Genomic DNA, 57,671 nt, shown 5'->3' with positions numbered 1-57,671 from the left:
GCGTATCACGATCAACAGCTAAAGAGAGATATATCCCTCTTTGGGGTGATGCGCATTGATCGGCAGCAGTGGCATGCGGTCGTCCGGTCCTGCTGCCAATTTCGCTGTATTGGCAGAATGGTTGCCACATGAGGACAACGGCGCTTCGGCATTCTCGAATTCGGATGGTCGTCGTCAACAACCAGCCATGTGCCGCTTGTAGCGTTCGCTCACCAGGAAATGGCCTCGTCATTTCCGTGGGTTCCATCGTTCGGCCTCCGGCAAACTTTCAGAGAGTTGGCGCGTTGAATATGGCGCGCTCAAACCGACGGGGACCGCTGATGACCAAAGAATATCGATTTGATGTGCTTGCCAAAGGCGGCTATGCGGCGCGCGGCGTTGTCTTTCTCCTTGTGGCCGGGCTTGCTCTCTTCTCCGGCGTGGCCAGTGGCCAGTCCGAGACGAAATCAGCGCTTTCGGCACTCCTCGGACAGCCGCTCGGCCGCGTCTGGGTCGGATTGATCGGGCTCGGCCTTCTCGGATTTGTTGCCTGGAGGCTGGCGCAGTCCCTGGCAGACAGCGACGGCCATGGGAGGGACGGAAAGGCATTGGCCATCCGATCCGCGCTCTTTGGCAGCGCCATCACCTATCTCGGGCTTGCCGGATATGCGCTGGCGAACGCCCTTTTCCCAGGAGGAGGCAGCGAAGCTTCCGGTGAGAAGGATCTCGCAGCATGGATCATGTCGCAGCCGTTCGGGTCCTACCTTGCGATCGCCGTCGGCGCTGGCTTCATCATCGGCGGCATCATAACGGCCGCTAAGGGCATCACCCGGAAGTTCGAGCGCTACCTTCAGGTCCCAGCCAACAGGGGTATCGTGACGTTAGTATGCATCTACGGTCTCGTCGCCCGCGGCGTCGTCTTCGCGACCACCGGCGTACTTTTCGCCTTTGCAGGTGTCAGGGTGGATCCTGGACAAGCCGGTAGCATGGGCGACGCCCTGGAATGGCTGCGCGAGCTTCCGCTTGGATCCTTCCTGTATATCGCCGTCGCCGTTGGATTGGCGGCTTTCGGACTCTATAATCTTGTAGAGGCACGATACCGCATTGTTCGGAGTCCATCGTTGGCGGACGCTAAGCGTTCGATATCGCTGGCGGGTCCCTGACATCACTTTTCCTGCGCCAAGGTGCCGTCATAGGGAGGTCGAGCCTGCCGATGGGATCTCAATGTCGATGAGCAGCCCATCATCCGACCAGGTTTTCTCGAGACGTCCTCTAAGCTGTTTTTCGACCATCGCGCCGACAATCACCGTGCCAAAACCTCGTTTGGCTGATCTAGGCGGAGTGTCGACGCCCACCTCCTGCCACCGGATGTTGAAGCCGGCCCCCGACGGTCTGGGCTTCCAACTGATTGAAAGCCTGCCTTGCGCAACGGCAAGCGCACCGTGATGGGCTGCGTTGACAGCGAGCTCATGGAGCACGAGCGCAAGGGGCTGGACGACCGGCGCAGGCATGTTGATATCCGGCCCACTAAAAATAGCGCGGGTGGCCGCGAACGGCGTCACTTGCTGGCGAATGAGTTCCTCAAGAGAAATGCTTGTCCATCCCCTTGCAGCAAGCAAGGTATGGGCACGGGCGAGCGCCTGCACGCGGTGTTGAACAGCAGCGGCGTAAAGGGCGGGGTCATCGGCATTGCTTAGACGGACGATGCTGTCGACGATTGCCAGGACATTCTTGGACCGGTGGTCGACTTCCATCAGCAGGCGGTGCTCGGAGGCCTCCAGTGCCTCGATCCGCCGGTATCCGGTCATATCAATTTGAGATCCAAAGAAATACAGGATCCTTCCGTCATCCCCATGGATGGGACTTAGGTGCAAACGGTTCCAGAACTGCTCTCCGCTCTTCTTATAATTGAGGATCTCGACGCTGACCTCACGCTCACCGGCGATAGCCGCCCGTATTTCGGCGACGGCGATCGGAGAGGTCGCGGAGCCCTGCAGGAAACGACAGTTGCGGCCTAGCACTTCTTGAGCCTCGTAACCTGTCAGTTCAAGAAATGCCTTATTTGCGAGCACGATCGGAAGATCCGGCTTGCGCCCATCGGTGACGACCATCGGCATCCTGGTGCGTTCAAATGCGATCGCTGCCAACTCCTTCCGATCAGCGGAAGCTGCTTTTGAAGATACGGAAGGCAAATCCCCATGCAGTTTTTCTCTCGAATGGCCTGTCATGCTTCCACGCTCACTAAGACGTCGCTTGATAACGTGGCTCGCGTATCTTTGTTTCGGAGATGGTTGTGTGACTTAAGCGATCGCTCATCCGACATCTGCCGGACGAAGTGCCCACACACCCACCACCCACAGGATGGCCTCCGCTATAGAATCTGGATGTGGTCGATCAGCCTTGCAGCTCCGGAGGATCAGGCGCACCATATGATCATGAAACTCTTTTCCAATTCCAGCCGCTCCCGAGAGCGCTTTCTCGAAGCCATCCTCCAAAGCGCGATCGAATATGCGATCATCTCTATGGATCTGGATGGGCTGATAACCACGTGGAACGAGGGTGCGCGACGGATCCTCGGATGGGACGAGGATGAGATTATCGGCAAGCCCGCAGCCGTAATTTTCACGCAGGAAGACCTGCAGGCGGGGATTCTGCAACGGGAGATGACCGCCGCTTTAACGGAAGGCCATGGCAACGATGAGCGCTGGCACGTTCGCAAGGACGGATCGTTATTCTGGGCGTCGGGTCAGATGATGGCGTTGACGTCTGATGATGGCGAAGTCGAGGGCTTTGTGAAGATTCTGAGAGATCGCACGGAGCAGAGAGAAAACGAGGAGCGACAGCGCGTCCTGATGCACGAACTCTCTCACCGCATGAAAAACACGCTGGCCGTCGTTCAGGCTATCACCAGTCAATCCTTTCGAAACGCCAGCTCTCTGGAGGAAGCGGAACAATCGATTTCGGCACGGATCAACGCTTACTCAAAAGCACACGATATTTTGCTGCAGCAGAATTGGTTGGGTACGACCATGGCAACGATTGTCGAGGCTACCGCGATTAATCTCGGACTTGAGACGTCGGGACGTTTCAAGGCGAGCGGTCCTGCAGTTGAATTGGGTCCACAGGCGGCGCTTTGCTTCTCGCTCGTGCTGCACGAACTCGTCACCAACGCCAACAAGTATGGTGCGCTGTCAGTGGATACAGGGACTGTCGAAATCGAGTGGTCGGTACGCGACGAGGCGGGCGATAAGCGCCTGAACTTCACTTGGCAAGAGGTTGGAGGTCCGGCGGTAGAAGCTCCGAGCAAGAAGGGGTTCGGCACACGCCTCGTCAGCTCCAGCCTGTCCGCCTTCGGGGAGGTCTCTCTTGAATACGCCCCGACCGGGCTCATCCTCAGGGTGGATGCGCCGCTTCAGAAGCTGCAATATAAGAACTATTCCGACGCCGAGGAATAATTTGATTGCAAAGCTAGGAAGGTCCCGGCGCTCGAGAAATCAAAGACATCGATGATGGCATCGCGAGACGGTTGAATCTTCCTTGTTCCCGGCAACAACACCGAGCCCTATCCTGAAGTCGATTAACGACGGTCTAGCGGTCACTAGGGTTTATCGACAGGCTTGCCGTTTGGGTTGGGCACCGGGTGTCTCCCTTGTATCTCGAGCCGGGTGTTTGTGATCGTCAGGCTCTGGCGGCACTTCCTTACTGTCAGGGCGTTTGACAGGCTGCTCTTTAGGATTGCCCACCTTTGACGAAGCATTATTCTTTTTGGACATGGCCAGTTCCTCCATACAAGGTACGAACAGACTGGCGCGATCGAAAGTTCCGACAGCCAGACTGCCGTGGTCAGAGCATATGGTCCATCTGCGCCACAGCCACCGGCCATTCGCCAGCATGAGGCTTGATGAACGCCCAAGGCAAAGGGATGCAGGCGGTTCAGCGCAGTTGGTGCGGTTAGTCCCCGAGGCGGCACCCAGTGGCGCTCAGCGCAGACACGCAGTGGAACCGGCTCTCTCTTCAGGTGTTCCTCTCGATCAGCAGGGAGCTTCCAATGACCTACGTCGCATCGCCAAGCTACGACCGTAACGACCCAAGTCGCGTTTCGAACCTCCGTCAGTGCCTCGATACCGCCAGACGCCGCCTGGATGAGACTTCGCAGGCGTCGGAAACCGAGAAAATCGAGACGCTTGTGGCTTCCGCCATCGAGGCGGGTTGGGAAGAGGATGAAGTGCGCGAGGCACTAAGCGCCGGTGATGGCCATGGAAACAAAATGCCGGAACAGGAACCACCTGTCCCAACTATCGGCGTGGTTCCTTCGTCATCTTTCTGACAAGTGGCGAAAGCTTGCCAACGACGTGTAACGAGCCAAACCGCCGTCCCCAATCATGGACGAGGAAGATGCCCCGTCCCCACTTACAGAACCCCTCAGATTGCGGTCCGCATAAGGTAGAGAGATCGCTCGACGGGGACCTGCGAGACGATTTTCATTAAGAGCGTGGGAGCGACATCAGGAACAGACCTAACTCGCCCGTCTTTGTAGACCACCCGTAAAAGGCAGGTCTTGCCGTCGTATTCAAGTTCGGCGATCGTCTTTGAATGGACCAGAAATTGCATCTCACGCTGCCTTCCTGCGCCGCTGCATAACCAAGATGAAACGACCGACCGCCTCCCTGGAGGAAGATTGCTTGATCGGCACGAGAAACCCCCGCCACTTCGACGGCCGGCGCTGTCAGAAACGCGGTCCAAAAGACAAAGGCGTTTTACCAACAGTCCTGGCGAAATCGCGATGAAATCTAGTAAAGCCCGCCTTCGAAATCGCGTGAAATCAGCGTGACACACGTCTCACGACTGTTTGGACACGGGCCTACCAGAAAAAGTAGTGAGTAGTTCGTGCCGAAACGAAGACTCGGGCTTTGAACTCAGCGGACATTTCTTCGAAAGCCTTCGCAGACGAGCGGACCTCGTAGTCGTAGTTCAGCGTCGTTGCGATCAGATCCTTGCCGTGCGATCTGATGAGGACCGTGCGCATCCGTCGGAAGAGGACCGTGCGGGCGTACATCATCTCGACGAAGAAGGGCGTGTTCGACCCCGCGACCTTCGACGACCGCTATGAAGCCGCCGTGGCGGAACTGGTGAAGGCGAAGATCGAAGGCAAGGCGCTTCCGAAGCGCAAGGAAGTCAAGGTCTCGAAACCGAACGACCTTCTTGCCGCTCTTCGAGAGAGCGCTGGAATGATGAAGGCCGCAGAGAGCAAGCCAAAGCGGACGGCCGCCAATGCCAACGCCGGTGCCGGCCGCGATAAGGCCCGTCGCGCCTCGGGCAAGTCGGCGACGGCACCCGCCGCGCAGCGTAAAGCGAGCTGAGGAGACCATCCATGCCGCGACCTTACTGGAAAGGCTATCTCAAGCTGTCGCTGGTTACATGTCCCGTGGCAATGAGTCCGGCAACGAGCGAGAGCGAAAAGGTTCGCTTCCACACCCTCAACAAGGAAACAGGAAATCGTGTCGTCTCACAGTACGTCGACTCGGTGACGGGCAGCCCGGTGAAGGACGAAAACGAAGCCAAGGGCTACGCCCGTGGCGAGAACGACTACATCATCCTGACGGATGATGACCTCGACGCGGTGGCACTTGATACAATGAAGACCATCGATATTGACAAGTTCGTGCCGGCCGAGAGCATCGAATGGATCTATCTCGAGAAGCCCCATTACCTGATGCCCGACGACCCGGTCGGACATGAAGCGTTTGCCGTCATTCGAGATGCGATGGCATCGGACAAAGTCGTCGGCGTGTCGAAGCTCGTAATCGGTCGTCGGGAGCGCGCGGTCATTCTCGAACCTCGCGGCGAAGGTATCGTTCTCTGGACGCTGCGGTTCGGCGACGAAGTGCGTCCCGAGGAATCCTACTTCGAAGGAATCGATGAAGAGGCTGACCCCGAGCTGATCCCGCTAGTCCAGCAGTTGATCAAGCAGAAGACCTCCCGGCGGTCCCCGGACATGGTCAGCGACCCGATCCAAGAAAGCCTGCTGAAGATCATTGCCGAGAAGAAGAAGGCTCTCAAGCCCGCCAAGAAGGTCGCGAAAGGCAAGCAGGACGCCGCTCAGGCCTCGAATGTCGTGAACATTATGGATGCGTTGAAGAAGTCCGTGGCCGCAGAGCTGAAATCGAACAAGGCCCGGTGACACCATGCACGACATGGGCACGATACCGATCATGGAAATTGCCGTGTCTTTGCCGGATCGAGAACACTTCGCAACGGCATCCACGATATCGGGCCTGATAGGCATCTTGATGTCGGAGAGATGGCCCAGGCAGCTAAATGATCCGACATGGCAGCACGCGCGTGCCTCATGTCTGCGGTCGCTTCAAGGCGAACTGCAGCCCACGAGGGCGAGACAAGCTTTCGTGTCTGCAGCTCGAGCCGCCCATTTGAAGGTTCTGCCCGACGACGAACAGCGGCTCGGAGCCGTGCCGAGTCTTCGCGCCGAAAGGTCGTCGTGCGAAGACGCGAACTGGTAGCCGGGTTGGTCGACGGGTGATCATTATCCACCCGATGACGACCTGGACAAGCTGAGGCATTCTCATTTCTGGGATATCTGCTATCGTCCACAGGTCACGGGAGTAGGCGTCATGGTTGCACCGAGTTTGGTTCCGCATGCATTTTACTGGGCGAAGTCCTCGAAGTATTTCGACGGACGACCTACGATCGTTCGGGTCTCCACGATCTTCGGGGAGGATTCTGACTATTGGACGCTAGCGCTCCTGGGAACCGATCAGCACGCCATGCCCGCGGACTTCGAGATCATCGCTCCAGCGGAGCTCCCAGAAGAATACCCTGTCCGGCAAGCCGCCGAGTGAACCGTTCATCGGGCAAGCGAACGAAGGCTCTCGACGGGGCACCCTTTTTGTCGGGCGTTCACACCGACAGAAATTTGGTGCGATAACCCATCGATACTTGCGGGAGGTTCCACGACAGGGCCGCCCTGCTCCCTCCAAGCGATTTCGACCTCACCTTACCTCCTCTCCCCGTTTCCAGGAGACGATGCTGATGTCGTTTGAGGGAACGCCTGCCGCCCCTGGCCAACGGGCAAATAAAAAAGGCCGGGGCGAAATCGCACCGACCTTTCCAACATCGCTCTTCACACCAGTGCCAGTACATCCGTGGTCAAAAGCAGACAAGCGACTTCGGCAGTCGCGAACGCTCGCGTGGAGCACTCACCAGCAACGCCGATGACAACTAGATAGCGTCGCATTGTGTTCGATTCAAGTCGCCCGGCAAGAAGCTCCGCCAATCCGACGGACCGCCGGCGCAACAGCCGGTTGCCTTGTCGGCAACTTATTGTGACCACCAAACCGGCATCAAGGTCACCACGAACATAACCAATACGAGAGCCAGGTACACAGTCCATCCAATTGCCCGACGAAACGGTCTAGGCAGGCGAGCAATACGAACTAGCAGGCGATTTGCGAAGCCTGCCTCCGGGGGAATGTCCCCCTTTCCACGATGATAGCCTCCGCTAACCATTCGAGCGCTCTCAGTCAAACATCTAAACGCTGGGGACGAGTGGTCGCCCGGCGCACAGGAGTGGTGGCTGCCTGGGGTAAGCAACAATCGCCGAGCGACCGTATAAATAAACACCAAGGGCATTCAAAAGTTCCAACTATATAACGCCCCGCCGGAAGTGTATCCAAAGTTGTTGTTTCAATTTATTTGAATAAAGGTTGCGAATTAAAGACGAGCCCAAACAGTCTCGCGGGCCCGGCATGCAGAAGGTCGACTGGGGCCGCGACATCTTCATCGCGTCGGAATCCGGCTTCAACATTCCGGTGGAGATAATTCACTACGGCGTCAGCAAGACCGCCGATATCGCGGTTGCCCGCGGGCTCGCCAAGCACATGGCTGGTACGGGCGTTACGGTGAACTCGGTCCTCCCCGGCCCCACGCTTTCCGAAGGCGTCGAGGCGATGCTTGCCGAAGAGCGTGCGAAGACGGGCAAGCCGATCGAGGAGGTCGCGGCGGACTTCGTCAAGAAGCATCGTGGCGGTTCGATCATCCAACGAGCTGCAAGCGTCGAGGAAGTCGCCAACCTCGTAACCTATCTGGCGTCGCCTTTGGCATCCGCGACGACCGGGGCTTCGATGCGAGTGGATGGAGGACTGATCGACACGCTCTGACGGGCTCTACCGATCTGCCGCTGCACCGTCTTCGTCGGAAGTTGACGGCGATGCGCTGCAATGGCGGCCTATTTGGCAGGCTTCCGAAGCTCTTCTATCCTCACCCCTTCGCAGACCAGTAGTTTGTCGAAAAGACGGCGCTCGAAGTAGCCTCGGTCCGCAAGCTGGACGCCTTCTGGTGTGAATTCGTGAAGTCGATGAAATCATCGACGGCGGTCGCGAAAGGTGAATTCGTTGAAGAATTGATTGCCTCTTGCTCCAAGGAGGTGCGACGACAGCCCGCAGGTGGGTCCACGCATGGGACTCAGCGCTTGCTCGACCAATGGTGGGTAGCGGAGCGCTATCCCTCCGTGTGCATGACATCAGTGCCGTAAGACTGTACATTCCATTTGAAGCACTTGCCGTTTACTCGGGATTTGTCACAGATGTCCTCTTCGCCCACCACCAGACGACTGATGGCCATCCTGACGACGGACGTTGTCGGTTATTCGCGCCTGATGGAAGCCGACGAAGAAGGAACGCTGGCAAGCGTTAGTCGCTTGCAAGAAGAGATCCTCAAGCCTCGAATCCTCAAGAGTGGCGGTCGGACAATCAAAGTTATGGGTGACGGCCTACTTTCGATATTCGAAAGCCCGGCCGTCGCCATCTCGACGGCGTTACAGGTACAGCATCTGCTGGCAAGCGAGGCTGTAGCCGCCAGCGGCACCGATCCTCTTCGAATTCGAATTGGTATAAACTACGCCGAGGTCATGATCACCGAGGATGATGTGTTCGGCGATGGCGTGAATATTGCGGCGCGCCTCGAACAACACGCGTTACCGGATGGCATCTGCATCTCAGAAGCAACGCACGACATCCTTCCAGAGGAATTGCAGCGGCTGTTTGTAGATGGAGGACTGCTACATCTGAAAAATATTTCCAGGCCGGTGCGTGCATGGCATTGGCCTCGCACTCCCACGATAGTGCAGTCAATTCGAACTGTTGTCGCCGTCCTTCCCTTTCAAAGCGCAGATGAAGCAGCGAACGAGTTCCTCGTCGACGGCTTTACTGAGGACATCATCTCCGGTCTGGCAAGATTCAGGAGCTTGTCGGTGATTGCGGTGTCCTCAGCGTTTGCGTTCCGTGATCGCTCGGAGGGTTTAAAGGAAGTTGGGCGCAAGCTCGCTGCCAACTATCTCGTGACAGGCAACATGCGTCGGTCGGGAGACGAGGTTCGGATCACGGTGCGGATGATCCAAGCCGACACGGAGCGGTTGGTCTGGTCTGAGAAATATCAGCGGCAAGCGGCAGATATTTTCGGCATCCAGGACGAGATCGTGAAAATGATTGTCGCAAATCTCGTGGGCCAAATCGAAAGCTGTGATTATCGAGAGTCCCTCCGGCGGCGGCCGGCCAGCCTCGCTGCTTACGAGTATTATCTGCGAGGGCTCGTGCATCTCAGAGGCTACGAGCCGGATGACAACGTCAAGGCAGTGGAGATGTTCGAAGCAGCGGTTGCCGGCGACGGAGGCTTTGCACTGGCACACGCTCATCTTGCGTTGGCGAGGATAGCGGTCGCCGGCTATGCCAACGCGCCGGAGGCTGTACTTCGCGACGGGATCGCCCTCGCTCGTCATGCCGTAAAGTTAGACGAGGGAGAGGCTGGCGCCCATCGTGTACTCGGGCTCGCTCACCTTTACTTGAAGGATTTTGACAATTCCGAGAGAGAATTCCGCCTGGCATATAAGCTCAATTCCAGTGACGCCCATGCATTGGTCCAGCTCGGCGGACTTCTGGCAAGGCGAAACCGTATAGACGAAGCGCTTCCCTTGGTCGAAGAAGGGATGCGGCTCAACCCCTACCCGCCTCATTGGTATCACGCAGTTTTGGGTAATCTTCTCTATTTTAAGGGCGACTACGAGCAGGCCCTAGCGGCGCTAAAGCAGCTACCGAACCCCGGAAAATATACCAGCACCCGAATGATCGCCTGCTTGTCGATGGCGGGCCGCTCCCAGGAAGCTGCTGCACTTGCCAAAAGCGTTCGCGAAAATCATCCAGATCTGACGATCGGGGAGTTTTTGGCGCGAGGGATCGTGGTCGAAACTGCCGAACAGACTGAGAAATTCAGACAGGGCCTGTTGGGAACGGGATTGCCGGAGTGATAGGACGTCGATGGCCATGTCATGAGCAAGCATGATCATTCGAAACGCGACGGAAGCGGGCGACTGCGTAGCGGAGAGCTTCTCGTCAAAACCTTGGCCGTCCCTGAACAGCTTGTCGGTCTCGGGATAGTGCGCTGCCGCGCTCCAAGTTGACGCTCGCTCTCGCATCAAGGCGAGAACTTCTCAGGCGTGTTGAACCAACAAGCCGCGTGCCGGTTGCATCACTCGTGACATGAACGGTAGCTCATTTCACCGTTGGCGGCGAAACTCAATGAACGGTGATCACTGAAATGCCAGCTTCGTCGGCGGCACGGATAAGCGCTGCTCGCGCGTCCTGAGCCGGAATTTCCCCATGAATTGCATTTCGGCACGCCCTAATCGCTATAAGATATTCTTCTGCGTCGTCGATCGGCCAGCCAACTGTCAGCATCTCGGCAGCCTGAAAAAGGGTTGCGACAAGTTTGTTTTTTTCCGACCCACTCACAACGAGCATCAGAGGGGCAAACTCTTCGGATGTGCGCCACTTCATGACATTAGGCCTCCACACAGTAAACATATTAGTAACCGCGCAAGAACCGTTCCGTGATCTTCGCAGGCGTGCCGAAGTTCGTTTCGGAGGTCGCATAGAAAGGAGAACATTTCTAAAGGGCGCTTTAGTCGCCTCAGCATCGCCAGCGTCAGCAGGGCAACTGTTGGCAGTGGCAGGTGGTGGCGCGCAGGCGTCTTACCGTGAGCGTTCGATGGACCCAGTTGTTGGTGATGGCGATACCGCTAACTCCATTGGGCGAATTTACGCGTGTGCGAAACGGGCGCAGTTTTCAATCGCAAGCAAGGAGGAGCAGCCATGATGAAGTTCGCTATAGGCGTTGTAATCTCGATGGCGTTCGTTTTCTCAGCGCCGGTCTTTGCAAAGAATGAGGGGAAATTGCCGAAGGGCGCGGTCGAATTGTCCGAGCAGGAAGTCAAGGATCTATACGTCGGCAATACCGTCAAGTACGACGTGGGCGACGGCCTCGTCTATTACACCTGGTTTGCTGATGGGACGCTCAAAGGCGTCAAAGTTGGCAAAAAGAAGGGCGAATATGGCTATGCCGACGGCACTTGGACCGGCACCGGCAACACCTTTTGCTTCACGTCGAATTGGAAAGACAAGAGTGGCGAGACCAAATTCGTCTACAAGCCATGCAAAAGTTGGTGGCGGGTAGGCAAGCAGATTTGGACTAAGAACATTTCCGGCGACGACCAGTACGACGGAGACATCTACAACAACGAAGTGAAAAAGATGTCAAAGGGAGACAAGGTCACGCCGATGTTCGACAAGGCTAAGGCCGCAGCGAAGTGATCGAAGGAAGCGCGTCTTGAACGGAATCGTACCTCCGGGCAACCAGGCATGTCTGCCAACGCCTGGAAACGCTTATTTTTGTGCTCGAGTGCTTCAGCGCAACCCGCGGCCAGGCACGAAGTGGATGGTGGATGTTTTTCACTTTCCACTTTGACCTCAGCGCTAATCATCACTCGTCGATTGACACGTTTCGATCCCAATAAAGTGCCAGCGGAGGGTTAGCCAATTTGGCCGCGTAGACCGCATTAGCTGTGATTGATGGTCTGAGCGCCTCGGCAGGTGTCGGCCAGGCGACGCAGCCGACGATCGACCGCTATTCAAAGACAATGAGGCTTGCCGGAGTTGGCGTCATCTGTTTGACCGTGACGCCGGAAAGGCCAGCGAGTCTTGCCATCTCAGTCAGCTCACTTTGCGTATAAGCCTGGCCCGCTGGCGTGCTGGCGAGCATCTCCCAGGAGAACGCCGCGGGAAAAGGCGGCGTCACCCCATCTTCGTTCGGCACGAAATCGACCGCAACGATCCGACCATCCCCTGTAAGGCTCGCGATGATCCTTCGTAACAGCTGAGCACATGTCGGCAAATCGAAGTGGTGCAGAAAATTCGGAAGCAGGACGAGATCATAACCCGTGCCCCACTCCACATCGAAGGCACTGCCGGCGATCGTCCGGTATCGGTCGGCCACGCCGGCTTTTTCCGCGTTCTGCCCCGACAGCTCCAACACGGCGGCCCAGTCGACGGCGACGATCTCCGCCGATGGAAATGCCTTGGCGATTTCGATCCCGAAAACGCCTGGACCTGCAGCGATGTCCAAGACCTTTTTGGGAGGCCTCGGCCAGCCGGAGATTTCGCCAGCCAGTATCTTGGCGCTGAGCCCGGTAAAGGAGCCCATACCGCGCGCAAACTTCACCCAGACAGGGTTGTCTGGCGACATGTTGGCGAGCCCGGCCGAACCGCCGTTTCGCACGATGGCGGCCGGATCACGCAGAAAATTTTCGATTATTTCTGGTGCAGCGACGAACTCGACGGCAGAGCCCATATAGGCGGGCGAGTTGCGATCGAGGAACATTCTGGTCGAGGGCGTCATTCGGTACTGTCCACTCTCCTTTGTCAGGAAACCATGGACCACGAGGTAGTCGCACAGGATGCGCACCCCACGCTCCGAGGCGCTTGTTGCCGACGCCAGCAATCCTGCCGTTTCGCCGTCGCCGATATGAGTAAAGAGATCGAGCTCGATGGCCGCCCTGATCGCTGCGGTCTTTCGGCATGCAAACAGGGCATCGACCACGAGTTCGGGCGACACGACACCAGCATGGGCGTCCTCGACGATTGTTTCCATGGGATCCCCGAGGGCTCTCGAACGATTTTGCCTGGCAGCGGCAGCCGCAGAAAATATGCTATATTCGCATACTCTACAATACGTACCGCGCTAACCCTATCGGGTGCCACCGCGTCAATGCCCGAGCTGTCCTGCCGGCCGCCGCGACGTTATTCGAGCTGCTCTTCCTCGCCGGCAGACTGCAAATCAACCACCTCTCTGCTTTATTCTAAGGGGTGGTGAAACTTCAGACTACGATGCCGCTCCGGACCCTCATGTGATCCCGGTGGCCAAGCCCAGATTGTTCCTCGCCGAGATATGGCGGCGATTTCCTGCGCGACGAGTTGGTAGTCGATGGTCGCGCGACGAATATCCTTGGTCTTGAAAGTATATGAACTTCTGACCTATCAATCGCTGGCAGAGCTTACCCCTGGCCCCATTCGCGATCGCGCCCATCAAACAGTGGAGACAGAGAATCTAGGCAAACGGTCTTCCAAGCCTTGATCATTAATGCGCATGGATCTAATGAGGCGCGTCAGTGATCCTAGGAGTTTAGAATGCAAGTTCTGGTACGTGACAACAACGTTGAGCAAGCGCTCCGTTTTTTGAAAAAGAAGTTGCAGCGCGAAGGCGTTTTCCGGGAGGCGCGACTTCGGGAGCGTTTTGAAAAGCCGTCCGAAAAACGTGCTCGTGAGAAGGCCGAGGGTATCAGGCGCGTCCGTAAACTCGCTCGCAAAAAGCTTGAGCGGGAAAGCGGTATTTCGGCTCCCAAGAAGGCGAGATCCTCTGGTCGTTAGTGAGGTCGAATGACGGATTTTCGTCGATCGAGGATAGGACTTTCTCGTGCCTGAAGTATCCCTTTCCTGCAGCCCGTGCCGTTAAGTACAGGGTCCAATGGGAAGTTGCTCAGGATAAAGGTGCCAGGGCGTCAACGCTTTCGATTAGTTCAGCTCCCGCATTAAGGCCGAAAGACTTGGCTTCCATTTGTCCAGCCAAGTGGACGCTTCAAAGTTTTACGTCAATTGACGCGAGTTAGCGATCTTTCCTCCTACGGCGGGGAGATCGACGTCGAGGAGGGGAATAGCATGACGACTATTATTTACCATGTCGGAGAGCACGACGGCGGCTTCGGTTACCGTCTGGGAGACGTCTGGTCGGAGACCTATCCGGACCACGATAGCGCGCTCGCTGCCGCCAAGTCGGCGGCCCAGCGTCAGCACATTGAAGGCCGCGATGCCGAAATTTCATATCAGCTCGCCGATGGTCGGTGGCAGACGGAACATGCGGATGGCGGCGACCGCCCCGATGCGGAAGTAGTCGACGACGAATAGGAGAAAGGTTGATGGGCGTCCTGGCAAGATCCTGTCTCTCCGGCCCCCAAAACGGATCGCGCTCTGTCACCGCACCGACTGCCGGCAGGAGAGCCGCCGCGGTCACCTACTTCGCCATATGGCTGGCCGACCTGTTCGAGAGCGAAGGCGACACCGTCGACGGTGGTGGACGCCGATTCTGTCCGGAGTGCGGATCGCGCGTGTACTCCGCGGAACGAAGCCGAGCTTAAGCTGGGCGTCCTGTCCGAAGCGTCGAGGCCCCCTGCCCCGACATACAAGCTGTGAATCAAGAGCCGCGAGGCGCTGCTGCGGCGGATCGAAGCCCAGAGGTCGGGGTTTCGTCGAAGCCGTTTGATGTGAGATTGCGTTGGCTTATGCAACCTCATGAACCGCTTTCCCCGTCGATATTGAGAGCCAGCGCTGAACTGATGCAATCAAGCAAAATCTGTTCACCGAACGGTTTTGTCAGGCAGCCGACGATGTCCGCGCCCAACGCAGACGCGCGCACATTCTTTTCCGGAAAGGCGGTGATCAGAACAGTCGGAATGTTCTTACCCAGCGCGACGAGCCGGCGATGCAGATCGAGCCCGCTCATTCCGGGCATATTGATGTCCGTCACGAGGCAGGCCGTGCGGCGGATATGGGGGAATCTCAAGAAATCATCCGCGGATGAGAAGGTCTCGGCATCAAATCCGATCGACCTCATGAGCCCCTTGATAGCCTCCCGCATCGACTCGTCGTCGTCGACGATCGCAATCAGAGGTCTCTTGGTTGGCACTGCCGCCTCCCAACTTCGCCGATCAGCATCATGCCGAATTAGCGTCGTGGCGCGCTGGACTAGATGGATTTAGTATTGAACGTCGACAAAGGCAGCGCAAGCTATACGATCGTATAGAGTATCTAAGACTTGCGGCAACGAGCTGGTCATCTGCCGAGAAAGCGCCCGCGTCCCGATTGGAATATTGCGGTGAAAAACTTCTTTTCGATCGTCGCACATCGTCGCAAGTGCTTGAGGTTTGCTTGCCTCTCGCCGCCCGATACTTGCGGCACGCGTCCCCTTATGGCGTAGCCGCCGGCTATGTGGCGCATCGGCACGCCATGGCAGTCTCGAGGACGCGCCAGCGCTTCTGGGGACCGCCCGCATCTAGCCTTGTGGCCGAGGTAATTATCGCGCATTCTGTTGTGGGACGAAATCCGTTTCGGCACTAGCGAAGGAGAGAGGAGGAGGAGTGTTCTCATCGCATGACTGGCGCCCTGCTGGTTGGGCTTCGCCCGCTGCTGCCGCGGTGGGGGTGGATAGTATATATCCCAAGACGTCGATTCACCTTGAGGGCTCTGACGATTGACCGAGGCGCCAGCAACCATCATTGTCATCGATGATGACCCGGAAATCCGCGAGGCGCTTGGCAGTCTGCTTCGTTCGGTCGGCTTTGCCGTCAATCTCCTCGCTTCGGTGGGCGACTTCCTCAGGTCTGGGCGACCCAACGGACCGACCTGTCTGGTGCTCGATGTCCGGCTTCCGGGGCAAAGCGGTCTTGATTTTCAGCTCGAGCTGTCACGAGAAAATATTCAGCTGCCGATCGTCTTCATCACCGGGCACGGCGACATTCCCATGTCTGTCAAGGCGATGAAAGGGGGCGCGGTCGAGTTCCTGACGAAACCGTTCCGAGACCAGGATCTGCTCGACGCCGTTCACGTCGGCCTGGCGCGCGACCGCGCGTGGCTTGAAAATGAAAAGGCATTGGCGACGGTGCGGGCGCGTTTCGATAGCCTGACCCCGCGGGAGCGCGAGGTGATGGCCTTGGTGGTAACCGGAAGGCCCAATAAGCAGATTGCCGGCGATCTAGGCGTGAGCGAGATTACCGTGAAGGTTCACCGCAGCCAGGTCATGCAGAAGATGGGCACCAGATCCCTGCCCGAACTCGCGCGTATGGCCGATAAGCTGATGCTCGCTCCGGGAAAGCCGCAAACGCAGTTATAAAAGTCTTGGCCGCGCGTATAGGTCACCCCCTCCTCATTGATAATCGATCCTTCCTGGTGGCCAATAGCCCCGGCGGGAGCCCTGCCGTATGGTGTCCTTACTCCCCTCCTCCCAGAGGCCTGATCGCCACCGATCGGCCCGCCTTGGCCTCCCACCCCCCGGAGGCTTTCTTTTTGGCCTCGGTCCGGCAAGAACACTCTCGACGCCAACACGGGCAACGAATCGCAACTGACGGCACGCCCATGCGCTCGGTGGAGTAGCTCAGACCATTGCCCCCGTCATTATCGGGGCCCAGGATGACTTCGCCGACATGACTCGCCGGGCAGAAGTTCGCTGATGGGTATTCCAAAGTATCGCAAAGATGAAACCACGGTATAATTTCCCATCGTCCCGTCTATCGCTAGAGTCTATTCGTTGCCTCGGGAGATAGGTGGCGAATCCCCCCGTTGCTACCACTAAGCTTCGGCGCTCCCTCCATCCGGAGCTCTGCGGGTCCACGACCCGCCAGACCGCCCAGCAGCCGCTGGGCGGTCTTTCGTATAGGTGGACCACGTATCGAACGGACGGGTGATGGCCGCTCGCTGTTGGGACGATTAGGCGAGATGTGGTAAGAAGGTGGGGAAGTGGTCGCGTTTCGTCTATGTGCTCGCCTTGGCCAATTTGAATGGAGGGATCTCCGAAACGAAAGTGGCAGTGCCAGATGCGACACGCGAGATGACGAAGTCGGCAAGCAGGCACATGTTCTTTCTTCGGCGTTGGTGGAGATGGGAGTTTGGAGGTTCTTTGGGAGGACGGTGATCGCGTGTTCCACCGGGAATGGCGCCGGGGTGCCGACGGCAAGTGGAACCCGGTGCTGGTCGTGCTTTCGGCCCTCGAGTACCCGACACCTTCAAGTTTCGGCCGCCTCGACCATGAATATGGATTGAAGGACGAACTTGATGGTGCATGGGCGGCGCGACCGCTTGAGTTGGTGCGCGAAGGCGGCCGGACCATGCTGGTGCTTGAAGATCCGGGCAGCGAGCCGCTCGCCCGGCGGCTCGGAACGGCAATGGAAACGGAGCTTTTCTTGCGCCTCGCGATCGGCATCGCCGCTGCGCTCGGCAAGGTCCACCAGCGCGGTCTCGTCCACAAGGACATCAAACCCGCTAATATCCTGGTAACGGGTACGGGCGCCGAGGTGCGGCTAACCGGCTTCGGGATCGCCTCGCGCCTCTCCCGCGAGCGGCAGGCCCTCGAGCCGCCCGAAGTGGTCGCTGGAACGCTTGCCTACATGGCCCCCGAACAGACCGGGCGCATGAACCGCTCGATCGATTCCCGCAGCGACCTTTATGCGCTCGGCGTGACGCTCTACGAAATGCTTACCGGGAGCCTGCCCTTTTCCGCCTCCGACCCGATGGAATGGGTGCATTGCCACATTGCACGGCAGCCGACACCGCCCAACGAGCGGGTGGTGGATGTTTCACCGGCGGTCTCGGCCATCGTCATGAAGCTGCTCGCCAAGACGGCCGAGGAACGATACCAGACGGCAGGCGGCGTCGAGCACGATCTGAGCCGCTGTCTCAGCCAATGGAAAATGCAGTGCCGGATTGACGCATTCCCGCTCGGCGAACGCGATCTCCCGGACCGCCTGCTGATTCCCGAGAAGCTATACGGGCGGGACAACGTGGTCGAGACCTTGCTCACTGCCTTCGAGCGCGTGGTGTCGAGTGGGGCGCCGGAGTTGGTGTTGGTCTCTGGCTATTCCGGCATCGGCAAGTCGGCGGTGGTCAATGAACTCCACAAAGTTCTGGTGCCGCCGCGCGGCCTGTTTGCGTCCGGAAAGTTCGATCAGTACAAGCGCGACATTCCGTATGCGACCCTGGCACAGGCGTTCCAAAGCCTTATCCGGGAGCTTCTCGCGAAGAGCGACGCCGATTTGGCACCCTGGCGTGAGACGTTGAGAGAGACGCTGGGACCGAACGGACGGCTGATGGTCGATCTCGTCCCCGAACTGAAGCTCATCATCGGCGACCAGCCGCCGGTGGCTGAACTTCCGCCATCTGACGCTCAACGGCGTTTCGAGCTGGTATTCCGGCGGTTCATTGGTGTCTTCGCCCAGCCGGAGCATCCGCTGGCATTGTTCCTCGATGACCTGCAGTGGCTTGACACGGCGACGCTCGATCTGCTGGAAGATCTCTTGACCCGGCCGGATCTACGATACCTGATGCTGGTGGGTGCCTATCGCGACAACGAAGTAACCGCCGCCCATCCGCTGATGCGGACGCTTCACGCGATCAAAAGCGCTGGCGGCAAGGTCGCGGAGATCACGCTTGCGCCGCTTACCAAAGGCTATCTCCAGCAGTTGATCGCGGATGCGCTCTACTGTCAGCCCGACCGTGCAGCCCCGCTCGCGCAAATGATGTACGACAAGACTGGCGGCAATCCGTTTTTCGTCCGTCAGTTTTTATTTTCGCTCGCCGAAGAGGGAATGCTCACCTTCGATCATCACGCGGCATGCTGGCACTGGGATCTCGAGCGCATTCACGCCAAGGGATATACCGACAACGTCGTGCACCTCATGGTCGGCAAGCTCGCGCGCCAGCCGGCCGAAACGCGGGAGGCGTTGCAGCAGTTCGCCTGCCTTGGAAACATCGCTGATACCACGATGCTTTCACTCGTCCTCGGGGTTCCGGAGGAGCAAGTCGCCGGGGCCTTATGGCCTGCCGTCGCTCATGAACTGCTCGAGCGGCTGCCAGACGCGTACCGGTTCGTCCACGATCGCGTTCAGGAAGCCGCCTATTCGTTGATCCCGGAGGAGCGACGCGGCGAGTTGCACCTTCGCATAGGGAGACTGCTTGCGTCGAACACCGCGCCGGAGTTAATTGACGATTATGTTTTCGAGATTGTCAGCCAGCTCAATCGGGGAGCTGCGCTGATCACGGCAACCCAGGAGCGCGAGCAACTGGCCGAGTTCAATCTTCTTGCTGGCAAGCGCGCCGCGGCGTCGACGGCATACGCCTCGGCGCTCAACTACTTTGTTACCGGCACGAAGCTGCTGCCGGAAGACGCCTGGGAGCGTCAGCGCCAACTGACCTTCGCGCTTGAGCTGAACCGAGCCGAATGCGAGTTCCACCTGGGCGCGCTGCAAGACGCGGAGGAGCGGCTGTCACAGCTTTCCAATCGTGCTGTCTGCTCCGACGACCAGGCTGCTGTCGCCGGCCTGCGTATCGATCTCTATGCCGCGCTTGGTCAGACCAGTCGCTCCGCCGTGGTCGGTCTCGACTACCTCAGGCAGCATCTCGGCATCGACTGGTCGCCGCATCCGGCTGACGAGGAGGTGCAACGAGAATACGACCGGATATGGTCGGGGCTCGGGAGCCACGCGATCGAGGAGCTCATTGATTTGCCGTTGATGAGCGACCCAGCATCCTCCGCGACGCTGGATATTCTCACGCGGCTCGTTGGGGCGGTATGGCATACGGATGCGAATCTGGCCTGCATGGCAATCTGCCTAGCTGTGAACCTGAGCCTCGAGCGAGGCAACAGCGACGGCTCCTGCTACCATTATGTGTCGCTTGGCTATATTGCCGGGCCGCGCTTCGGCGACTATGAGGCCGGATTCCGGTTCGGTCAGCTAGGCTGCCATCTGGTCGAAAAGCATGACCTGAAGCGCTTTCAGGCCAGGACTTACAAAGACTTCGGGGCTCACGTCATACCGTGGACGAGACATGTCCGAGTCGGCCGCGACATCTTGCGGCGAGCGCTTGACATCGCCAACCAGAGCGGCGACCTCACGTTCGCCGGATACAGCCATGTCAGTTTGAACTCGAACCTGCTGGCGGCTGGCGATCCGCTTATCGAAGTGCAACGCCAAGCGGAGATTGGCCTCGCGTTCGCGCGGGAGGTGCGGTTCCAGTTCGTTGTAGACCTCGCCAGCGCGCAGCTCGGACTCGTTCGGACACTGCGCGGGTTGACCCGAAAATTCGGCTCCTTTGACGACGACGGATTTGACGAACGTGAGATCGAACGCCGGTTTTCCGAAAATCCGAATCTTGCGGAAACCTGCTACTTTGTCAGAAAACTCCAGGCGCGGTTCTTCGCGGGCGACCATGAGGCGGCCGTGGATGCGTCATTGCGGGCGCAGAGACTGCCGTGGACATCGGTGTCGCATTTCGAGGAAACGCCGGAGCATCATTTCTACGGCGCGTTGGCCCGCGCCGCATGCTGCGACTCTGCCGCGGCTGACCAGCGGGCGCGGCATACGCAGGCTCTGGTCGCCCACCACCGACAGCTTGAAATCTATGCGAAGAATTGCCCGGAGAACTTCGAGAACCGAGCAGCGCTGGTCGGCGCCGAGATAGCACGCCTTGAGGGCCGCGAAATCGACGCGGTTCGTCTTTACGAACAAGCGATCCGCTCGGCGCGAGCAAACGGCTTCGTTCATCACGAAGCCCTCGCATATGAACTCGCCGCCCGCTTTTATGCGCAGGGAGGCTTCGAGGACTTCACTCGTCTTTATCTCCGCAACGCGCGTGGCTGCTATCTGCGCTGGGGTGCGGACGGCAAGGTGCGGCAACTCGACCAACTCTATCCTGACCTGAGAGGGGAAGACCGCGCTCCCGCTCCAACGAGCACCATTGGTGCACCGGTCGAACAACTCGATCTCGCGACTGTTATCAAAATCTCGCAAGCCGTGTCGGGCGAGATTGTTCTTCAGAAGCTGATCGACACGGTCTTGCGCACCGCCGTTGAGCAGGCGGGCGCCGAGCGCGGCCTGTTGATCCTGCCGCGTGGCGGTGAGTCACGGATCACGGCGGAGGCCACGACGGGCGGCGAAACGGTCGTGGTGCGGATGCGTGACGAGATCGTGACAGGGACAACCCTGCCGCAATCGCTCCTCCATTATGTCTTGCGCACAAACGAAAGCGTGGTTCTCGACGACGCTATGGCTCGGAATCCATTTTCCTCGGACCCCTATATTTGTCACCACCGTGCTCGTTCTATTCTCTGTGTTCCGTTGCTCAATCAGGGCCAACTTGCCGGGGTACTCTATCTTGAGAACAACCTCGCCCCTCGGGTCTTCGCGCCGGCTCGGATCGTGGTGCTGAAGCTTCTCGCCTCTCAGGCGGCGATCTCACTGGAGAATACCCGGTTGTACCGCGATCTCGCTGAACGCGAAGCCAAGATCCGTCGCCTCGTCAAGGCCAACATCATCGGGATCGTCATCTGGGATATCGAAGGTCGCATTCTCGACGCCAACGAAGCATTCCTCCGCATGGTGGGATACGACCGAGAGGATCTTGCCTCGGGTCGGCTATGCTGGACGAACCTGACGCCCGCGGAATGGCGCGACCGCGATGCACGGGCCGTCGCGGAGTTGAAGACGATCGGGTCGGTCCAACCGTTCGAGACGGAGTACTTTCGGAAAGATGGCAGCCGTCTGCCCGTGCTGATGGGCGGCGCTCTCCTAGAAGAAAGCAGGAACGAAGGGGTTTCATTCGTCCTCGATTTGACGGAGCGCCGGCAGGCCGAAGAGGCGTTACGGGAGAGCGAGGAAGCCTTGCGCGAAGCCCTGGTGCAACTGGCCCACGCAAACCGCGTCGCCACGATGGGGCAGCTCACAGCCTCCATCGCCCATGAAGTCAATCAGCCGCTCGCCGCGTCGCTCACCAACGCCCAAGCGGCCTTGCGCTGGCTCGCTGCCCGTCCGCCGAATCTGGAGGAGGTGACTCAGGCGCTCGGCCGGATTGTCGATAACGCCAATCGAGCCGGCGATGTCATTGGCCGGATCCGTGCCTTGGTCAAGAAGGAACCCCCTCGAAAGGGGCAATTCGACCTCAACGAAGCCATTCGTCACGTGATTGCCTTGACCGGCAACGAAGTGCTCCGACAGGGCGTCACGCTGCGGACCCAATTCGCGACGAGCCTCCCATCCGTGGAAGGAGATCGCGTCCAGCTGCAACAGGTGATCCTAAACCTGATCATGAACGCCATCGAGGCGATGACAGGCATTAATGAGGAAGAGCGCGAGTTGCTCATCAGCACCGGGACAGAGGCCTCGGGAGGCGTGGTCGTCGGGGTGCGCGACTCAGGTCCAGGCTTGGACCCGCAAAGTATGGATCGCATTTTCGAGGCCTTCTACACGACCAAATCCAGCGGCATGGGTATGGGCCTGGCGATCTCCCGTTCGATCATCGAGGCCCACGGCGGCCGGATGTGGGCGACCGCTAATGGCCCTCGTGGGGCGGCGTTTCTGTTTACCCTGCCTCTAGGCTGAATCGACATTCATCGCATCCAGACGAGGGCGGCGGCCAGGTGGATGAAGCTTAGGAAGTTGACGGCGCGCCTGTCGTAACGGGTTGCGATGCGACGGAAGTGTTTGAGCTTGTTGAAGCAGCGCTCGATGAGGTTTCGAGCTTTGTAGGCGTCGAAGTCGTATGGGATGAGGTGCTTACGCGTCGGATTGCATGGGATGACGGCTTCGGCACCCAGACTGCTGATGACTTGTCGCAATGCATTAGAATCATAGGCTTTATCGGCGAGAACGCGGCGGGCTTCTAGTCCTTCGAGCAAGGCTGGGGCCTGGGTGACATCGCCGCGCTGGCCAGGAGTGAGGATGATCCTGAGTGGCCGCCCTCTGCCATCGGTGGCCATGTGGATCTTGGTGGTCAGTCCTCCTCGGGAGCGCCCCAAAGCCTGGTCCCCCCTTTTTGGCCGCCACCCTTTCCGGTGGCCGCCTGCTGGTGGGCGCGCACCAGCGAAGAATCGAGGGCGACATAGTCGTTGTCGGGATCCTTGACGAGATGATCGAACACCGTCTCCCAGACTCCCGCCTTGGCCCACCGGGTGAAGCGCTTGTGGACTGTCTTGTACTTGCCGTAGCGCTCAGGCAGGTCATGCCAATGGGCTCCGGACCGCAACACCCACAAAACCGCGTTCACAAACAAAAGGTTATCCTGCCCGCATCGGCCAGGATCTCCGGGCTTGCCCGGCAAAAGATCGCAGATACGGCGCCATTGAGATGCAGTCAGTTCATATCGCTTGGCCATCTGAGGTCTCCAGATCAATCAATCCGGAGACCTATGAATCACACATTAAGCCTGACGTGAATCCTGAATGTCGATTGGACCTAGAACGAGACGAAATCCCTGGCGCAAGCCATGCCGACCAAATCGCAATGATGGGAAAATAGGGCCAACAACTGGCCGAGGTTCTCCCAGCCGGTTCTGCTTTCCGCGAAGTGTGAAGGCCGTCGGCGGCCTCACTTCTCCAACGCGAGACGACTGAGGTGCTGCCGAAGTTGAATTCACCTTCACGACGCGGTCATCGGGCCAATGGAGGCAGCAGTGGAAAAGCAACGAGCGGATCGCACGGCACGAGATCGTGCGACAGTAAGCTGGACGCCATGGCCAGCACCACCATGTCCGCACTAGCAAAACGGTCTAGGCCCCAAGCTCGGCGACACTCGTGTACGGACCAAAAAAACCCTTCCAAGACGCGGATCGCTTGGGCTAATGCATGGTCGCGGAACTCACTGAAGGGCAAAGATTCTCGAAGTCCTCCACAAGACGGACAAGCCCGAGGGAGTAGCACCAAAGACCGAACCGCGTCCCGGTGACATATAGGGTAAAGGCAGATCTCCAGGCGTGCAAAGCTTCTCCCCAGGGAGGCGTGATTGTTTCGCATGGCTTGGTGGAAAACGTCATCAAATGAGCCTCAAAGACCGTATTCGGCCATGATGAACCATCTGGCGGCACCTGGAGCGGAGAGGCCGGAACCCAAGATCTACCTTTCCCTTGTGCGCTGGGAAACAGCGTCAACGGGACCAGCTCGATTTCGATTCGGTTGAGTTCATATGTCATGGTGTCAATCCTCGGAAGAACGCGAAGAACGAAGAGGCAAACGGTGCGACCCGTGGGCTCGCCGGCCACCTTTTGGGGGGAAACCGCCGTCCGGACTGCTCTTGATTCAGGTACCCCCGCTGAACTCCCCAGTGAGCTTGACGACATGGCCGCGCGGAAGAATGTACCCTGACCATAGCAGGTCGCTGCCCGACCTGCCATTGATCGGAAGGAAGGATCGGGTAGCGAACAGGAGGGGATGACTTATACGGGGGTTTAGGAGGCCCTGATCGAGGCCAGCAAGCCGTGTGATGGCTCCGCTGGAAAGTCGACCATCACCCGCTTCGCGATGAGGTGCCCTCGGCTAGGACAGACGACCATGACGCCGGTACGCGCTCCTTTTCCGACGGCTTTATGCTCGAAAACGAGTGACCGAGCCTGGCATGGCTCCCCAGCGCCCGCCCTTCTGCTACGGCCGTATAATGTCCGCATACGCAAGTATGATGGTGGCCCTGTACACTTTGTTTTAACGTTTGCTCATAAGTGCCGGCTTCGCCAAGCTGCTCATCCTCGCACCGGCGTCGCTAGCCTTTCACAGAGCGTTGGAACCATGGCCAGTTTTAGGTTCCAATACCGTTAGGGAAGGACGCAGAATGCCGACGGTATCTCCGACTCCGATCACGCCGCCACACGAGCACGTTGTCACCGCCCGCGAGGCGCTTGAGCCCCTCTACGAAAGACTGGAACTTCACACCGAATCCACCTTACTTTCGGCGGCAATGGCAGCCGGATGGCCAGCCGAGGAAGCAACGAGGGCGCTGGCTGCCCTTAGATTGCAAGACGCCCTCAATATTCTTTGCCGAGCGAATAGAGGTCCAGGCATATCGATGCACAGCCCAAGGGCCGAATGAAATGGAGGTCTTCTCGAAGTTCTCCAACGGGGGATATCCAGCAGCACGATCAACGAAGGCCGCGTCAATGGAAACGTCCTCAAGCAACTGAATTTTGGAAGAAGACGTCCTCGTGGCTGCCCAACGCTGCCCGGTGGCGCTCATCGACGATCGCCGAGAAGACGCCTAGTTCCCTGAGACTGAAGAATTCGTGGAATTCAACGGGCTGTGCAACACAGGCGTTCACGCGGAGCTTGTAGCTTCTACGACAGCTCCGTCACGAGCTGATCGAAACAAAGTCGACCCGCCACCACGTCCCGTTCGACCTCAAGGAAGTGGCATAACAAGCTTCAGTCGGATCAATCTGGCGATCCAAATCCGTTTCCCCACGACGATCACGTGTTCGCCTTCCTAGGAGCTGTAAGACAAGAGCCTATGCCGAACCGGCCCAGAGCCAATACCGTCCAGACAGCCGCAAGCTTGCGCAGATGCCGGTTGCTTCTAAAACCGTTCGGCGAAACACCAGAGGCTTACTTGGTTGCCGCGATTTAGTATATTGACCAAGTTATCGGCCTCCTCGGCGGTGAGCATGTCCATGACAAACCCATCGATGATGGCCGGTTCTCCGATGACTTTATCGAACACCGTCCAGTAAATGTTGAGGTTCTTGCGACGGCTATATCTTTGCGCTGCCATCGTGAACGGCCTCCGTGTAGTAACGACTTTCATGAGCGGTCTATCAGACATGACTGCCCCGGCTGCTCTTGGCATCCGCGAGGCTCGTGACGCTAGTCGGCAGCTCGGCAGAGGAAGAGGGCTCGCCTTTAGCGGGTGGTAAAGCCTTTAAGAAGGCGCGTACAGTAGAGCATTTTTGTACCCGCTAATGAAGACATGCGTTGGAATCAGGCATGCTATCTGTTCGTATAACCTTCCAAAAGCTCGCACGATGAGCAGGCCGGTGCATTATCTCGACGGGGCGGTCATGTGGGCGGAGGCCTGCCGGGCGCCGCTCTCGTTTTCGACGACAAAGTAGTCGCGCACCGCCTCGAATTCGCTGTCGCGCTTCCACCATTCGCCGAAGACGCGCTCCGGGGGGCCCCCCGCGCGCTTTACCCGATGACGCTTGCCGCGCCAGGTGATGCTGGCCGGCGGATGATCCGGCAATAGGGCTATCGCCTCGATCGGATCCGGACGATCCCAGGGGTTCAATCGGAAGCGACATCGATCAGGACGCGTAATGTTGAGATCGTTATGATCCCCCGCTTGTGGCAATAAACGCGCGCAATACTGCCGCCATAGGTGTGCCATGGACAGCGAGGTCGCGTACCGTGCTCATGTGATCCCCGTCTACAACGTGCGATGCGCGCACTTCTAGCCCTTGGGCGGCAAGGGTGTCTCTGAACGCATTTGCCTGGATTTTGAACGGGTTGGTTTCCAGTTCGCCGGTCATGATAGCTACACGTGTTGCAGGATCGTGCTCCTGACGCATAGGCGTAAACCGTCGCACCTCCTCGTCGCTCAAGGCGATCTCATCACGGAGGAAGGACGTCTGCAAGGGTTCGAGATCGTATAGCCCGCCAAGCAGGAAAGCAGCAATTACGCCCGAAGGCGCGAGCGAGCGATGGAAGAGAAAGGTTGCAAGATGTGCGCCAGCGGAGTGGCCGCTGACAGAAAATCGCCTCGGTGTGGCGCCAAAGCGATCGGCATGCGCCAGCAGGAAAGACTTGGCTTTCAGCACTTGTCCAACCAGGACGTCCATTCTTGCCGTGGGCATCACCGAATAATCGACGATGGCCGCGACCGCGCCTGCGCCGGTGACGGTCTCGGCGACACAGGAATAGTCCTCCTTGGAAAACATCCGCCAATAGCCACCATGGATGAACATGTGGATCGGCATGTCAGAACCGGCATTATTTGGCAGGAAGATATCGAGTGTCTCGCCCGGTTCGCTCCCGTAGGCGACATTGGCCTCCATGGCGACAGTGCGGCGCGTTGCAAGGCTGCGAGCGCGGATATCGCCGACGATCTCGTCGAAGCCTGCGACATGGTCACGAATGCGGAACGGATCGGCGGCCACAGGTTCCTCCCTCAGAAACTTGCCGCAATATACTTGGCTTCCATGAACTCCGCGATACCGTGGTGCTGCCCTCCTTCACGTCCAAGGCCGCTCTGTTTCACACCGCCAAAGGGGGCAGCGGGATCCGAGACCAGTCCACGATTAAGCGCGATCATGCCGGCCTCGACCTTGGAGGCGACCCGCATGCCGCGGCCAATGTCGCGGGTATAGATGTAGGCGGCGAGGCCATATTCCGTATCGTTGGCGGCAGCGATGACCTCTGCCTCGCTCTGGAAACGGTAGAGCGGCGCGACGGGACCGAAAATCTCCTCGCACCCCATGTCGGAGGCCGGGGAAACATCGACAAGCACCGTCGGCGGATAAAAAAACCCGCGTCCTGAAATTGTTCGTCCGCCGCAGAGAGCGCGCGCGCCGCGCGAAATGGCGTCCGCGACCAGGCGCTCGATCTTCTCCACTGCCTTGCGCGTGATCATCGGGCCGCATTCCGTATCCAAGTCCACACCTGGGCCGACCCTGAGGGCGGCCATGCGTTGGGCAAATTTTTCAACGAAGACATCGTGGATACCCGACTGGACATAAATGCGGTTTGCAGCTGTGCACGCCTCGCCGGCATTGCGCATTTTCGCGACCATCAGACCCTCGATCGCCGCGTCAATGTCCGCATCGTCGAAAACGATGAACGGCGCGTTGCCGCCGAGTTCCATGGAGCAGGAGATGACATTTTTCGCCGCTTCCGCCAGAAGCGTGCGGCCGACGCCCGTCGAGCCTGTGAAGGAGAGTTTTCGCACACGCGGGTCGGCCAGCATGGCGGCGGTGACGGGGCCTGGCGTCGATGTTGTCATCACGTTCACTACGCCCGGCGGCACGCCAGCCTCCTGGTAGAGAGCCGCAAGAGCATAGGCAGTCAGCGGCGTCTCGCTCGCGGGCTTCAGGATGACGGTGCAGCCTGCGGCAAGGGCAGGGGCGATCTTGCGGGTCGCCATCGCGGCCGGGAAATTCCACGGTGTGATGAGAACGCAGATGCCGATGGGCTGGTAATCGACGACGATGCGGTTTCCACCGGCCGGGGCAATGCCGAACTCACCAGAGATGCGCACCGCCTCCTCGGCGTTCCACCGAAAGAACTCCGCCGCATAGGCCACCTCGCCGCGCGCGTCGCGCAACGCCTTGCCGTTCTCAAGCGAAATGAGCCTGGCAAGCGCTTCGGAGCGTTCCACCATAAGTTCGAAGCAGCGGCGCAGGATCTCGGAACGCTTTCTCGGCGGCGTCTCGCGCCAACCTTCCGCGGCGGTTGCGGCAGCCTCCACAGCCGCCGCGGCATCCGCGGCGGTCGCATCCGGCACGGCGGCAATGACCGCCTCGGTCGAGGGGTCGATCACCTGGATCCGCCCCTCGCCCGCCGCGGGCCGCCAGGCACCGCCAATATAGAGGCCGCGGGCGAACGAACTGAGCCCGAACGGATCGTGGTCTGGATGCGAAGAATGCTGGTTGACGTTCATGATGGTTTCCAAGGTCAGAGGGCAGAAGCGGCCAGATCGCCGTCATAAGCGGCGCGCACGAGGCCGCGCATGGCGGCGGAATCGAAGGAGCGTGGATTATTCTTGATCAGCCGGCCGATGCCGAGCGCCTGCTCGGCGGTCCAGTCGATCCTGTCTTCCGGCAGACCGAGCGCGGCGAGCGTCGGCGAGATGCCGATCGCGGAGAAAAGGCGGCGCACCTCGCCGATCGCGGCATCGGCAAGCGTCTCGTCGTCCTCCACGCCAGTGGGATCGAGGCCGAGCGCCCTACCGACAATGGCGATTTCCGCGCTCGCGACGCGGCGATTATATGTCATCACATAGGGCAGCATGGTCGCCACCCCGAGGCCGTGCGCCGTATGGGTTACGGCACCGACCGGATATTGCACCGCATGGGCCGCAGCGGTGCCCGCCGTCCCGAAGGCACAGCCGGCTGCGAGCGCGCCCATCATCACATCGGCGCGCGCATCGGTGTTGGAGCCGTCGACGAAGGCTTTTTCCAAGCTCCGGCCGAGGAGCCGGATGGCATGCAGCGCGAACTGATCGGAGAGATCACTCTTGCCGATGAAGACATGCTGCTGCGCGAGTTCCGCATCGCCGTGGCGGCGCATGGCGGTAAAGGCTTCGATGGCATGTGTCAGCGCATCCGCACCGGCAATCGCCGTGAGGCCTGGCGGGCAGGAGAAGGTGAGTTCCGGGTCGCAGATCGCCGCGACGGCGATGAGATATGGGCTCGAAATGCCAACCTTCAGGGTACGGTCAGGATCGGAAACAACCGCGACCGGCGTCACCTCAGAGCCTGTGCCAGCCGTCGTCGGCATGGCGATGACCGGTAGGACGGGTGCCGGGACCTTGAACTCACCATAGTAATCGGCGAGCGCGCCGCCATGGGCGAGCAGGAGCGAGGCGCATTTCGCCATGTCGAGGCAGCTGCCACCGCCGATGCCGATTACCATGTCAGCCCCAAAGCCGCGCGCCGCGTCCACGCAATCCGCGACCGTATCGCGCGGCACGTCCGGCAGCGTCTGGTCATGCACCAGCACGACAATGCCGGCCGCTTCGAGCGCGGCGATCATTTCCGCAAAGACCGGGGTTGCCGCGAAACGCGCATCCGTGCAGACAAGCGCGCGCCGGCCGGTCCTGCTGGCGACGCTGGCAAGAGCGTGGCGCTGGCCGATGCCGAACAGGATTTCGCGCGGCAGCCTCAAGGCGGCGAACAGGCTCACGATCTTTGTCCTTCGAAGGCCAGAATGGGGGAGCGGGAAAGGGCGTTGAGGTCTTCCCAGAGGCGCCGGTCGATCTCGAAACCGTTCCGGCTTGCCGCCGCTCGCCGCCGGCGGGCACGATCGCCCGGGACGAGGACCCGTTCGCCGGCGCCGGCGGGCGGTGAGGCGCGCACGGCATCGAGATAGGCCGACAGTCGCGCCGGCAGTCCCGGCGCCAGACTGGGCTCGATCAAGATAAAGATGTCGCCCTTGTTGCATGGCAACTGGCTGTCGAGCGTGCCGCGCACGTCCGGCGCGAGCGCCGAGCCGGCGAGAGCTGCCACCAGCAGCTCCATGGCGATGCCAAGGCCGTAGCCCTTCGCGTCGCCGAACGGCGCAATCGCGCCGGCCTTGGCACGCTCCGGATCGATCGTCGGGTGGCCGGCCGCATCGCGTGCCCATCCCTCGGGAATCGGCCTGCCGGTCGCCGCGTGGTGATGGATCCTGCCCATCGGCACGAGGCTGGTAGCAAGATCGAGCACGAGCGGTTCCTCGGCGGTCGGCACGGCTATGGCGATGGGGTTGGTGCCAAGCATAGCCCGAGTACCGCCAAAGGGATGGACCAGCGCTTCGCTCGAGGAGAGCGCGATGCCAACGAAACCCATTGCGGCGATGGCCTCCACATAGTGGGCGAGCATGCCGAGATGGTTGGCATTGCGCACGGCGACAAGGCCGATGCCAAGGTCCGGAATGTGAGGCGCCAGCCGCTCGATCGCGGCCAAGGCGACGACGGGGCCAAATCCCGACGAACCCTCCACCTCCAGCACCGCATCCGCGCGCCAGCGCTGCGTGCCCTTCGTCTGCGGGTCAATGACGCCGCGCTCGATGCGCTCGACCAACAGCGGGAGCCGGTACAGCCCATGCGAGGGATGCCCCTTCATCTCGGCCGTTACCAGGACGCGAGCCTGCAGGGTCGCATGGTCGCGCGGTGCGCCATGTTCTTCCAGCAGGCGAGTGGCAAATGCGAGGGCTGCCGCTTCGGAAACGCGCATGTTTTCCTCCCTATATTAAATCGTATAGGATATAGGATTGTCTTGGCCGCAGCATCGTGCTAGCGATTGAAGCTGTCAAGAGGCAAGGCAGAAGATGATTTCGACGAGACCTAAAGAACCCTCAACGGGCAGAACCGAGATACCGCGCGCCAACAGCCTGGCCGGCGACGTCTACGATGCAATCTTCAACCAGCTCATGTCGTTGAAAATTGCCCCGGGGGCGCGGATTACGGTCGACAACCTGGTCAGGGAGTTCAACGTCTCACACACCCCAATCCGCGAAGCCCTCGGCCGGCTTGAAGGCGAGGGCCTCGTCGTCAAGCAGCATCTGGTCGGCTATCGTGCCGCGCCGCAGATCACGCGCCACCGCTTCGACGAGCTCTATGAACTGCGCCTCCTGCTGGAACCTGCCGGAGCTGCGAAGGCGGCCGAGGCGATGACCGACGAAAAGCTGGCCATCCTGACGGAGGCCGCAGGGGTGATGACACGCAGCGACAACAGGGACGAACGAGCGAACTATTCGGCCTTCGCCCGCCAGGACGCCATCTTTCACGACCGCATCATGGAATTTGCCGGCAACGAGTTGATCCGCGAGATGCTGACATTCCAGCATACACATTTTCATATCTTCCGCCTGATGTTCCACCGCCGTGTCACCGAGGAGGCGCTCGGCGAGCATCAGACGCTGCTCGATGCCTTCGCGGCGCGCGACCCCGGCGCGGCTGCGAACGCAATGCGCATCCATATCGAACATTCGCGCGACCGGCTGTTGCCGGCCTTCGACGAAATTTGAGCAACCCGGGCGGGCAAGGATGTGCCTGACCGATCTGACAACGAGGAGGAGAACCCATGCCAGGCAAGAAAATCCTGATGCTCACCGGCGATTTCACCGAGGAGTACGAAATCTTCGTCTATCAGCAGGCGATGGAGGCGGTCGGCCACACGGTGCACGTCGTGTGCCCGGACAAGAAGGCCGGCGACATCCTCAGGACGTCGCTGCATGATTTCGAGGGGGATCAGACCTACACCGAAAAACTCGGTCACAACGTCACCATCAACAAGACGTTTTCAGAGGCCGAGAAACAGCTCGATGAGTATCATGCCGTTTATTGCGCCGGTGGGCGCGGACCGGAATATATCCGCACCGACAAACGGGTGCAGGCGATGGTGCGTCATTTCCACGATGAGAAGAAGCCGATCTTCACCATCTGCCATGGGGTCCAGATCCTGATCGCGGTTGATGGCGTCGTTCGCGGCAAGACGGTGGGGGCCCTTGGGGCCTGCGAACCCGAAGTCACCTTGGCGGGTGGAACCTATATCGACCTCTCGCCAACCGAAGCCTATGTCGATGGTACGATGGTTTCCGCCAAGGGCTGGACGGCGCTCGCCGCCTTTATCCGCGAATGCCTGAAGGTGCTGGGAACGGAGATCCGCCATACCTGAGACGATGGCACCAAGAAACGATAGGCCCGGCAGGTGACATTTGCCGGGCCCTTCCTTGCGTTTGCGCCGCAATCACACTCCGCCGCGGTTCCAGCTGCGGCCACGCTCGCCGAACATCTCGTAACCGCCATGGGTAATGGCGAGCGTATCTTCCAGCTTAATAAAGCCGCGCTTCGGGTGCAGCATCGTCGTCTCGACCGAGATGACCATTCCCGCTTCCAGCGGCTTGTCGGCATCGATGCCATCATAGGCGACGGGGTGGTTCGTCATGAGAAATGGCGCTTCGTGGCTGATGAGGCCCATGCCATGGCAGAAGAAGTCGGTGAAGGCCGCAGACGGAGAGGCCTTGAGCTCGGCTTCTGCTGCCACGATCATCTCAATGCCCGCAGCCCCTGCCCTGACCCTGGAGAAGGCCGCTTGCTGGATGGACTCCACCTCGGCCAGAAGGTCCTCCAGCTCCGCATCCGGCTCGCCGAGCACGCCCATGCGGCACAGGTCACCGATATATCCGTGCAAGTTGCCGCCGGAATCGATCGACAGGATCTCGCCCTCGGCCCAGGCTTGCGGCGAACCCGCGCGGTTGTGGCTGGAGCCCAACGTCAGCAGGCAATAGTCGAAGTGCAGGCTGCGGTTCGTTTCCTCCCGGCGCAACCGCTCGATGATCTCCATCTTCATCGAGCCGACGCGGGTGGCCGCGATCGTCGCCAGCATCGAGTCCGTGATCAGTTCGGAGGCGCGTCTAAGCTTTGCCAGCTCATCCGCCGTCTTGACGGCCCTTAGCCGCTCCAACGCATGCGTGGCATCGACAAATCGAGCGCCATCCAGCCGAGAGGCAAGGAGGTCGCGGGCGTCGGATGGCAGGAAGGCCGGCTCGATGCCGATGCGCCCACCGGTCTTGCCGATTTTCCTCAGGTGTTCGACGGCAAGCCCGGCGGCATCCTGCGTGCCCCAGGTCGCCGTATGCACGGCCGGCGTCCAGAATGGATTGTTCTGGTGCTCTGCGCCCTCCATGCGGTTACCCACATAGGCGGAGTGGTCTGGCGTGCCTTTCTCATAAATCACCATCGGCAGGTACCGGCTGTGGCCGATAGCATCCATGGCCGCGAAGAAGATGAACTTATAGCCGCCCATGAGATATTGCGTGTTGTGTTTGGAGGTGGCGACGATGACGTCGATACCGGCTTCCTCCATGAGACGGTCGAGCTTGGCCGTATCGAACGGCGCCACCGCGGCCGGCGCTGTTTGCCCTGTGTTGTCGTTCATTGTCTTTCCTCCCAGAAAATGTATGGCACGCCTCAGGAGCCCTGCGGCAACAGGCGAAAGTCCGGAAAATCGCGAAGGGTAGTCTCCGGCCCGGCCGGTGAGTAGACCACGAAGAGGAGCATCGGCCCACCGCCAGTGTTCTTCGTCGAATGGAAGCGACTTTCGGGAACGTAGATCGTGCAGCCGGTGGCGACCCTCCGCGTGATCGGATTACCGTTCTCATCCTCGACCATCTGCTCACCCTCGCCGGAGATCACAAAAATGATCTCCTCCGCGCCCGGATGATTGTGGCGGGAATGGCCCTCGCCACTTGGCAATTCGACGACACCACCGGAAAAGCGGCTGGCGCCGTTGACCTCGGGCCCCACTGTGAGTGACAGCTTGCCCCAGTCGAAGCCGAAGGCGCTCACATCCTTTGGATAGATGAAGTACTTGTCATTTGCCATGAAACGGCCTCCTCCTCGCCCTTCCTCAGACGACCGCGCCGATGGCGAGCGCCTTGAAATCTTCGGTCTGCTTGCGAATTGCCGCCTCTGCCGGCAGGCGCTCCATCGAGCTTGCACCATAAAAACCGTGGCAGCCGGGGCAACGCTCGAGAACGTAGCGCGCATCCTCCGGCATGGAGATCGGGCCGCCGTGGCAGAGCACGATGACGTTGTCGCGCACGGAACGTGCCGCCTTGGTGATCGCAGTGATCTCATCGATGCAGTCATCGAGGGACTTGCCGGAGGTGGCCCCGATCGTGCCGCCGGTCGTCACCCCCATATGCGCCACGACGATGTCGGCGCCGGCGGCCGTCATGGCGATAGCCTCGCTCTCGTTGAAGACATAGGGCGTCGTCAGCAGGTCGAGCCCGTGGGCGGTGGCGATCATCTCGACCTCCAGATCGTAGCTCATGCCTGTCTCCTCGAAACTCTGGCGCATCCGGCCGTCGAAGAGGCCGATCGTGGGGAAGTTCTGTACGCCGGAAAAGCCCATTGCCTTGAGGTCGGCGAGGAAGCGCGGCATCAGCACGAAGGGGTCCGTGCCGTTGACGCCGGCGAGCACCGGCGTCCTTTTCACGACTGGCAACACTTCGAGCGCCATGTCCTTCACAATCTCGTTGGCATTGCCATAGGCGAGTAGTCCGGCCGCAGAACCGCGCCCGGCCATGCGGTAGCGCCCAGAGTTGTAGATAATGATGAGGTCGATGCCGCCTGCCTCCTCGGCCTTGGCGGAGATCCCCGTGCCGGCGCCGCCGCCGACAATTGGCACGCCGGCTGCGATCATGCCGTGAAATTTTTCGAGGATGGTCTTGCGCGGTATGGCTGGCATCGATTTTGTCTCTCAGGGGTTGGCGATGTCACGAAAGGCCGCAACGGCGGCCTCCGTGAATTGCGGGTCGTTGATATGGAGCGGCAGGCGGACGATACGTCGCGACGTTGTCGGCTTCACCGTCTCCTCGAGCGCGGCAAAAAGCGCGGCGTCAGCTTGCGGATCGAAGAACGGACCGCCTTCGATGTCGAGGGCCGAGACGCCCTTCTCGGGAATGAGGAAGCGTACGGGGCCGTGGCAGAGATTGAGCTTGTCGCCGATCCAGCGGCCAATCTGCGCGCATTCGGCCGACGTCGTGCGCATCAAGGTGACGTTCGGGTTGTGGCGGTAAAACAGCCGGCCGGCATAGCGCTCCGGGACTGTCTCCGGCGCCCAGAAATTCACCATGTCGAGCGCACCCACCGAGCCGACATAGGGCAAGCCGGTGCGAGCAATCGCGCCGAAACGGTCCGAGGTAGCAGGCAAGACGCCCCCGAAAAGCAGGTCGCAGACCTCGGTCGTCGTGATGTCCAGCACGCCTGAGATCAGCTCGCTGTCGGCAAGCTTCTCCATCGCGCGCCCGCCCGTGCCGGTAGCGTGGAAGACCAGGCAATCGTAATCCGCTCGGAGGCATTCGACCATGGCGGATACGGCCGGTGTGGTAACGCCGAACATGGTAAGCCCGACAGCCGGTTTCGATGCAGCCACCTCGGCGGGACGGCTGGACATTGCCGTGATCGCCTGGGCCGCGTTGTGAAGGATGACCCGGCTAAGCCGGTTCAGGCCCGCCATGTCCGTGACCGAGGGCATCATCACGATGTCGGAAACATCGACATAGGGTGCAACATCGCCGGAGGCGAGCGTCGAGACCATGATCTTTGGCAGGCCGAGCGGCAATTGGCGCATGCCCGCGGTGACGATCGAGGTGCCCCCGCCTCCACCGATACCGATGACGCCGGCGATATCCTGGCGCTCGACGAGAAAACGCGAGAAGGCAAGGCCCATCGCCTCGACCGCCCTTCCCCGATCTCCACAGGCAAGGACGGCTCCAGCGCCGTCAGGATGGCATGCGGCGACCGTCTCGGCCTTCACGTCGACGGTGGTCGCCGGCACGCGTGTGCCGACGTCGACACGTACGACGCTCCCGCCCGCCGCTTCGATGCAAGCCGCCAGATAAGCGAGCTCCTCGCCTTTCGTGTCGGCCGTGCCGACCACGTAGATCTGCGTCATGTCCCCTCCGCGACCGGGTGGATTTCCTCCCAGCATATCCCACGTTCGAGGCAAAACGATCGGCCCTTGCAAAATTGTGAGACGTGCGTATCATAAAGGCATGGATGTCTCACGTCAACAGAACGAAACAGCCAGGATCGAGCGAGGGCCGCGTGCCCGCACGCGAAAACTGATGCTCGAAACGGCAACCCGGCTCATGCAGTCGGGCATCACGCCGTCGGTCAGCGAAGTGGCCGAGGCCGCCGAAGTGTCACGCGCGACGGCCTACCGTTACTTTCCCAGCCAGGCGGCGCTCGTGCATGCCGTGGTGGACGAGGCCCTGGGGCCGATACTCGGCTGGTCGTCAGACAGCCCGGATGCTTGCATCCGTGTCGCCGACCTTTTGGCGACCGCGATGCCGCGCATCGATGAGTTCGAGGCCACCTTCAAGGCGGCGCTGAAACTTTCGCTAGAACAGTGGGCGCAGCGCCAGGCGGGCACGCTCGGCAACGAGCCGCTGTTTAAGCGCGGCCACCGGGTCGACCTGCTGAAGTGCGTGACGGCACCCCTGCAGGGCACCGTGCCGCCTGAATCCCGGGAACGCCTTGCACAGGCGCTTTCGCTTGTCTTCGGCGTCGAGGTGCTGATCGTGTTGAAGGATATCTGGGGACTGACCTCCGAAAGCGCGCAGTCTGTTGCCGAGTGGGCCGCCAAGGCGCTCGTTGACAGCGCGTTGCGGCAGGCGGAGGGCGAGGCATGACATGGCGACCATTGACTTGATGCCAAACTGGTTGGACCAGTGTAAGTGATATGGTCCTGTATCATTGTCCAGATTGGTGATGATGAATGTAAGATGGTCGTGTATGGCGGCGTCAGCAGATACGCAATTGCCGGGGAATGCATAGAAACGTCGAAGGCGAGTGATTGATGAAAGCTCTCCAAGGTTGCTCTTGACGATGATGATGTTTGGTACTACCAGATCAAGGAAATGACAATTCAGGCTTGAGATCTGAAGCGAGCGAAGGGTCGAGGAGGGCCCCAGCACGAACACCACCCCAGGAGGATCGGGAAGCCGGATCGGGAGGCCCGCGATGAAGCGGGAAGCGTGCATAAATGGGAGGAAACGTTATGCGCAAAACTATGACCGGTCTCTTTGCCGGTGTCGGATTGATGTGGGCCTGCGGAACGTCCGCACTGGCCCAGGAACTGACGATCTTCTGGGCCGAGTGGGACCCGGCAAATTACCTTCAGGAACTCGCGAACGAATACGAGGCTCAAACTGGCGTTAAGGTCACTGTCGAAACCACGCCATGGGCCAACTTCCAGACCAAGGCCTTCACCGAGTTCAACGCAAAGGGCTCGGCCTATGACTTGGTCGTCGGCGACAGCCAGTGGATCGGGGCAGCGTCAGAAGCCGGACATTACGTCGATCTGACCGAATTCTTCACCAAGCATAATCTGACCCAGGTGATGGCCCCGGCAACGGTGAAATACTACTCGGAGTACCCGTCGAACTCGAAAAAGTACTGGTCAATTCCCGCTGAAGGTGACGCCGTCGGTTGGTCCTACCGCAAGGACTGGTTCGAAGACCCCAAGGAGATGGAGGCCTTCAAGGCAAAATACGGCTACGATCTCGCCCCGCCGAAGACATGGGCCGAGATGCGTGACATCGCCGAGTTCTTCCACCGTCCAGACCAGAAGCGCTACGGAATCGCAATCTACACCGACAACTCCTACGACGGTCTAGTCATGGGTGTCGAGAACGCGATCTTCTCGTTTGGAGGCGAACTCGGCGACTACCAGAACTACAAGGTCGACGGCATCATCAATTCCGAGAAGAACGTCAAGGCGCTCGAACTGTATCGCGAGCTCTACGGCTTCACGCCCCCGGGCTGGGCCAAGTCGTTCTTCGTCGAGAACAACCAGGCAATCACCGAGAACCTGGCGGCGATGAGCATGAACTATTTCGCCTTCTTCCCGGCGCTGGTGAACGAGGCGTCCAACCCGAACGCCAAGGTTACCGGCTTCTTTGCCAATCCGGCAGGCCCGAACGGCGAGCAGTTCGCAGCGCTCGGCGGCCAGGGCATATCGGTCATCTCTTATTCAAAAAACCAGGAAGAGGCGATGAAGTTCCTCGAATGGTTCATCAAGGACGAGACCCAGAAGCGCTGGGCCGAACTCGGCGGCTACACGGCAAGCGCCAAGGTCCTTGAATCCCCGGAATTTCAGAATGCGACACCCTATAACAAGGCCTTCTACGAGACCATGTTCAAGGTCAAGGACTTCTGGGCAACGCCTGAATATGCCGAATTGCTAATCCAGATGAACCAGCGCGTTTACCCCTTCGTAACCGCCGGCCAAGGCACGGCGAAGGACGTGCTGGATTCTCTGGCAGCGGACTGGAACGCTACGTTCGAGAAGTACAAACGCAACAAATAACAAGCGCGATCAACGGAGGGGCCGCCGCCCCTCCCATTTAATTCTGCATCTCCGCGCCGAAGTGCGCGGTTCGAGAGGGCGCGGCGCCCGGCATCAACTTCGCGCATCGTGATGCCTTCCCGGCATCCAGCGCCGAACTCTCGAAGGAGGAGAGGATTGGCCACCGTAGTCATGACATCGCTGGACACGAAAACGCGCGCCGCATCCCGCGGCATGAGCGACATCCGCATTCGTAATCTCTTCATTATTCCAACGATCGTGTTCCTGATCGTCTTCAACATCTTTCCGCTGATCTATTCGCTCGGCTATTCTTTCACCGACTTTCGCGCCTCGTCGAACGCGCCGGCGAACTTCGTCGGCCTGCAGAACTACCGCGACCTGCTGAACGATTCTTTCATCTGGTCGAATTTCGCCATCACCGCGAAATATGTAATCGTCTCTGTTACGGGCCAGGTGATCGTCGGCTTCGGCACCGCGATGCTGCTCAACCGCGATATCCCGCTGAAGGGTCTTCTGACGACGCTGCTGCTGCTGCCGATGATGCTCTCGATGGCCGTGGTCGGCCTCTTCTGGAAGCTGCTCTACGACCCCTCCTTTGGCATCATCAACTACGCTCTCGGCCTCGGCTCCTTCGAGTGGCTGTCGAATCCGGACATGGCGCTCTACGCGGTCGCGATCACGGATATCTGGATGTGGTCGCCCTTCGTGATGTTGCTGTCGCTTGCCGGCCTTTCGGCCGTGCCAAAGCATCTCTACGAGGCAGCGGCGATCGACCGGGCGGGGCCACTCTACACCTTCTTCCGCATCACGCTGCCGCTGGTGGCGCCGATCCTGATGATCGCAATCATCTTCCGTACGATGGAAGCCTTCAAGACCTTCGACCTCGCCTACATTCTGACCAGCCAACCAACGACCGAGGTGATCTCCATCCGGCTCTACAAGATGGCCTTCCAAGAATGGCAGACGGGGCGCTCCTGCGCACTCGCCTACATCGTGCTCATCATGGTTCTCGCCATCACCAACATCTACGTCAAGTACCTCAACAAAGTGAAGGAGCGCTGAGATGGCTGCCGTCCAAACCCGCTCCGAACGCGCGCTGAACCGGGTGGCGATCGCCGCCGTACTGGTCATCACACTGATCTTCCTGGCGCCGATCTACTGGATCACCTCGACGGCCTTCAAGCCGCGCAACCTCGCCACCACCATTCCGCCGACGGTGCTCTTCGAGCCGGAACTCTCGCCCTTCGTGAAGCTCTTCACCAAGCGCTCGCAATTGCGCGGGGCACCGCCCCCTGAAGAATACGCCGCCGCCCCCTGGTGGGAGCGGATGGTGTTCGACGGCGGCGAGAAGATCGTTCGCTCCGGCCGCGGCGAGGTGCAGCCATCCGGCTATCCGAACCGCTTCATGAACTCGCTGATCGTCGCCATCACGTCCACGGTGCTGGCCGTCGGCATGGGGACATTCACAGCCTACGGCTTCTCGCGCTTCAAGGTGAAGGGGGAGGCAGACCTTCTCTTCTTCATCCTCTCGACGCGCATGCTGCCGCCCGTCGTCGTGGCAATCCCGATGTTCCTAATGTACCGTGTCGTCGGCCTCAACGACACGCATTGGGGCCTCATCATCCTTTACACCGCCTTCAATCTTTCCTTTTCCGTCTGGCTGATGAAGGGCTTCATCGACGAGATCCCGAAGGAATACGAGGAGGCCGCGCTCGTCGACGGCTACACGCGGATGGAGGCCTTTTTCAAGATCGTCATCCCGGAAGCGGCGACCGGCATCGCGGCGACCGCCGTCTTCTGCTTCATCACGGCCTGGAACGAATATGCGTTTGCGCTGATTATGACGAGCCGGCGCGCCCAAACCGCTCCACCGTTCATTCCGAGTCAGGTCGGCTCCGGCCTGCCGGATTGGACGGTAATTGCGGCCGGCACGTTCCTGTTCCTGCTACCGGTCGCCATCTTCACCTTCCTGCTCAGGAACCATCTCCTGCGCGGCATGAGCTTCGGAGCGATCCGCAAATGACCTTCCGCGCCCTAAACCAGAAATATCTCGAACCCGGTTCGCAGTATCTGATGATCTTCGGCATCATCGCGCTCTGCCAGCCCTGGAACCTGTTTCTGCACCGCTATGGCATGACGATGACGCTCGTCGGACTGATCGCCTTCATGGTGACGACCAAAATCCCGCGCGACGCCCAACCAGACGAAGGCAGCCATTCATGACGCAGATCGAACTTCGCGGGATTCAGAAATATTTCGGTGCCGTCCAGGTCATCAAGGACCTTAATCTCGCCATCGCCGACAACGAATTCATCGTCCTGCTCGGACAATCGGGCTGCGGTAAGACCACGACATTGCGCGCCGTCGCCGGCCTGGAGACCATCGACGAAGGCGACATCCTGATCGATGGGCAGCCGGTGCAGCACATCAAGGCATCCGGCCGGGACATTGCAATGGTGTTCCAATCCTTCTCGCTCTACCCGCACATGACGGTGTACGAGAACATCGCCTTCCCGCTCCGCGCCACCCGCATGAGCCGCGCCGATGTCGATAAGTCGGTCCGTGAGATCGCCGGTGTGCTGCGCATCACCGGCCTGCTGGCCCGCAAGCCTTCGGCGCTGTCAGGAGGCGACATGCAACGTGTCGCAATCGGCCGCGCGCTCGTGCGACGCCCAAAGGCTATGCTGATGGACGAGCCGATCGGTGCGCTGGACGCAAAGCTGCGCGAGGAGATGCGGGCGGAAATCAAGCGTTTGCATATCAAGCAGGGTTCCACCACCATCTACGTGACGCATGACCAGGTGGAGGCCATGTCGCTCGCCGACCGCATCGTCATCATGCACGAGGGCATCCTGCAGCAGGTCGGCACGCCGGAAGAGGTTTACGGGCAACCCGCCAACATCTTCGTCGCCCAGTTCGTCGGAAGCCCGGTCATGAACATGGCGCCGGCGACCGTCAGCGAAACCGACGGCCGTACGAGCGTGCGGGTCGGCGACGGGGTAACGGGCTTCGAGTTCCCCGCCGTCTTGGCCAACCGCCTCTCCGATGCGAGGGCGGAAAACGGCAAGCTGACACTCGGGGTCCGGCCCGAGGGCGTGGTCGTTTCACGGGAGGCCCGGGAGGGCTTTCTGCCGGTCGAGGCGCATATCATCGAGCCTCTCGGCTCGCACGACATCGTGGACCTGAAGGTCGGCCACCAGATGATCAGGGCACGCACCAAGAGCGGCTTCGTGCCAGGTCCGGGCGAAGCCGTCTGGGCGCGCATCGATCCCGCCCAGGCGCATTTCTTCAACACGGCGACCGGCTCGTCGCTCGGGATCAGACTCTGATGGCGCATATCGAACTCAAGGGCATCACCAAGACCTTCGGCAATCACACAGCACTGAAAAACCTGAACATCGACATCGCTGACGGTGAGTTCTTCGTGCTGCTCGGACAGACCGGCGCTGGCAAGACGACGACGCTGCGCCTGATCGCCGGTCTGGAGAAGCCGACGGCAGGCCAGATCTTCATCGACGGGCAGGACGTCGCCGACTGGGGGGCCGCCGAACGCGACGTGGCCCTGGTGCTGCAGCAATATTCGCTTTACCCGCGCTATACGGTACGGGAGAACCTGGAATTTCCATTGAAGTCGCGTATCCGCCGCGTCGAACCCGCGGAAATCAAGGAGCGCGTCGCACGGGTCGCCAAGACCCTGCGCATCGAGCATCTGCTCGACCGCAAGACGGACCGGCTGTCGGGAGGCGAGATGCAGCGCGTATCGATCGGCCGGGCCATCGTGCGCAAGCCGCGGGTCTTCTTGATGGATGAACCGCTTTCGGCGCTCGACGCAAAGCTTCGCGAAGCACTCCGCACGGAGTTGAAAAACCTGCAGATGAACCTCGGCGCGACGTTCCTCTTCGTCACCCACGACCAGATAGAGGCCATGTCGATGGGAGACAAGATCGGCGTCCTGAACAACGGCCAACTGGTGCAGACGGGTTCGCCGCAGGAGATCTACCAAAACCCGGCCAACACCTTCGTCGCGCGCGCGGTCGGTTCACCGCCTATGAACCTGATCGACGGTACGCTTGCCGGCGGCGAGGCAGTGGCCAGCGAGGGCTACAGGCTGCCCCTTGCCAACGGTCACGGGATAGCGACGGACGGTCGCCCGCTCACCTTCGGCATTCGCCCCGAGGATATCTTCCTCGACAACGGCGCGCCGGGAGAAGCACGGGTGCACGACGTGGAGAACCACGGTGTCGAAAAGATCGTGACGCTGCGCACCGGCGAAAAGTTCATCCACGCGACCGTGCCGACGCAAACGCTGCTTCGGATCGAGGATACGGTTCGCTTTTCGTGGAACCCGGAAAAGGTCGTGCTGTTTGACGCCGGAAGCGGCGTCAGCCTGCGGCACGCGGGTTGATCTGATCGGTTGGAAGAGATGTCAGCGGCCCCTGCGTCCCGGAGCAGCCAGCGTTTCGGATTGTCGCGTCGGGCCGCTATGCCGGGAAGCGCCGGCGGTAGTGTTCCACCACTTCGGGATTGCGTAGATTAACGGGCAATTCCCCGTTGATGACGCGCAGAGCTTCGCTGGCCGCGCCTGTTCCCATACGCATCATGCTCTCTTCCGTGAGACCAGCCAGATGCGGAGTGATGATAACGTTGTCGAAGCCTAAATAGGGATGGTCGTTGGGAAGCGGCTGCGTCGTGAAGACGTCGAGCGCGGCCCCGCCGATGCGGCCGTCGCGTAGCGCCTCGATCAACGCCGCGTCATCGATCACCGGGCCGCGCGAGACGTTGATCAGAATGGCCCCGGGCTTCATGCGACCGATGCGCCCGCCATTGAGCAGGCCAGTCGTCTCGGCCGTCAGTGGGCAGCAGAGCACCACGATGTCGGCCGTCGCCAGGAGGTCATCGATCGCCAGGAAGCGCGCGCCGTCCGGCACGCTTTCCGCCGAGCGGCTCGTGGCGACCACCTCCAGGCCGAAACCGAACTTCGCGATCTGGAAGATCGCCTTGCCGACATTGCCCATGCCGACGATGCCCATGGTGCGGCCGGCGAGGTCCACGGCTGCGTCCGATTGGGCGCGGCCCGCCGCCCAGCCGTTCTGACGCAGTTCCCGGTCCATCACGCGAAAGCGCCTCAGCAGGGCCAATGTGACGAGGAAGACATGCTCGGCGACAGTCGAGGCATTGACGCCCGGGACGTTGGCGACAAGCACGCCGGCGCGGGTCGCCGCATCCAACGGCACCATGTCGAGCCCGGCGCCGTGGCGGATCGCGGCGCGAAGCGCCGGCGCATCCTCGAAGAAGGCCGGCGGGATCGGGGCGCGTACGACGACGATGCCGGCGCCGCGCCCTTCTCGCAGCAAGGTTTCGGGATCGGGTGCGGAAGCGATGCGCAGATCACCCGCAGCCTCAAGCATGGCCTTGGCCGCGGGGTGAAGGGGATGCGTGGAAAAGATGAAGCTCATCGGCCCTCCCGCCGGGTACCCTCTATTCGGCAGCTGTCGCGGGACCGCCGATGAGACCCTTCCAATAGCTTTCCGCACCTTGGAGATGCGCGCTCATCAGCGCCTGGGCGAGATTGCCATCTCGGACAAGCAGCGCCTCGTAGATGCGGATATGTTCCTCATGCGAGCGCCGGCTGCGGGCGGCGTCTGCAAAATAGATCGGCAGGCGGTGCTCGCCCATCACGTAATAGACGCTGCATACGCGATAAAAGACGCTATTCTTGGTGGCTCTGACGATCTCTAGATGGAAATCCCGGTCCTCTCGCGCTAGCCCCTCGCCCGCGGCAAGCTTTGCCTCGGACGCGGCGAGGATATCGCGCAAGTGCTGGTAATTCTCTTCCGTCGCCCGATCGCAGGCGAGTTCCGCGGCCTTGATCTCGTGGATCTTGCGAAGCTCCACGGTCTCGTAGATCAGAATCGGATCAAGCGGCACGCCGGCGCGGGCAAAAAGTGCCATCGCCTCCACGCTCGCCTCCGTGGTTGTCAGGTAGATGCCCGACTTGGCTCGGCGCTCGACGATGCGCATTGCCTCCAGGATGGCCAATGCCTCGCGGACCTGGCCCCGGCTGACCCCGAAATGCTCCGCAAGCTCGCGCTCCGAAGGTGTGCGGCCGTTGTCGCTCGAGTTCGAGAAAAGATGTGCCGCGAGATCGGAGAGGAGGGAGTTTTCTTTCATTGTCACTGTCTTTGCGCGTGAGTCTCCAGGACCCGCTGATTGATCGTGAAGCCCAGGCCAGGCCTATCCGGGATCTCTATCATACCGTCCTTCACCGACACAGTGTCCTCGACAAGATCGTGGATCATCGGATTCGCGCCGAGCGAATACTCTATGACGAAGCTTGCCGGGGAAGCCGCGCACAAGTGCAGGCCGGAGAAGAAGCAGGGCGCACCGGCCCAAAGATGCGGTGCGAAACGAAGGTTGAAGGCGCTGGCGAGCGAACTGATGCGCATCGCCTCCGTAATGCCGCCGCAGAAGGCAGGATCGGGCTGGAATATGTCGGCAGCTCGCAGCATGGCAAGATCACGGAAGGCAAAACGTGTCGCCTCGCTCTCGCCCGCAGCGATCGGTACGTTCCCAGCCGCGCGCACTTCGGCCATGCCCGGCTTGTCATCGGCTATGACCGGCTCCTCGAACCAGGCGAGGTCGCAATCAGCAACCATCTGGATGAAGCGCTTCGCTTCGGCAACCGTGTAGGTGCCATGCGCATCGACCATCAGGTCGACGTCGGGGCCGATCGACTCGCGGGCTGCCCGCACGCGCGATGCCGAGACGTGAGGCGCGCGATCCATCGCGCCGACGCGCATCTTGACCGACTTGAACCCACCGGCGGCGATATAGGACTGGAGTTGTTCGCCGATGCGGTCCGCGCTCTCCCAACCGCCTGAGGCATAGGCGGGCAACCTGTCCGCCTTGCGGCCACCCAGCAGCTTCCAGACGGGGACGCCGAGCGACTTGCCGAGTATGTCCCAGAGCGCTATGTCGACCGCGCTGATCGCTGCGACCGACAGTCCGCGCCGTGCGATCTCGGGCATGGCGTGTCCCGAAATCGCCGCCGTCTCATGACGGACGCCATTGTAGAGCATCTCCCAGATGGCGGAGATGTCGGCGGGATCGCGGTCGATGAGCTTCGGCCCCACCTCGTGATTGAGCATATGTACCAGCGTGCCATAGGAGCCCGCGCTGCCCGCGGCATTCTTGCCCTCTCCCCAGCCCACGATGCCGTCGTCCGTTTCGATGCGCAAAATTGCAGTATCGAAGGTCGTCAACCGGCCGAAGTCGCTGCGGTGCTGACGGCTCGCCTCGATGGGAATCTTAATCCACCATGCCTCCACGGTCTTGATACGCATGTCTCGGATCCCCCGTCCCTCACGACCCGCGGGCCGCAGGGCTATGCCTTTTCGTTCGTTACTTGATGAGCGGCAGGATCGTCTCGGCGGTGATTCGCATCTGATCGTCGTAGAATTTCTCAGTGAGAAGGCTCGAGCCGTGGTCCTGGATAAATTTCAGTTGTTCCGGGGGGATGTCGACGGGGTTGCGCTCTACCATGTCCGGATATTTCGTGGCCGGCGTACGGTCGACCGGAGCGACGAATTCGTTGGTCACGGCGCCGTTGTAACCGATCTCTTTTAGCGTGCCGATGATCTTTGGCCAGTCGAGGTGGCCGAGGCCCGCGGCGAAGCGATTGTTATCGGCAACGTGGAAATCGAACAGGCGCTTTCCGGCGAGCCGGATCGCCTCATACATGTTTTCCTCCTCGATATTCAGGTGGAAAGCATCGAGGCAGACCCCGCATTCGGGGCCGACGGCATCGGCAAGCGCCAGCGCCTGGGCGGCACGGTTGAAGAAATAGGTCTCGAAACGGTTGAGCGGCTCGACGGCAATGCGCACGCCCCTCTTCTGGGCATGAGCAAAGCACTCCTTGGTGGCGTCCACCACCCACGTCCACTCTTCCTCCTCGGTCCCGTCGGGGACCACCTTGCCGACGGTTGCCGGCACCAGGGTGACGATCTCGCCCTCAAGCTCGCTGACCATGGTGATGACGCTCTTCACATAGTCCACTGACCTGGCGCGCTGGCCTTCATCCCTGGCGGCAAGATTGCGCTCGCCAAGCGTCAGCGTGACAGCACCCCAGCAGCGGATGCCGTGCTCTTTCAGCAGCGCTCGCGTCTCGTTGACGTCGTACTGTGCCGGCTCGCCGGATATCTCGATGCTTTCGTAGCCATATTTCGTGATGCGCTTCAGCGTGACGGCGAGCGGTTCCGCCCGCATCCAGTTGTGTGTCGAAAGATGCATGAGGTCCTCCCAGACTGTTGCAGCCCGCTTGACCGCCAACTCGCGGTAAACGGTCACCTTATCGCTGGCAATCCCACGACCTTTGCAGATCTGGTTAGGCCAATTCTTGTTGGCTGAAAGCTCTAGCGCAATTTCCGACCCTCTGCAAGATGGAGTGAAAACGCCAGTATTTGCTCTTCGATCGATGTTAATGCGCCATATCCGCGTTAAAACCGAAGCCAGACACCTTATGCGGTGATTGAATTGGCTTGACCAGATTTAATGATTTGGTATGACCAGATTGAGCGAGCCACCGCGCCAGCCGTGAAACCGCCACGCAGGTGCCGCAGGCCAAAGGGAGGCGACATGAAGATCGGGATGTGCATGTTCCTGTGGACGACAAGTGTCGGCCGGAGGCACGAGGAGCTGTTGCGCGATATCAAGAACACCGGGTTTGATGGCGTCGAAATTCCGATCTTTTCGGGAACGCCCGACGACTACCGCCGACTGGGAGGCTTGCTCGACCGGATCGGCCTGGAACGCACCGCCGTTTCCGCAATCGGCGACCCCCAGATGAACCTGATCGCCCCCGACGCCGAGACCCGAAAACGCGGCATCGACTACGTGAAATGGGCGATCGACTGCAGCGATGCACTCGGCGCGACGATCCTGAGCGGGCCGCTGCATTCGACGCTCGGCAAATTCTCCGGGAGTGGCCCGAGCGCGGCGGAACTGAAGCGCTCGGTTTCCTCGCAACGCGCGATCGGCGATCATGCAGCAAAGCACGGCATCACGATCGGGCTTGAGGCGCTGAACCGCTTCGAATGCTACCTTTTCAACACGATGGACGCCCTTGCGGCCCATATCGACGCGGTCGGACATCCGAATATCCGCGCCATGTACGACACGTTCCACAGCAATATCGAAGAGACCGATCCCATTGGCGCCTTCACGCGAAACAGCGACCGCATCGTGCATGTCCACATTTCGGAGAACGACCGCGGCGTACCGGGGCGCGGCAACATTCCATGGCCTCAGACATTCAGGGCACTACGCGCGAGCGGCTACGACGGATGGCTGACAATCGAAGCCTTCGGCCGGGCGCTCAAGGAGCTCGCCGCCGCAACAAAGGTATGGCGCGACTTTTCCGAGACACCGGAATCGGTCTACCGCGAAGGCCACCGCCATATCCACGATGGATGGCACGCGGCGGCATGAACCCCAACCGATCCGTTTGAATTTCGAACCGGTCAATCAGTTTCTCGCGGGCGTTTCGACAAGCGCGATCTCAGAGCCACGCTGGCAGCGCTTCCCAGAACAGCCGATGTGGAGGGCTCGCAGGCATTGCTACCGTCATCGAGTGCTTCTGGAGGCTATCTGCTGCCCGTCCTTCCCTTGGAAAACCCATCTATGGCGTCGAGCACAAAATGTTCACCGGCTCCCAGATCGACGTTCCATGTCCTTTGACCGAAACGAAGCTTCGCGATTGCAGCGCGAACTGCCGACAGCGTGACCATCGTCGGCATGCCGTTCCGCCAGTCGATATCCAGCAGCAGGCCACCGCGAACACGCAGACCGCGCAAAGACCCCGCCTGCCACGCGTCGGGCAACGCCGGCAGGAGATGAATTTCCCTCGGGGACGACTGAACCAGCATCTCCAGTATGCCGGCCGCGCCACCGAAATTCCCATCGATCTGGAACGGAGGATGGGCGTCGAACATGTTGTTATAGGTCCGCTCGGGGGTAAGAAGAAGCTTCAGCACGTCAAAAGCATGATTGCCATCTCGAAGCCGTGCCCACAGATTAATGCGCCAGCCAATCCCCCATCCCGTCGCGTCGTCGCCGCGGATTTCGAGGGAGCGGCGGGCGGCGGCGGCAAGCTCCTGCGTGTCCTCCATATTGATCTGCCAGCTCGGATAGAGACCGTAGAGATGCGAGACGTGGCGGTGATGGATTTCGGGCGCCTGCATATCCCAATCTTCCAGCCATTCTTGCAACTGGCCGGCAGCGCCGATCCTGTCGGGCGGAATGCGAAGCAGTACGCGATCGACGTCTGCGACGAGATCGTCTTCACCGGCCATGGAGGCTGCAAGGGGACGAAGCAGGCCCAGGAAGTCCCGGATGAGCTGGCGGTCCATTGCCGGACCGGCGCAGATCGACGCGTCGTGCGGATGGACGTTTTCGGGAGACAGAGAAGGGTTCGTCACCAGATAGTCCGTACCTGGAAGCGGGACCAGGACATCGAAGAGGAATTGCGCAGCCCCTTTCGCAACAGGAAACAGCCTACGCCGCATCGCCTCGGGGTCATCGAGGTAGTTGCACAGATCAAGCAGTTGCGCCATCAGCCAGGCGCCGCCTGTCGGCCAGAGGCCCCATTTGGCGCCGTCGATCGGTCCCGCGGCTCGCCAAAGGTCGGTGTTGTGGTGCATCACCCAACCGCGGGCGCGATAATGCCTGTGGGCGACCACGCTGCCCGTCTCGGCAAGCTCCTCTACCATCGCGACAAGCGGCTGAATACACTCGGGCAGATTGGCTGGCGCCGGCAACCAGTAGTTCATTTGGAGATTGATGTTGGCGGTATATTTGCTACCCCAGGGCGGATCGGTTTCTGCGTTCCAGATGCCCTGGAGATTGGCGGGCTGGGTACCGGGACGCGACGAGGCAATCATCAGATAGCGGCCGTACTGCACATAAAGCGCAGCCAATGCGGGATCCTTACCGCCGGCGAAGTCAGCGATGCGGCGATCGGTCGGCAGTGACGCCGTCGAGGTCGAGCCGAGATCGATGGCGAAGGCGTGGAATAGTCTTTGATGTTCTTTGATATGATCGCGATGCATCGGCGCGAAACCGCGGTGATGGGCCTGCCCAAGCCTCGCGGCGATGTCAGCATCGGGATTTCCCGATACGTCGTCATACCGCTTGAAGCTTGTTGCGGCATCAAGGAGGAGCAGCACTTCGTCGGCTGCTTCGACCGACAGTGCTTCGGCCGACCCACCGACCACTCCGCCGCTGTTGATAAGCCTAATGCCGAAGGAGAAGTGTTGCGCAGCGGTAATGCCGGACTCCGGTTTTCCGGTCCCGGAAAACATCAGCGAACCCTGGCTGCCACTCGCCTCCCCGTGCTGCGGGCTGTTCAGCCATATCCGGCAATTGATCGCAGCCTTCCGGTCGGCGGAGAGCCGCAGAACCAGCACGCCGTCGATCGGTGATATGAAGGCTTCGCGCAGAAAGCCGACGCCGTCGGCAACATAGGAGACGGTGGCCGTCGCGGTGTCGAGATCGAGCGTGCGGCGATAGTGAGAGATGCCTTCGGCGTGAGCAAATTCAATGTGGAGATCGCCGACCGGCTGGTAGGACATCTGCTTGATCGGCTGGGCCATCAGGTGTCTTTCGGCCATCGCCTCCGCTTGCGCGTAACGGCCGTCAAAGATCAGCTGCCGCACCGTTTCAAGGTGACCGAAAGCATCCGGATTGACCGGCTGATAAGGGCCGCCCGCCCAGAAGGTGGATTCGTTGATCTGCAGCCGCTCGCAAAGCGGGTCGCCGAATACCATGGCCCCGAGCCGACCATTGCCGAGCGGCAATGCGCCCGTCCACAGCCGAGCCGGAGCATCGTACCAGAGAAGATTGTCTGCCATGGTCACACCGCCGGAATGCCGTTTGCCCGTCGGGCTTCGCGAATGCGCTGGCCGTCTGCGCCGAAGAGCAGCGCTCTGCTTGCTGGAAAACCGGCTGTGACGGTATCTCCGGGGCGGCGGGCCGTCTCGGAGCGATCCTCCACGATTACCGGTTGTTCCGAATTCGTCATGCCGTAGATGAAGCGGGTTCCGCCGAGGTTCTCAACCACATCAACCTTAAGATCGATCGCACCACCGGCGTCGTCGCGTCCGACGAAATGTTCCGGCCGAATACCGAGTTTGATCGGAATGTCGCCCACCGCATGCACCGGGCCAGGCCTGAAGACCGCGCCGCATTCGAGCCTGACCAGGCCATCAGCTCCGAGCGTCCCATCCAGGAAATTCATCCGCGGCGAGCCGATGAAACCGGCAACGAAGAGATTATCCGGATCTGCATAGAGCGTGTCCGGAGTGCCTATCTGCTCGATCTTGCCCGCTCGCATCACGACAATCGTATCGGCAAGCGTCATCGCTTCCGTCTGATCGTGGGTGACATAGATCATCGTTGCGCCGATGCGGCGGTGCAGCTTGGCAATCTCCACGCGCATGGAGACCCTGAGCTCTGCGTCGAGGTTCGACAACGGCTCATCGAACAGGAATACGGCCGGGTTGCGCACGATCGCGCGGCCAATGGCGACACGCTGGCGCTGGCCGCCGGAAAGTTGCGCGGGCTTGCGCTTCATCAGCGGCTCGATCTGCAGCGTTGTAGCGGCGGCAGCGACACTGCGCTCGATCTCAGCCTTGCCCATGCCAGCCATACGCAGCGAGAAGCCGATATTCTGCTCGACGGTCATGTGCGGATAGAGAGCGTAGTTCTGGAAGACCATGGCAACACCGCGCTCGATCGGATCAGCGTCGTTCATGCGTCGGCCGTCGATCTGCAGTTCTCCTGCGGTGATCTTTTCAAGACCGGCGATCATCCGCAGCAAGGTGGATTTCCCGCAGCCGGAGGGACCGACGAAGACCGTGAAGGAGCCGTCCTCGATGCTTAGATTGAGGTTGCCGATCGCCTGGAAGCTTCCGTAGGACTTATCTATATGCTGCAATTCTACGCTGGCCAAAGCTTCCTCCCTTTAACCCTCTGGCGGACAGACGCGTCAATTGATCCGTCGCGTCGAGCCTCGCAGGATGATGTCGCATTCGAGAATGACGGTGCGCGTCGCGTCGCCAGACGTTTCTGTCAGGCGTTCCACGAGAATGTCTGTGATCGTTTCGGCAATGCTCGCCACCGGCTGGGCAACGGCGGTGATGCCGGCTTCATAGAGGCGGAAGATGGCCACGTCGTCGAAGCTTACAAGCGAGATATCCTCGGGCACATGCCGGCCGTTTTCCTTCAGCCAGCTGAGCGCCCCGACTGCCATGCCGTAATTGGCGGAAAAGATTGCAGTCGGCGGGGTTTGGAGTGACATCAGCCGCTTGGTGGCCTCGTAACCTCCGTCCATGCGCCAGTTGCCGCGCGCAGCAAGGGTCGGATCGATTGTTAAACCTCTGTCGCTCAGTGCCTGCTCATAACCAGCAAGCCGCTCGATACCCGAAGAGTTGCGCGGGTCGCCGGTCAGGATGCCGATGCGGCTATGGCCGAGGTCGATCAGGTGGCTGACGATGCGATGGCTTGCGCGCTGGTTCTCGACCATCACCCGGTCGGCGGCCAGGCCGCGAACGTCATTGTTGTAGAAGATGATCGGAATGTCGTGCTTGATCAGATCGTCGACGCGATCATAGACCTCAGCGGTACCATCCATGACCAGCGCATCGACGCGCTGCGCCGCGAAGAAATCCAGCGCTTCGGCAACCACGCGAGGGTCTCCGCCGTGGCAGTAGGTCAAAAGTGCGCGTCCGGTCTGGCGCACCGAATGGGCAAGGTGCTCCAGCATGCGCGCGTGGAATTCGTCGAAAGTCGGCACCAGGAAGCCGATCATATGAGTGAGGTCGGTGCGGATCGAGGCGGCAGCGGCATTGCGCCGATAGCCGAGATCCTGGATCGCCCGCTCGATCTGCTCACGATTTGACCGCCGAATGGTCTGGCCGTTGATATATCGGGACACGGTGCCGACAGCGACGTTTGCCACCCTGGCAACATCGATAATCGTGGCTCCCCGCCTCCTTCCGGCCGTTTGGTCCGTCTGTCGCATGTCGAGTGGGCTCCTGCACGCATTTAGGGGGAATGGTGCCTGGTCAGGCACTTTTCCGTCGTATAGCCCAGCGCCCCGCTGCCCACCAGTAGCGCGGGCAGCAAGAGCAACGTCCGACGGTCCCATCACTTGCGCCTGCATCAGGCGCCTTCAAAAACGACGGCGCTGTGGATGCGCAGGCGCGGTAGCGTGATGCTGATGGCTCCGTCGTCGCCGGCATTCCATGCCACATCCTCGCCCGTCATCGCGTCAAAGACACGCTTTGGCTTTGCGGGAAGCCGGACGGTGGCCTTGACGGGGCCGATCGCCGGAATGTCCTCGATCATCTCCATGATACGGGTCGAGCCGTCATCACCGCGCACGTCCTTGCCCCGGATTTGCGGTGGGCCGTAAAGCAGGTGCAGGATATGGCGGTCGTGCTCGATCTGGCGCGTCAGCGTTGCCCGGCCGGAAGAGGGCAGGTCCGTGACCATGGCCGGATTGGGAACGAGACGGTCGAGGAGCCCGCGAAGGACATATTTGTAGAGCGGTTGACCCATCGCCCGGTAGAGCCGGAAGATGGGGTAGGCGATATAGGCTGCACCCTTGTTCACAGTCACGGCCGCGCCGAGCATATCGGCATCCGGATCGTCGGGCGCGTGCTGGTGCGAGCAGAAATGCTTGTAGGAGCGGTTGAAGTAGGAGGGGAAAATCCCTGCCAACACCGTTGCACCGACGGACCGAACCGTTTCGGCCTCCTCATAAAAGACAAAGGCCGTTTCCGGCATGGATGGATCGAGATCCTTGCCGGCCTTCACATAGCTCGGCCAGAAAGCGACGGGCGCAGGCCCCCTTTCAATACCGAAGTCGATTGCAAATCCGCCGTCTTCGTCGAGGCCCGAATGCCAGGAGGCGATGATCCTGCCGCCGCCGGCGAGGTAAGACTTCAGACGCGCGGCGAGCGCCGCGTCAACGGGGATCTCGTCCGGCAGGATCAGCAACCGATATTGCTCGAAGCGGCCGGATAGATCGAGGACGTCGAACGGACGTTTCAGCTCCTGTAGCACCTGCGCCGCGCCATCATCGCTCGGATGGTTGCGTGCACCTGTCGGGTTCATGTGTTCAGCCGAGAGGATGGCGATTTCAGAGACCTGCTTTGCGCCCTCGAGGAAGGGTTCGAGCTTTTCGACGCGGTGATAGGCCGGAGCGATCGAGGCATAGGTATCGGGGTTGATCGCCCCGTTCGGATGAAGCTGATCGCCGACCAGGCATTTGGAACCGAGCGCAATCATCTGGGCGCATTCATATTCCAGCGCATCCGGATGCTTGAACCCCCCGAACTCTCCCCAGGAGGTGTGGAACTTGCCGGTATGGGCAAGGAAATCCATGCCGAGTGTTGCCGCATAACGGGCACTGGATGGGAAATGATCGTAGCCCCAGCCGCCGGTCGGCAGACTTTCGAGTTCGAGGTGAGAATAGGTGGCGAAGCGCTCCGGCCCATGCTTGTGGATATGACCGCAATTGTAGAACACCCTGAGGTTGGGGAATTCCTCGAACAGCGCCTCGCTGGTTTCGCGGCGAAACTGCTCGTTGACGGCTTCGTCGTTTTTCAGCCGGTCTGCCGGATTTTCCGGGTCGAGTCCATTGCACTGCATGCGCTCGATGCAGGCCGGGCAGACACAATCCGGCGTCAGAATGATATCGAAGAACAGCCCCTGGGTCGGATAGCTTTCAGCGACTTCCCGTGCCTGATCGAGAATGTAATGCCGGAGGCCTGCATGGTTGAGGCAAAGTGTATGCCAGGCGGGGCTTAGCTGCTTGCCTGCCGAGGGATCGGCAGGACGGTCATGTTGATAGCGGTTCGAGGCGCTCATGGCGCGCCATTCCGGGTGCTCTCGTGCGGTTAGTTCGTCCCACTGGACGGAAATATAGATCGGGCTGTCGATATCGGCGGCGGCCAGCGCTTTCACCATGTCCCCGAGCAGATCCGGCCGGGCAAGCTGCGGATGCGGCTTGCCGACCTTGGTCGGATAATAGGACCAGCCATGATGGCACTTGGCGAAGATGGTGATGGAATCGACGTGCGCCGCCTTCAGCGTCGAGACGAAGGCGTCCGGATCGAATTCCGCGCCAATGCCGGGGATATGTTCGGAGGTATGGAAATCGAGATGGATCTGCCGATAACGCAGCGGCTTGTTGGTGATCTTGGGCATGGTCCTATTCCTTTGCGCCGGCGCGTGTCTGCGATCCGGCGGCGAACTGACGTTGGAAGACAAGGAAAACGAGCAGGGGAACGATAGTGGTGATGATCGCCGCCACCGATCTCAGATCCCAGTTGATTTCGTAACTGCCGGAAATACGGGCGAGCAGCACGGGAAGAGGTACGTTGTTGCGCAGGAAAAGCATCGGCAGCAGCAGTGCATTCCATGTCCAGAGGAACTGCAGGATGCCAACGGCGAAGATCGGTGACAGGCTGTTCGGCAGCACCACGTGGCGGAAGGTCGCAAGTGGTCCGCAGCCATCGATCTTGGCGGCTTCGATGAGTTCACGCGGAAAATCCTCGAAGAAGTTTTTGACGAGGAAGATCGACCAGGCGAAGGACATCCCGACATAAGGAATGAGTACGGAAAGAATGTTGTCGATCAGCCCGAGATCGCGCCAAAGCGTGAAAAGCGGGATGATGACGACCTGCTGCGGCAGCACGAAGGCATTGATGATGATGATCAGCAGCACGCGGCGCAGGGGGAACGTCAGGAAGTGGAAAGCATAGGCCGCAGCCGGCGTCAGAAGCATCGTCAACGCGGTCGCGATGCCCGCCGTCTTCATCGTCACCCACATGGACTGCGCGAGGGGATATTTGTCCCAGACGCGACGCCAGGCACTCAACGTCAAGTCGAGATGATCGAAGCGCCACCAGCCGAGCGAAACGCCTTCCGGTGGACGCAGTGATGTAACGACAATACCGATGATCGGGACCATCCAGATGAAGGCGACGATGCCGACGACGACGATAATCCAGGGCGGAGCCTTGCCGATCATTTTGCACCCGCCGTCCGCTGGACGATCGCGGGAATCGAGACAATGAGCACGGCAAGCAGCAAGATCACGGTTGCGGCCGCACCGTATCCCAATTTGAACTGGGTCATTGACTCCCGATACATGAAATAGCCGACGGTTTCGGTGGCGCGCACTGGCCCGCCGCCGGTGAGGATGTAGATGATGTCGAAGGCGCGTAGCGCACCCAGAAGATTGATGAAGACCGCGACACGCACGCCCGGCATCGACAGCGGCATCATGATATGGCGCATCGTCGACAACGGCTTGGCGCCGTCCATATAGGCTGCTTCGATCACGGATTTCGGGATCGCCTGGATGGCGGCGAAGATCAGCATCAGCGGCAGGCCAACGCCGCTCCAGGAGGCGGCAATGATCAGCGCCCACAGTGCCGTACTGGCGTCACCGAGCCATGCATGCGCAAAGCCGGAAAACCCGACAAGCTGGATGAGTGAATTGAGCAGACCGCCGGCATCCGGCCTATAAATGCCAATCCACATGTAACCGGAAACGGCTTCCGAAATGCCGAAGGCGGCAAAGATCATCACCCGGAATGGCAGCGTCTGTTGCGGCGCGAACGCGCACAGCATTGCCAGAACCCAGCCGATCGCCACCGAAATCACCGTCGTGCCGATGGTGAAGATCAGCGTGGTCAGCAGCGTGTTGCGAAAGGCAGCGTCCGAAAACAGCCGCGCATAATTGCCGAAGCCGATAAAGGCCGGTTTTCTGAGCCCCTGGATATCCCAGAAGCTCAGCCGGATCGTCTCGGCCAGCGGATAGACCACGGCGATCGCAAACAGCAGGATGACCGGTGCAATCAGAATAAGCGCAGCGGGCGTGTCCCTGAGCAGACGCCGGCGGCCTTCGATGCCAGCCGCCAGCGCAGAACCCTGCATCACGCCCGCCGCTTCCCGCACCGAGGACGCGGAGGTATCGGCCATTAGTAGGAACCCTGGGCCTTGGTTTCGATCGCCGCCAGGACGGTGTCGATATTGGCGGCGGACGGATCCTGCAGGAATTTCTGCAACTGAACGCGATATTCGTCGACGAGATCGCCAGGCAAGAGGTCGCCCAGCACGAATTGCAGCTTCGAACTGGCGACCGCAGCTGTTGCCGTCTTCTGCGCCTCACCATAAAGAGCGCTGTCGACCTGGCTGCTCGGCGATGCATAGCCGTTCTTGGCAAGCAGGTTGGCAGCCTCGGCACTGGTCCAGTAGTCGAGGAAAGCGTCCGCCGCTTTCGGGTTGGCGCCGTTGCTCGTCACCAGCAACTCTTTGGCATCGACGCTCGTGGTGTCGTCGTGGCCCATGCCAAGCGATGGGAATTGGAAGAGGTCGTAATCGGTGCCCTCGACAAGCTTGTAGTCATTCTTGGCCCGGTTGTTCATCCACATGCCGATCAGGAGATAGTTCTTCGCATTGGCCTGGAAAATCTGATCAGCCTCGCCGTCCCAGTCATTGGCAAGCATTGTGTTGGTCGCGCCGCAGCAGCCGGCCGACAGCATCTCGGCATATTTGCTGAGCGCCGTCTTCACCGCCGGATCCGTCCACGGAATTTCGTGAGCCGCGAGCTTCGCAGCCGTCTCGACGCCTGCGGTTCTCAGAAGCAGGTTTTCAAACCATTCGGCATGCGCCCAGTATTTGCCGGGAACTGCAACCGGGGCCGCATAACCTGCCTCGGTCAGCTTGCTAAACGTCGCCAGGAACTCATCCCAGGTCTTCGGCGGCGCCGTGATCCCCGCCTTGGCCAGATGCTCCTTCTTGTACCAGATGCCAGAACGGTCGCCGAATGTGTAGGTCAGCCCATAGGCCGCACCATCGATCGAACCCAGATCCTTCCATGACTGGCTGATGAGCTTGTCCCAGCCGAAGCTCTTCCACTGATCGTCGATCGGCCGCAGCATGCCGGCATCCGACAACTCCTTGCGAAAGGCGGGCCAGGTGTTGATCAGAACGTCGACCACTTCACCTCCCAGCAGCGCGGTACGGATACCGCCACGCATATCGCCCTGCCCGGTGATGTTGACCTCGCGGATCCTCACGCTGGGATATTTCTTCAGAAACCCGTTCTGAATCGTCTTCATCATCTCA

Annotated in this window: 49 protein-coding genes and 5 pseudogenes (2 of these 54 cut by a window edge); 26 read left to right on the top strand and 28 right to left on the bottom strand. The window is 60.3% G+C overall.

The window, feature by feature from the left end:
* Positions 1-22, top strand: partial view of an Hsp20/alpha crystallin family protein gene (locus tag ELH03_RS35990; RefSeq protein WP_128404085.1) — the end only. The gene continues 485 nt to the left of window position 1, outside the view; only the last 22 of its 507 coding nucleotides appear in the window; its start codon lies beyond the left edge, outside the window; it ends in the stop codon at positions 20-22.
* A 298-nt stretch (positions 23-320) separates the two neighbouring features.
* Positions 321-1,142, top strand: a complete 822-nt coding sequence (locus ELH03_RS35985; protein ID WP_128404008.1) for a DUF1206 domain-containing protein — start codon at positions 321-323, stop codon at positions 1,140-1,142.
* Between the two features lie 27 nt (positions 1,143-1,169).
* Here ELH03_RS35985 and lov read toward each other — a convergent pair whose 3' ends face one another.
* Positions 1,170-2,207, bottom strand: coding sequence for a blue-light-activated histidine kinase (gene lov, locus ELH03_RS35980; RefSeq protein WP_128404009.1), 1,038 nt, complete (start codon positions 2,205-2,207; stop codon positions 1,170-1,172).
* Positions 2,208-2,408: 201 nt separating this feature from the next.
* On the opposite strand from lov, the gene ELH03_RS35975 reads away from it, so the two are divergent.
* Both ELH03_RS35975 and ELH03_RS35970 read left to right on the top strand, forming a co-directional pair.
* Positions 2,409-3,434 (top strand): sensor histidine kinase, encoded by a 1,026-nt coding sequence (locus ELH03_RS35975; protein WP_128404010.1) that lies wholly within the window; start codon positions 2,409-2,411, stop codon positions 3,432-3,434.
* 593 nt (positions 3,435-4,027) lie between these two features.
* On the top strand, positions 4,028-4,306 hold the full coding sequence (locus tag ELH03_RS35970) for a hypothetical protein (protein ID WP_128404011.1): 279 nt from the start codon (positions 4,028-4,030) through the stop codon (positions 4,304-4,306).
* 95 nt (positions 4,307-4,401) lie between these two features.
* Here ELH03_RS35970 and ELH03_RS38735 read toward each other — a convergent pair whose 3' ends face one another.
* The gene (locus ELH03_RS38735; RefSeq protein WP_128404012.1) at positions 4,402-4,590 is read right to left on the bottom strand and encodes a hypothetical protein; all 189 of its coding nucleotides are present in this window, start codon (positions 4,588-4,590) and stop codon (positions 4,402-4,404) included.
* Between the two features lie 313 nt (positions 4,591-4,903).
* Positions 4,904-5,029: pseudogene (locus ELH03_RS38415) on the bottom strand (non-homologous end joining protein Ku); the annotation flags it as partial.
* A gap of 1 nt (position 5,030) precedes the next feature.
* Here ELH03_RS38415 and ELH03_RS35955 point away from each other — a divergent pair.
* The 6 genes and pseudogenes from ELH03_RS35955 to ELH03_RS35930 all read left to right on the top strand — a co-directional run.
* Positions 5,031-5,339 (top strand): annotated as a pseudogene (locus ELH03_RS35955) (non-homologous end joining protein Ku); the annotation flags it as partial.
* A gap of 11 nt (positions 5,340-5,350) precedes the next feature.
* Positions 5,351-6,160, top strand: coding sequence for a non-homologous end joining protein Ku (ku, locus tag ELH03_RS35950; protein WP_128404013.1), 810 nt, complete (start codon positions 5,351-5,353; stop codon positions 6,158-6,160).
* Between the two features lie 4 nt (positions 6,161-6,164).
* Complete coding sequence (locus tag ELH03_RS38730) at positions 6,165-6,497, top strand: DUF982 domain-containing protein (protein WP_128404014.1); 333 nt, start codon at positions 6,165-6,167, stop codon at positions 6,495-6,497.
* A gap of 111 nt (positions 6,498-6,608) precedes the next feature.
* Positions 6,609-6,836 carry a hypothetical protein gene (locus tag ELH03_RS38410; protein ID WP_128404015.1) on the top strand — a complete coding sequence of 76 codons (228 nt, stop codon included), beginning with the start codon at positions 6,609-6,611 and terminating at the stop codon, positions 6,834-6,836.
* A gap of 900 nt (positions 6,837-7,736) precedes the next feature.
* Positions 7,737-8,153 (top strand): annotated as a pseudogene (locus tag ELH03_RS35935) (SDR family NAD(P)-dependent oxidoreductase); the annotation flags it as partial.
* Between the two features lie 455 nt (positions 8,154-8,608).
* Positions 8,609-10,294 carry an adenylate/guanylate cyclase domain-containing protein gene (locus ELH03_RS35930; RefSeq protein ID WP_245461768.1) on the top strand — a complete coding sequence of 562 codons (1,686 nt, stop codon included), beginning with the start codon at positions 8,609-8,611 and terminating at the stop codon, positions 10,292-10,294.
* Between the two features lie 268 nt (positions 10,295-10,562).
* Here the strand turns inward: ELH03_RS35930 and ELH03_RS35925 are convergent, their stop codons facing one another.
* Positions 10,563-10,823 carry a DUF982 domain-containing protein gene (locus ELH03_RS35925; RefSeq protein ID WP_130767554.1) on the bottom strand — a complete coding sequence of 87 codons (261 nt, stop codon included), beginning with the start codon at positions 10,821-10,823 and terminating at the stop codon, positions 10,563-10,565.
* A 315-nt stretch (positions 10,824-11,138) separates the two neighbouring features.
* Between ELH03_RS35925 and ELH03_RS35920 the strand changes: the two genes are divergently transcribed.
* Positions 11,139-11,636 (top strand): DUF995 domain-containing protein, encoded by a 498-nt coding sequence (locus ELH03_RS35920; RefSeq protein ID WP_128404017.1) that lies wholly within the window; start codon positions 11,139-11,141, stop codon positions 11,634-11,636.
* Positions 11,637-11,949: 313 nt separating this feature from the next.
* On the opposite strand, the gene ELH03_RS35915 is transcribed toward ELH03_RS35920, so the two are convergent.
* Entirely contained in the window at positions 11,950-12,972 is a 1,023-nt protein-coding gene (locus ELH03_RS35915) for a methyltransferase (RefSeq protein WP_128404018.1), read from the bottom strand.
* Between the two features lie 536 nt (positions 12,973-13,508).
* Here ELH03_RS35915 and rpsU point away from each other — a divergent pair.
* Both rpsU and ELH03_RS35905 read left to right on the top strand, forming a co-directional pair.
* Positions 13,509-13,748: a 30S ribosomal protein S21 gene (rpsU, locus tag ELH03_RS35910; RefSeq protein ID WP_128404019.1), complete on the top strand. Its 240-nt coding sequence runs from the start codon at positions 13,509-13,511 to the stop codon at positions 13,746-13,748.
* Between the two features lie 288 nt (positions 13,749-14,036).
* Positions 14,037-14,282, top strand: a complete 246-nt coding sequence (locus tag ELH03_RS35905; protein WP_128404020.1) for a hypothetical protein — start codon at positions 14,037-14,039, stop codon at positions 14,280-14,282.
* Between the two features lie 382 nt (positions 14,283-14,664).
* Here the strand turns inward: ELH03_RS35905 and ELH03_RS35900 are convergent, their stop codons facing one another.
* The gene (locus ELH03_RS35900) at positions 14,665-15,060 is read right to left on the bottom strand and encodes a response regulator transcription factor (RefSeq protein ID WP_128404021.1); all 396 of its coding nucleotides are present in this window, start codon (positions 15,058-15,060) and stop codon (positions 14,665-14,667) included.
* Positions 15,061-15,624: 564 nt separating this feature from the next.
* Between ELH03_RS35900 and ELH03_RS35895 the strand changes: the two genes are divergently transcribed.
* Entirely contained in the window at positions 15,625-16,263 is a 639-nt protein-coding gene (locus tag ELH03_RS35895; RefSeq protein ID WP_033184565.1) for a response regulator transcription factor, read from the top strand.
* 772 nt (positions 16,264-17,035) lie between these two features.
* Positions 17,036-22,519, top strand: a complete 5,484-nt coding sequence (locus ELH03_RS35890) for a trifunctional serine/threonine-protein kinase/ATP-binding protein/sensor histidine kinase (RefSeq protein ID WP_130767553.1) — start codon at positions 17,036-17,038, stop codon at positions 22,517-22,519.
* 8 nt (positions 22,520-22,527) lie between these two features.
* On the opposite strand, the pseudogene ELH03_RS35885 reads toward ELH03_RS35890, so the two are convergent.
* Positions 22,528-23,291: pseudogene (locus ELH03_RS35885) on the bottom strand (IS5 family transposase).
* 1,445 nt (positions 23,292-24,736) lie between these two features.
* Here ELH03_RS35885 and ELH03_RS38405 point away from each other — a divergent pair.
* Entirely contained in the window at positions 24,737-24,994 is a 258-nt protein-coding gene (locus ELH03_RS38405) for a hypothetical protein (protein ID WP_128404024.1), read from the top strand.
* 480 nt (positions 24,995-25,474) lie between these two features.
* Here ELH03_RS38405 and ELH03_RS35865 read toward each other — a convergent pair whose 3' ends face one another.
* The 6 genes and pseudogenes from ELH03_RS35865 to ELH03_RS35840 form a co-directional block, all read right to left on the bottom strand.
* Entirely contained in the window at positions 25,475-25,669 is a 195-nt protein-coding gene (locus ELH03_RS35865) for a hypothetical protein (protein ID WP_128404025.1), read from the bottom strand.
* Positions 25,670-25,972: 303 nt separating this feature from the next.
* Positions 25,973-26,167 (bottom strand): annotated as a pseudogene (locus tag ELH03_RS35860) (DNA polymerase Y family protein); the annotation flags it as partial.
* A gap of 55 nt (positions 26,168-26,222) precedes the next feature.
* Positions 26,223-27,050: an alpha/beta hydrolase gene (locus ELH03_RS35855; RefSeq protein ID WP_128404026.1), complete on the bottom strand. Its 828-nt coding sequence runs from the start codon at positions 27,048-27,050 to the stop codon at positions 26,223-26,225.
* Between the two features lie 11 nt (positions 27,051-27,061).
* The gene (locus ELH03_RS35850) at positions 27,062-28,549 is read right to left on the bottom strand and encodes an NAD-dependent succinate-semialdehyde dehydrogenase (protein WP_128404027.1); all 1,488 of its coding nucleotides are present in this window, start codon (positions 28,547-28,549) and stop codon (positions 27,062-27,064) included.
* Positions 28,550-28,563: 14 nt separating this feature from the next.
* Positions 28,564-29,793, bottom strand: a complete 1,230-nt coding sequence (locus tag ELH03_RS35845; RefSeq protein WP_128410173.1) for an iron-containing alcohol dehydrogenase — start codon at positions 29,791-29,793, stop codon at positions 28,564-28,566.
* Positions 29,790-30,824 carry an Ldh family oxidoreductase gene (locus ELH03_RS35840; RefSeq protein WP_128404029.1) on the bottom strand — a complete coding sequence of 345 codons (1,035 nt, stop codon included), beginning with the start codon at positions 30,822-30,824 and terminating at the stop codon, positions 29,790-29,792. Before ELH03_RS35840 ends, ELH03_RS35845 begins: the two co-directional genes overlap by 4 nt.
* Positions 30,825-30,918: 94 nt before the next feature.
* On the opposite strand from ELH03_RS35840, the gene ELH03_RS35835 reads away from it, so the two are divergent.
* Entirely contained in the window at positions 30,919-31,617 is a 699-nt protein-coding gene (locus ELH03_RS35835; protein WP_128404030.1) for a GntR family transcriptional regulator, read from the top strand.
* A 56-nt stretch (positions 31,618-31,673) separates the two neighbouring features.
* Entirely contained in the window at positions 31,674-32,267 is a 594-nt protein-coding gene (locus ELH03_RS35830; RefSeq protein WP_128404031.1) for a DJ-1/PfpI family protein, read from the top strand.
* A 72-nt stretch (positions 32,268-32,339) separates the two neighbouring features.
* On the opposite strand, the gene ELH03_RS35825 is transcribed toward ELH03_RS35830, so the two are convergent.
* From ELH03_RS35825 to ELH03_RS35810, 4 genes are read right to left on the bottom strand one after another with little or no spacing between them, the layout of a single operon-like run.
* Positions 32,340-33,530, bottom strand: a complete 1,191-nt coding sequence (locus ELH03_RS35825; RefSeq protein ID WP_128404032.1) for a M24 family metallopeptidase — start codon at positions 33,528-33,530, stop codon at positions 32,340-32,342.
* 32 nt (positions 33,531-33,562) lie between these two features.
* Positions 33,563-33,976: a cupin domain-containing protein gene (locus tag ELH03_RS35820; RefSeq protein ID WP_128404033.1), complete on the bottom strand. Its 414-nt coding sequence runs from the start codon at positions 33,974-33,976 to the stop codon at positions 33,563-33,565.
* A gap of 25 nt (positions 33,977-34,001) precedes the next feature.
* On the bottom strand, positions 34,002-34,844 hold the full coding sequence (locus ELH03_RS35815) for a phosphoenolpyruvate hydrolase family protein (RefSeq protein ID WP_128404034.1): 843 nt from the start codon (positions 34,842-34,844) through the stop codon (positions 34,002-34,004).
* 12 nt (positions 34,845-34,856) lie between these two features.
* Positions 34,857-36,053 (bottom strand): Tm-1-like ATP-binding domain-containing protein, encoded by a 1,197-nt coding sequence (locus ELH03_RS35810; RefSeq protein ID WP_128404035.1) that lies wholly within the window; start codon positions 36,051-36,053, stop codon positions 34,857-34,859.
* A 100-nt stretch (positions 36,054-36,153) separates the two neighbouring features.
* Between ELH03_RS35810 and ELH03_RS35805 the strand changes: the two genes are divergently transcribed.
* The 7 genes from ELH03_RS35805 (at position 36,154) to ELH03_RS35775 (ending at position 42,876) form a co-directional block, all read left to right on the top strand.
* Entirely contained in the window at positions 36,154-36,792 is a 639-nt protein-coding gene (locus ELH03_RS35805; RefSeq protein ID WP_164902140.1) for a TetR/AcrR family transcriptional regulator, read from the top strand.
* Between the two features lie 368 nt (positions 36,793-37,160).
* Complete coding sequence (locus ELH03_RS35800; protein WP_128404037.1) at positions 37,161-38,471, top strand: extracellular solute-binding protein; 1,311 nt, start codon at positions 37,161-37,163, stop codon at positions 38,469-38,471.
* Positions 38,472-38,627: 156 nt separating this feature from the next.
* Positions 38,628-39,533, top strand: a complete 906-nt coding sequence (locus tag ELH03_RS35795) for a carbohydrate ABC transporter permease (protein ID WP_128404038.1) — start codon at positions 38,628-38,630, stop codon at positions 39,531-39,533.
* Between the two features lies 1 nt (position 39,534).
* A complete protein-coding gene (locus ELH03_RS35790) occupies positions 39,535-40,494 on the top strand; it encodes a carbohydrate ABC transporter permease (RefSeq protein WP_128404039.1) in 960 nt (319 codons plus the stop codon).
* Positions 40,491-40,694, top strand: a complete 204-nt coding sequence (locus tag ELH03_RS35785; RefSeq protein WP_128404040.1) for a hypothetical protein — start codon at positions 40,491-40,493, stop codon at positions 40,692-40,694. The genes ELH03_RS35790 and ELH03_RS35785 overlap by 4 nt, the downstream gene beginning before the upstream one ends.
* Complete coding sequence (locus ELH03_RS35780; protein WP_128410174.1) at positions 40,691-41,800, top strand: ABC transporter ATP-binding protein; 1,110 nt, start codon at positions 40,691-40,693, stop codon at positions 41,798-41,800. Before ELH03_RS35785 ends, ELH03_RS35780 begins: the two co-directional genes overlap by 4 nt.
* Positions 41,800-42,876, top strand: coding sequence for an ABC transporter ATP-binding protein (locus tag ELH03_RS35775; protein ID WP_128410175.1), 1,077 nt, complete (start codon positions 41,800-41,802; stop codon positions 42,874-42,876). Before ELH03_RS35780 ends, ELH03_RS35775 begins: the two co-directional genes overlap by 1 nt.
* Before the next feature lie 76 nt (positions 42,877-42,952).
* Here ELH03_RS35775 and ELH03_RS35770 read toward each other — a convergent pair whose 3' ends face one another.
* Genes ELH03_RS35770 through ELH03_RS35755 form a run of 4 tightly spaced genes read right to left on the bottom strand, consistent with a single transcriptional unit; the run spans position 42,953 to position 46,760 of the window.
* Entirely contained in the window at positions 42,953-43,927 is a 975-nt protein-coding gene (locus tag ELH03_RS35770) for a 2-hydroxyacid dehydrogenase (RefSeq protein ID WP_128404043.1), read from the bottom strand.
* A gap of 22 nt (positions 43,928-43,949) precedes the next feature.
* Positions 43,950-44,642 (bottom strand): FadR/GntR family transcriptional regulator, encoded by a 693-nt coding sequence (locus tag ELH03_RS35765; protein ID WP_128404044.1) that lies wholly within the window; start codon positions 44,640-44,642, stop codon positions 43,950-43,952.
* Positions 44,643-44,644: 2 nt separating this feature from the next.
* Positions 44,645-45,814 carry a mandelate racemase/muconate lactonizing enzyme family protein gene (locus ELH03_RS35760; RefSeq protein ID WP_128404045.1) on the bottom strand — a complete coding sequence of 390 codons (1,170 nt, stop codon included), beginning with the start codon at positions 45,812-45,814 and terminating at the stop codon, positions 44,645-44,647.
* A gap of 58 nt (positions 45,815-45,872) precedes the next feature.
* On the bottom strand, positions 45,873-46,760 hold the full coding sequence (locus ELH03_RS35755) for a sugar phosphate isomerase/epimerase family protein (RefSeq protein WP_130807009.1): 888 nt from the start codon (positions 46,758-46,760) through the stop codon (positions 45,873-45,875).
* A gap of 345 nt (positions 46,761-47,105) precedes the next feature.
* On the opposite strand from ELH03_RS35755, the gene ELH03_RS35750 reads away from it, so the two are divergent.
* Positions 47,106-47,957, top strand: a complete 852-nt coding sequence (locus tag ELH03_RS35750) for a sugar phosphate isomerase/epimerase family protein (RefSeq protein WP_128410177.1) — start codon at positions 47,106-47,108, stop codon at positions 47,955-47,957.
* A gap of 155 nt (positions 47,958-48,112) precedes the next feature.
* On the opposite strand, the gene ELH03_RS35745 is transcribed toward ELH03_RS35750, so the two are convergent.
* From ELH03_RS35745 to ELH03_RS35715, 7 genes are all read right to left on the bottom strand, one after another.
* Positions 48,113-50,377, bottom strand: coding sequence for a glycoside hydrolase family 95 protein (locus ELH03_RS35745; protein ID WP_128410178.1), 2,265 nt, complete (start codon positions 50,375-50,377; stop codon positions 48,113-48,115).
* 2 nt (positions 50,378-50,379) lie between these two features.
* Positions 50,380-51,477, bottom strand: coding sequence for an ABC transporter ATP-binding protein (locus ELH03_RS35740; RefSeq protein WP_128410179.1), 1,098 nt, complete (start codon positions 51,475-51,477; stop codon positions 50,380-50,382).
* A 36-nt stretch (positions 51,478-51,513) separates the two neighbouring features.
* Positions 51,514-52,548 carry a LacI family DNA-binding transcriptional regulator gene (locus ELH03_RS35735; RefSeq protein WP_128404050.1) on the bottom strand — a complete coding sequence of 345 codons (1,035 nt, stop codon included), beginning with the start codon at positions 52,546-52,548 and terminating at the stop codon, positions 51,514-51,516.
* Between the two features lie 140 nt (positions 52,549-52,688).
* Positions 52,689-54,740: an alpha-L-fucosidase gene (locus ELH03_RS35730; protein ID WP_128404051.1), complete on the bottom strand. Its 2,052-nt coding sequence runs from the start codon at positions 54,738-54,740 to the stop codon at positions 52,689-52,691.
* Positions 54,741-54,744: 4 nt separating this feature from the next.
* Positions 54,745-55,566: a carbohydrate ABC transporter permease gene (locus ELH03_RS35725; protein ID WP_128404052.1), complete on the bottom strand. Its 822-nt coding sequence runs from the start codon at positions 55,564-55,566 to the stop codon at positions 54,745-54,747.
* Positions 55,563-56,522 (bottom strand): carbohydrate ABC transporter permease, encoded by a 960-nt coding sequence (locus ELH03_RS35720; protein ID WP_128410180.1) that lies wholly within the window; start codon positions 56,520-56,522, stop codon positions 55,563-55,565. The genes ELH03_RS35725 and ELH03_RS35720 overlap by 4 nt, the downstream gene beginning before the upstream one ends.
* On the bottom strand, positions 56,522-57,671 hold the 3' portion of the coding sequence (locus ELH03_RS35715; RefSeq protein ID WP_128404054.1) for an ABC transporter substrate-binding protein. Its footprint extends 155 nt past the window's final position; 1,150 of the gene's 1,305 nt are visible here — the last part of the coding sequence; its start codon lies off the right edge, out of view — the gene reads right to left on this strand; its stop codon occupies positions 56,522-56,524. Before ELH03_RS35715 ends, ELH03_RS35720 begins: the two co-directional genes overlap by 1 nt.

Origin of the sequence: Rhizobium beringeri (genome assembly GCF_004306515.1) — a bacterium.
GTDB classification, from domain to species: Bacteria; Pseudomonadota; Alphaproteobacteria; order Rhizobiales; family Rhizobiaceae; genus Rhizobium; species Rhizobium beringeri.
This window is presented reverse-complemented; position numbering and strand designations above follow the sequence as displayed.

Bases quoted from the DNA above. Each gene is read 5' to 3' on its own strand.
- ELH03_RS35730 (WP_128404051.1), bottom strand. From the start codon at position 54,740: ATGCCCAAGATCACCAACAAGCCGCTGCGTTATCGGCAGATCCATCTC.
- rpsU (WP_128404019.1), top strand. From the start codon at position 13,509: ATGCAAGTTCTGGTACGTGACAACAACGTTGAGCAAGCGCTCCGTTTT.
- ELH03_RS35975 (WP_128404010.1), top strand. From the start codon at position 2,409: ATGATCATGAAACTCTTTTCCAATTCCAGCCGCTCCCGAGAGCGCTTT.
- ELH03_RS35750 (WP_128410177.1), top strand. From the start codon at position 47,106: ATGAAGATCGGGATGTGCATGTTCCTGTGGACGACAAGTGTCGGCCGG.
- ELH03_RS35800 (WP_128404037.1), top strand. From the start codon at position 37,161: ATGCGCAAAACTATGACCGGTCTCTTTGCCGGTGTCGGATTGATGTGG.
- ELH03_RS38405 (WP_128404024.1), top strand. From the start codon at position 24,737: ATGCCGACGGTATCTCCGACTCCGATCACGCCGCCACACGAGCACGTT.
- ELH03_RS35835 (WP_128404030.1), top strand. From the start codon at position 30,919: ATGATTTCGACGAGACCTAAAGAACCCTCAACGGGCAGAACCGAGATA.
- ELH03_RS35790 (WP_128404039.1), top strand. From the start codon at position 39,535: ATGGCTGCCGTCCAAACCCGCTCCGAACGCGCGCTGAACCGGGTGGCG.
- ELH03_RS38730 (WP_128404014.1), top strand. From the start codon at position 6,165: ATGCACGACATGGGCACGATACCGATCATGGAAATTGCCGTGTCTTTG.
- ELH03_RS35930 (WP_245461768.1), top strand. From the start codon at position 8,609: ATGGCCATCCTGACGACGGACGTTGTCGGTTATTCGCGCCTGATGGAA.
- ELH03_RS35720 (WP_128410180.1), bottom strand. From the start codon at position 56,522: ATGGCCGATACCTCCGCGTCCTCGGTGCGGGAAGCGGCGGGCGTGATG.
- ELH03_RS35915 (WP_128404018.1), bottom strand. From the start codon at position 12,972: ATGGAAACAATCGTCGAGGACGCCCATGCTGGTGTCGTGTCGCCCGAA.
- ELH03_RS35985 (WP_128404008.1), top strand. From the start codon at position 321: ATGACCAAAGAATATCGATTTGATGTGCTTGCCAAAGGCGGCTATGCG.
- ELH03_RS35925 (WP_130767554.1), bottom strand. From the start codon at position 10,823: ATGAAGTGGCGCACATCCGAAGAGTTTGCCCCTCTGATGCTCGTTGTG.
- ELH03_RS35775 (WP_128410175.1), top strand. From the start codon at position 41,800: ATGGCGCATATCGAACTCAAGGGCATCACCAAGACCTTCGGCAATCAC.
- ELH03_RS35840 (WP_128404029.1), bottom strand. From the start codon at position 30,824: ATGCGCGTTTCCGAAGCGGCAGCCCTCGCATTTGCCACTCGCCTGCTG.
- lov (WP_128404009.1), bottom strand. From the start codon at position 2,207: ATGACAGGCCATTCGAGAGAAAAACTGCATGGGGATTTGCCTTCCGTA.
- ELH03_RS35770 (WP_128404043.1), bottom strand. From the start codon at position 43,927: ATGAGCTTCATCTTTTCCACGCATCCCCTTCACCCCGCGGCCAAGGCC.
- ELH03_RS35825 (WP_128404032.1), bottom strand. From the start codon at position 33,530: ATGAACGACAACACAGGGCAAACAGCGCCGGCCGCGGTGGCGCCGTTC.
- ELH03_RS35755 (WP_130807009.1), bottom strand. From the start codon at position 46,760: ATGCATCTTTCGACACACAACTGGATGCGGGCGGAACCGCTCGCCGTC.
- ELH03_RS35745 (WP_128410178.1), bottom strand. From the start codon at position 50,377: ATGGCAGACAATCTTCTCTGGTACGATGCTCCGGCTCGGCTGTGGACG.
- ELH03_RS35810 (WP_128404035.1), bottom strand. From the start codon at position 36,053: ATGACGCAGATCTACGTGGTCGGCACGGCCGACACGAAAGGCGAGGAG.
- ELH03_RS35905 (WP_128404020.1), top strand. From the start codon at position 14,037: ATGACGACTATTATTTACCATGTCGGAGAGCACGACGGCGGCTTCGGT.
- ELH03_RS38735 (WP_128404012.1), bottom strand. From the start codon at position 4,590: ATGCAATTTCTGGTCCATTCAAAGACGATCGCCGAACTTGAATACGAC.
- ELH03_RS35970 (WP_128404011.1), top strand. From the start codon at position 4,028: ATGACCTACGTCGCATCGCCAAGCTACGACCGTAACGACCCAAGTCGC.
- ELH03_RS35805 (WP_164902140.1), top strand. From the start codon at position 36,154: ATGGATGTCTCACGTCAACAGAACGAAACAGCCAGGATCGAGCGAGGG.
- ELH03_RS35830 (WP_128404031.1), top strand. From the start codon at position 31,674: ATGCCAGGCAAGAAAATCCTGATGCTCACCGGCGATTTCACCGAGGAG.
- ELH03_RS35760 (WP_128404045.1), bottom strand. From the start codon at position 45,814: ATGCGTATCAAGACCGTGGAGGCATGGTGGATTAAGATTCCCATCGAG.
- ELH03_RS35785 (WP_128404040.1), top strand. From the start codon at position 40,491: ATGACCTTCCGCGCCCTAAACCAGAAATATCTCGAACCCGGTTCGCAG.
- ELH03_RS35820 (WP_128404033.1), bottom strand. From the start codon at position 33,976: ATGGCAAATGACAAGTACTTCATCTATCCAAAGGATGTGAGCGCCTTC.
- ELH03_RS35765 (WP_128404044.1), bottom strand. From the start codon at position 44,642: ATGAAAGAAAACTCCCTCCTCTCCGATCTCGCGGCACATCTTTTCTCG.
- ELH03_RS35920 (WP_128404017.1), top strand. From the start codon at position 11,139: ATGATGAAGTTCGCTATAGGCGTTGTAATCTCGATGGCGTTCGTTTTC.
- ELH03_RS35815 (WP_128404034.1), bottom strand. From the start codon at position 34,844: ATGCCAGCCATACCGCGCAAGACCATCCTCGAAAAATTTCACGGCATG.
- ELH03_RS35725 (WP_128404052.1), bottom strand. From the start codon at position 55,566: ATGATCGGCAAGGCTCCGCCCTGGATTATCGTCGTCGTCGGCATCGTC.
- ku (WP_128404013.1), top strand. From the start codon at position 5,351: ATGCCGCGACCTTACTGGAAAGGCTATCTCAAGCTGTCGCTGGTTACA.
- ELH03_RS38410 (WP_128404015.1), top strand. From the start codon at position 6,609: ATGGTTGCACCGAGTTTGGTTCCGCATGCATTTTACTGGGCGAAGTCC.
- ELH03_RS35850 (WP_128404027.1), bottom strand. From the start codon at position 28,549: ATGAACGTCAACCAGCATTCTTCGCATCCAGACCACGATCCGTTCGGG.
- ELH03_RS35780 (WP_128410174.1), top strand. From the start codon at position 40,691: ATGACGCAGATCGAACTTCGCGGGATTCAGAAATATTTCGGTGCCGTC.
- ELH03_RS35735 (WP_128404050.1), bottom strand. From the start codon at position 52,548: ATGCGACAGACGGACCAAACGGCCGGAAGGAGGCGGGGAGCCACGATT.
- ELH03_RS35865 (WP_128404025.1), bottom strand. From the start codon at position 25,669: ATGGCAGCGCAAAGATATAGCCGTCGCAAGAACCTCAACATTTACTGG.